At 72.4% G+C, this 57,671-nt stretch carries 41 protein-coding genes and 2 pseudogenes (2 of these 43 running past the window's edge); 18 read left to right on the top strand and 25 right to left on the bottom strand.

The window, feature by feature from the left end; genetic code table 11:
* Nucleotides 1–1,173: the final stretch of a preprotein translocase subunit SecA gene (gene secA / locus M6G08_RS06070; protein ID WP_272586163.1), read on the top strand. Its footprint begins 1,674 nt before the window's first position; only the last 1,173 of its 2,847 coding nucleotides appear in the window; the start codon falls outside the window, past its left edge; its stop codon occupies nt 1,171–1,173.
* Nucleotides 1,174–1,275: 102 nt separating this feature from the next.
* Here the strand turns inward: secA and M6G08_RS06065 are convergent, their stop codons facing one another.
* A complete protein-coding gene (locus M6G08_RS06065; protein ID WP_272586162.1) occupies nt 1,276–2,007 on the bottom strand; it encodes an Rv3235 family protein in 732 nt (243 codons plus the stop codon).
* 315 nt (nt 2,008–2,322) lie between these two features.
* On the opposite strand from M6G08_RS06065, the gene M6G08_RS06060 reads away from it, so the two are divergent.
* The 4 genes from M6G08_RS06060 to M6G08_RS06045 all read left to right on the top strand — a co-directional run bounded on the left by M6G08_RS06060 (nt 2,323) and on the right by M6G08_RS06045 (nt 10,777).
* Complete coding sequence (locus M6G08_RS06060) at nt 2,323–2,841, top strand: DUF6912 family protein (RefSeq protein WP_272586161.1); 519 nt, start codon at nt 2,323–2,325, stop codon at nt 2,839–2,841.
* A 51-nt stretch (nt 2,842–2,892) separates the two neighbouring features.
* The gene (locus M6G08_RS06055) at nt 2,893–3,567 is read left to right on the top strand and encodes an HAD family hydrolase (RefSeq protein ID WP_272586160.1); all 675 of its coding nucleotides are present in this window, start codon (nt 2,893–2,895) and stop codon (nt 3,565–3,567) included.
* Between the two features lie 716 nt (nt 3,568–4,283).
* Nucleotides 4,284–9,224 carry an NAD-glutamate dehydrogenase gene (locus M6G08_RS06050; protein ID WP_272586159.1) on the top strand — a complete coding sequence of 1,647 codons (4,941 nt, stop codon included), beginning with the start codon at nt 4,284–4,286 and terminating at the stop codon, nt 9,222–9,224.
* Nucleotides 9,225–9,328: 104 nt separating this feature from the next.
* The gene (locus tag M6G08_RS06045) at nt 9,329–10,777 is read left to right on the top strand and encodes a putative glycosyltransferase family protein (RefSeq protein WP_272586158.1); all 1,449 of its coding nucleotides are present in this window, start codon (nt 9,329–9,331) and stop codon (nt 10,775–10,777) included.
* Nucleotides 10,778–10,999: 222 nt separating this feature from the next.
* On the opposite strand, the gene M6G08_RS06040 is transcribed toward M6G08_RS06045, so the two are convergent.
* From M6G08_RS06040 to M6G08_RS06025, 4 genes are all read right to left on the bottom strand, one after another.
* A complete protein-coding gene (locus M6G08_RS06040; protein WP_272586157.1) occupies nt 11,000–12,688 on the bottom strand; it encodes a glycosyltransferase family 2 protein in 1,689 nt (562 codons plus the stop codon).
* Complete coding sequence (locus M6G08_RS06035) at nt 12,685–14,919, bottom strand: CDP-glycerol glycerophosphotransferase family protein (RefSeq protein WP_272586156.1); 2,235 nt, start codon at nt 14,917–14,919, stop codon at nt 12,685–12,687. The genes M6G08_RS06040 and M6G08_RS06035 overlap by 4 nt, the downstream gene beginning before the upstream one ends.
* Before the next feature lie 144 nt (nt 14,920–15,063).
* Nucleotides 15,064–15,894 carry an ABC transporter ATP-binding protein gene (locus M6G08_RS06030; RefSeq protein WP_272586155.1) on the bottom strand — a complete coding sequence of 277 codons (831 nt, stop codon included), beginning with the start codon at nt 15,892–15,894 and terminating at the stop codon, nt 15,064–15,066.
* Entirely contained in the window at nt 15,887–16,810 is a 924-nt protein-coding gene (locus M6G08_RS06025) for an ABC transporter permease (protein WP_272586154.1), read from the bottom strand. The genes M6G08_RS06030 and M6G08_RS06025 overlap by 8 nt, the downstream gene beginning before the upstream one ends.
* A gap of 164 nt (nt 16,811–16,974) precedes the next feature.
* On the opposite strand from M6G08_RS06025, the gene M6G08_RS06020 reads away from it, so the two are divergent.
* Entirely contained in the window at nt 16,975–17,607 is a 633-nt protein-coding gene (locus M6G08_RS06020; protein WP_272586153.1) for a TetR/AcrR family transcriptional regulator, read from the top strand.
* A 152-nt stretch (nt 17,608–17,759) separates the two neighbouring features.
* Here the strand turns inward: M6G08_RS06020 and M6G08_RS06015 are convergent, their stop codons facing one another.
* The gene (locus M6G08_RS06015; protein WP_272586152.1) at nt 17,760–18,296 is read right to left on the bottom strand and encodes a CGNR zinc finger domain-containing protein; all 537 of its coding nucleotides are present in this window, start codon (nt 18,294–18,296) and stop codon (nt 17,760–17,762) included.
* Nucleotides 18,297–18,460: 164 nt separating this feature from the next.
* Here M6G08_RS06015 and M6G08_RS06010 point away from each other — a divergent pair, with 164 nt between their 5' ends.
* The 5 genes and pseudogenes from M6G08_RS06010 to M6G08_RS05995 all read left to right on the top strand — a co-directional run bounded on the left by M6G08_RS06010 (nt 18,461) and on the right by M6G08_RS05995 (nt 23,045).
* Nucleotides 18,461–19,390, top strand: coding sequence for a DMT family transporter (locus M6G08_RS06010; RefSeq protein ID WP_336298982.1), 930 nt, complete (start codon nt 18,461–18,463; stop codon nt 19,388–19,390).
* A gap of 89 nt (nt 19,391–19,479) precedes the next feature.
* The gene (gene gap, locus M6G08_RS06005; RefSeq protein ID WP_272586150.1) at nt 19,480–20,490 is read left to right on the top strand and encodes a type I glyceraldehyde-3-phosphate dehydrogenase; all 1,011 of its coding nucleotides are present in this window, start codon (nt 19,480–19,482) and stop codon (nt 20,488–20,490) included.
* Nucleotides 20,491–20,632: 142 nt separating this feature from the next.
* Nucleotides 20,633–21,724 carry a pyruvate dehydrogenase (acetyl-transferring) E1 component subunit alpha gene (pdhA, locus tag M6G08_RS06000; protein WP_272586149.1) on the top strand — a complete coding sequence of 364 codons (1,092 nt, stop codon included), beginning with the start codon at nt 20,633–20,635 and terminating at the stop codon, nt 21,722–21,724.
* A gap of 433 nt (nt 21,725–22,157) precedes the next feature.
* Nucleotides 22,158–22,334 (top strand): annotated as a pseudogene (locus M6G08_RS35965) (LysR family transcriptional regulator); the annotation flags it as partial.
* A gap of 36 nt (nt 22,335–22,370) precedes the next feature.
* Complete coding sequence (locus tag M6G08_RS05995; RefSeq protein ID WP_272586148.1) at nt 22,371–23,045, top strand: LysR family transcriptional regulator substrate-binding protein; 675 nt, start codon at nt 22,371–22,373, stop codon at nt 23,043–23,045.
* Nucleotides 23,046–23,110: 65 nt separating this feature from the next.
* Here the strand turns inward: M6G08_RS05995 and leuD are convergent, their stop codons facing one another.
* Genes leuD through M6G08_RS05980 form a run of 3 tightly spaced genes read right to left on the bottom strand, consistent with a single transcriptional unit; the run spans nt 23,111 to nt 27,071 of the window.
* On the bottom strand, nt 23,111–23,734 hold the full coding sequence (gene leuD / locus M6G08_RS05990; RefSeq protein WP_272586147.1) for a 3-isopropylmalate dehydratase small subunit: 624 nt from the start codon (nt 23,732–23,734) through the stop codon (nt 23,111–23,113).
* Nucleotides 23,735–23,744: 10 nt separating this feature from the next.
* Nucleotides 23,745–25,145, bottom strand: a complete 1,401-nt coding sequence (leuC, locus tag M6G08_RS05985) for a 3-isopropylmalate dehydratase large subunit (protein WP_272586146.1) — start codon at nt 25,143–25,145, stop codon at nt 23,745–23,747.
* A 27-nt stretch (nt 25,146–25,172) separates the two neighbouring features.
* Complete coding sequence (locus tag M6G08_RS05980; RefSeq protein WP_272586145.1) at nt 25,173–27,071, bottom strand: FAD/NAD(P)-binding protein; 1,899 nt, start codon at nt 27,069–27,071, stop codon at nt 25,173–25,175.
* A gap of 237 nt (nt 27,072–27,308) precedes the next feature.
* Between M6G08_RS05980 and M6G08_RS05975 the strand changes: the two genes are divergently transcribed.
* Genes M6G08_RS05975 through M6G08_RS05955 form a run of 5 tightly spaced genes read left to right on the top strand, consistent with a single transcriptional unit; the run spans nt 27,309 to nt 31,785 of the window.
* A complete protein-coding gene (locus M6G08_RS05975) occupies nt 27,309–27,881 on the top strand; it encodes a cysteine hydrolase family protein (RefSeq protein WP_272586144.1) in 573 nt (190 codons plus the stop codon).
* Nucleotides 27,878–29,134, top strand: a complete 1,257-nt coding sequence (locus tag M6G08_RS05970) for a pyridoxal phosphate-dependent aminotransferase (protein ID WP_272586143.1) — start codon at nt 27,878–27,880, stop codon at nt 29,132–29,134. Before M6G08_RS05975 ends, M6G08_RS05970 begins: the two co-directional genes overlap by 4 nt.
* 1 nt (nt 29,135) lies before the next feature.
* On the top strand, nt 29,136–30,293 hold the full coding sequence (locus M6G08_RS05965) for a LeuA family protein (RefSeq protein WP_272586142.1): 1,158 nt from the start codon (nt 29,136–29,138) through the stop codon (nt 30,291–30,293).
* 31 nt (nt 30,294–30,324) lie between these two features.
* Complete coding sequence (locus M6G08_RS05960; protein ID WP_272586141.1) at nt 30,325–31,341, top strand: Fe(II)-2OG oxygenase family protein; 1,017 nt, start codon at nt 30,325–30,327, stop codon at nt 31,339–31,341.
* A 60-nt stretch (nt 31,342–31,401) separates the two neighbouring features.
* Nucleotides 31,402–31,785: a cupin domain-containing protein gene (locus M6G08_RS05955; RefSeq protein WP_272586140.1), complete on the top strand. Its 384-nt coding sequence runs from the start codon at nt 31,402–31,404 to the stop codon at nt 31,783–31,785.
* 146 nt (nt 31,786–31,931) lie between these two features.
* Here the strand turns inward: M6G08_RS05955 and galE are convergent, their stop codons facing one another.
* On the bottom strand, nt 31,932–32,912 hold the full coding sequence (gene galE, locus M6G08_RS05950; RefSeq protein ID WP_272586139.1) for a UDP-glucose 4-epimerase GalE: 981 nt from the start codon (nt 32,910–32,912) through the stop codon (nt 31,932–31,934).
* 75 nt (nt 32,913–32,987) lie between these two features.
* Nucleotides 32,988–33,458, bottom strand: a complete 471-nt coding sequence (locus M6G08_RS05945) for a MarR family winged helix-turn-helix transcriptional regulator (RefSeq protein WP_272586138.1) — start codon at nt 33,456–33,458, stop codon at nt 32,988–32,990.
* 140 nt (nt 33,459–33,598) lie between these two features.
* Between M6G08_RS05945 and M6G08_RS05940 the strand changes: the two genes are divergently transcribed.
* On the top strand, nt 33,599–34,012 hold the full coding sequence (locus M6G08_RS05940; protein ID WP_272586137.1) for an organic hydroperoxide resistance protein: 414 nt from the start codon (nt 33,599–33,601) through the stop codon (nt 34,010–34,012).
* Between the two features lie 24 nt (nt 34,013–34,036).
* Here M6G08_RS05940 and M6G08_RS05935 read toward each other — a convergent pair whose 3' ends face one another.
* The 14 genes and pseudogenes from M6G08_RS05935 to M6G08_RS35960 all read right to left on the bottom strand — a co-directional run.
* Nucleotides 34,037–35,599: a hypothetical protein gene (locus M6G08_RS05935; protein ID WP_272586136.1), complete on the bottom strand. Its 1,563-nt coding sequence runs from the start codon at nt 35,597–35,599 to the stop codon at nt 34,037–34,039.
* Nucleotides 35,600–35,701: 102 nt separating this feature from the next.
* Nucleotides 35,702–36,982 carry a hypothetical protein gene (locus tag M6G08_RS05930; RefSeq protein ID WP_272586135.1) on the bottom strand — a complete coding sequence of 427 codons (1,281 nt, stop codon included), beginning with the start codon at nt 36,980–36,982 and terminating at the stop codon, nt 35,702–35,704.
* A complete protein-coding gene (locus M6G08_RS05925) occupies nt 36,979–39,201 on the bottom strand; it encodes a bifunctional glycosyltransferase/CDP-glycerol:glycerophosphate glycerophosphotransferase (RefSeq protein WP_272586134.1) in 2,223 nt (740 codons plus the stop codon). Before M6G08_RS05925 ends, M6G08_RS05930 begins: the two co-directional genes overlap by 4 nt.
* Nucleotides 39,202–39,208: 7 nt before the next feature.
* Complete coding sequence (locus M6G08_RS05920) at nt 39,209–41,419, bottom strand: bifunctional glycosyltransferase/CDP-glycerol:glycerophosphate glycerophosphotransferase (RefSeq protein ID WP_272586133.1); 2,211 nt, start codon at nt 41,417–41,419, stop codon at nt 39,209–39,211.
* Between the two features lie 154 nt (nt 41,420–41,573).
* Nucleotides 41,574–43,838, bottom strand: a complete 2,265-nt coding sequence (locus tag M6G08_RS05915; protein WP_272586132.1) for a bifunctional glycosyltransferase/CDP-glycerol:glycerophosphate glycerophosphotransferase — start codon at nt 43,836–43,838, stop codon at nt 41,574–41,576.
* A 162-nt stretch (nt 43,839–44,000) separates the two neighbouring features.
* Nucleotides 44,001–44,921 (bottom strand): carbohydrate ABC transporter permease, encoded by a 921-nt coding sequence (locus M6G08_RS05910; protein ID WP_272586131.1) that lies wholly within the window; start codon nt 44,919–44,921, stop codon nt 44,001–44,003.
* Nucleotides 44,918–46,282 (bottom strand): carbohydrate ABC transporter permease, encoded by a 1,365-nt coding sequence (locus M6G08_RS05905; RefSeq protein WP_272586130.1) that lies wholly within the window; start codon nt 46,280–46,282, stop codon nt 44,918–44,920. Before M6G08_RS05905 ends, M6G08_RS05910 begins: the two co-directional genes overlap by 4 nt.
* A 4-nt stretch (nt 46,283–46,286) precedes the next feature.
* Nucleotides 46,287–47,711, bottom strand: a complete 1,425-nt coding sequence (locus tag M6G08_RS05900; protein ID WP_272586129.1) for an ABC transporter substrate-binding protein — start codon at nt 47,709–47,711, stop codon at nt 46,287–46,289.
* A 151-nt stretch (nt 47,712–47,862) separates the two neighbouring features.
* A complete protein-coding gene (locus M6G08_RS05895) occupies nt 47,863–48,231 on the bottom strand; it encodes a hypothetical protein (protein WP_272586128.1) in 369 nt (122 codons plus the stop codon).
* 81 nt (nt 48,232–48,312) lie between these two features.
* The gene (locus M6G08_RS05890) at nt 48,313–48,693 is read right to left on the bottom strand and encodes a hypothetical protein (protein ID WP_272586127.1); all 381 of its coding nucleotides are present in this window, start codon (nt 48,691–48,693) and stop codon (nt 48,313–48,315) included.
* 9 nt (nt 48,694–48,702) lie between these two features.
* Nucleotides 48,703–51,153, bottom strand: coding sequence for a polymorphic toxin-type HINT domain-containing protein (locus tag M6G08_RS05885; RefSeq protein ID WP_272586126.1), 2,451 nt, complete (start codon nt 51,151–51,153; stop codon nt 48,703–48,705).
* A 337-nt stretch (nt 51,154–51,490) separates the two neighbouring features.
* On the bottom strand, nt 51,491–52,747 hold the full coding sequence (locus M6G08_RS05880) for an ALF repeat-containing protein (protein WP_272586125.1): 1,257 nt from the start codon (nt 52,745–52,747) through the stop codon (nt 51,491–51,493).
* A gap of 184 nt (nt 52,748–52,931) precedes the next feature.
* Nucleotides 52,932–55,364 (bottom strand): FtsK/SpoIIIE domain-containing protein, encoded by a 2,433-nt coding sequence (locus M6G08_RS05875; protein ID WP_443048743.1) that lies wholly within the window; start codon nt 55,362–55,364, stop codon nt 52,932–52,934.
* 749 nt (nt 55,365–56,113) lie between these two features.
* A pseudogene (locus M6G08_RS35960) lies at nt 56,114–56,653 on the bottom strand (FHA domain-containing protein); the annotation flags it as partial.
* 441 nt (nt 56,654–57,094) lie between these two features.
* Here M6G08_RS35960 and M6G08_RS05870 point away from each other — a divergent pair.
* Nucleotides 57,095–57,671 carry the start of a serine/threonine-protein kinase gene (locus M6G08_RS05870; protein WP_272586124.1) on the top strand. It continues 1,157 nt past the right edge of the window, so only the first 577 of its 1,734 coding nucleotides appear in the window; it begins with the start codon at nt 57,095–57,097; the stop codon falls past the right edge of the window.

Raw genomic sequence — 57,671 nt, 5'->3', positions numbered from 1 at the left:
AAGTCGGAGTTCGAGGAGGTCAAGGACCTCGGCGGCCTCTACGTGCTCGGCACCGAGCGGCACGAGTCGCGCCGTATCGACAACCAGCTGCGCGGCCGCTCCGGCCGTCAGGGCGACCCCGGCGAGTCCCGTTTCTACCTCTCCCTGGGCGACGACCTGATGCGCCTGTTCAAAGCTCAGATGGTCGAGCGCGTGATGTCGATGGCGAACGTCCCGGACGACGTGCCGATCGAGAACAAGATGGTCACCCGCGCGATCGCGTCCGCCCAGTCCCAGGTCGAGACCCAGAACTTCGAGACCCGCAAGAACGTCCTGAAGTACGACGAGGTCCTCAACCGGCAGCGCGAGGTCATCTACGGCGAGCGGCGCCGCGTCCTGGAAGGCGAGGACCTGCAGGAGCAGATCCAGCACTTCATGAACGACACGATCGAGGCGTACGTACGCGCGGAGACCGCCGAGGGCTTCCCGGAGGACTGGGACCTCGACCGGCTGTGGGGCGCCTTCAAGCAGCTCTACCCGGTGAAGATCACCGTCGAGGAGCTGGAGGAGGCGGCCGGCGACCGGGCCGGACTGACCGCCGACTACATCGAGGAGTCCATCAAGGACGACATCCTCGAGCAGTACGAGGCACGCGAGAAGCAGCTCGGCTCCGAGATCATGCGTGAGCTGGAGCGCCGGGTCGTGCTCTCGGTCCTGGACCGCAAGTGGCGCGAGCACCTCTACGAGATGGACTACCTCCAGGAGGGCATCGGCCTGCGTGCGATGGCGCAGAAGGACCCGCTGGTCGAGTACCAGCGTGAGGGCTTCGACATGTTCCAGGCCATGATGGACGGCATCAAGGAGGAGTCCGTCGGCTACCTGTTCAACCTGGAGGTCCAGGTCGAGCAGCAGGTCGAGGAGGTCCCGGTAGAGGACGCGGCGCCGTCGCTGGAGAAGGGCGCGCAGGACGCCGTCCCGGCCCAGGCGGGCGCCCGCCCGGAGATCCGCGCCAAGGGCCTCGACGCCCCGCAGCGCCGGAACATGCACTTCTCCGCGCCGACCGTGGACGGCGAGGGCGGTGTCGTCGAGGGTGACTTCACCACCGACGAGGAGCCCGCGCGCTCCTCGTCCGACGGCCTCACCCGCGCGGAGCGCCGCAAGCAGGCCAAGGGCGGACGCCGCCGCAAGAAGTGACCGTGCGGTGCCCGCGGGCACCGCGGCCGCCGAAGGGCCGGACGCCTCCCTGCGTCCGGCCCTTCGGCCGTTCCCGGGGCGGGCTCAGCCGTCGGCCAGGGATCAGTCGTCGATCGCGCGCGGCCTGCGGGGGCCGCCCAGTTCCACCGCCGTGCAGCGCCAGCGCAGGTCCCGGCCCTGCTCCAGCCGGAAGGCCATCGCGCGCAGCTGGTCGCCCGCGCCGATGCGGGCGAAGACCTCCAGGGCGCCCGGCCGGGGCTCGAAGTAGCCGATGTCACGGACGACGGGGAGGGCGCCGCGTGTGCGCAGGGGGCCGCGTTCGGCGAGGTGGGCCAGTTCGTCGTAGGCCCGTCCGGCGGTGTGGCGGAGCATCGAGTGGACGGGGCGCCGGCCGCTGAGCACGTTGAGCAGCAGCTCGGCGAAGCGATCGGTCGGGCGGAGCTGGGGTACGGGACGGCGAGGGGTCTGGGCGGGTACGACGGGCCCCGCCGCGGGCGGAGCCTCCCGGCGTACGGCCGGGGCGGCGGAGCCCGGCACAGCGGCGCCGGCAGCCGTGCGCGCACCCGTCCTGACGGCGCGGCCCGGCCCTGTCGCGGACGGGCGGGTGTCCGCCGGCCGTGTACGGGCCCGCGGGGACCGGCCCGGGGAGCCCGGCGGGCGGCCACCGGGTGCCGTGGACCGTACGGCGCCGCCGCCGGGCCTGCGGGGCGGCGCGGCGCCGGGGACGCGCGAGGCGGAGTCCGTGGGGACGAGTGCCGTGGCGGCCGGCGCGACGGCCGCGGCCGGTGCGAGGCGGAGCGGGCGGGACTGCGTCCTGGTCATGACCTTGCGCATGGGGGCTCCCGGTTCGACGGCCCGGCTGGTACCGAGCAGTAACTTGCGGTCGGGGATCTTGTACGCGGCGGCGGAACGGTGCGGCAAGGAGGAGCGCGACGCGGTCGAGGGCCCGGCGAATACACCTATCCGGGTGATCGGGACGTCGGAAGGCCCGGCGTGGTGCGGGGGCGCCGGGTGAGTTCCGGGACGGAGGTGGACGCGTCGGGCGTCACGGGTGGGGACTCGAAAGGGGACACCCGCACGTATCCTGAAGGCCTTCCCGGCCCTTCCCGGGCACCCGGCGGAGCCCCCGACCACGAAAGCGGCAGCCCCATGCGCGTCTACGTTCCCCTGACCCTCTCCGGTCTCGCCGAGGCGCACAGGACGGGACAGCTGGGAACCGGGCCGCTCGTCGCCCTCGCCGTCACACCGGCGCTGCGCGAGTGGTACCGCTCGGACGACACCGAGGAGCTGGAGTACGCCGCGCTCAACCGGGCCGCGCTGGCCTCGCTGCGGCTGCTGGCGGCCGACGCCGGGGCGCCGCGGCGCCGGGTCGTGGTCGCCGCCGACGTGCCCGACGGGGCGGCCACCGCCGACCCGGACCGCGGGTCCGGTCCCGCCGCGCTGGGCGAGGTGCGGGTGGCCGGGCCCCTGCCGCTGGCCAAGGCGGCTTCGGTGCACGTCGACTCCGCCGACGCCGAGGCGGACGTGACCGCGGCGGCCGGGGCCCTCGAGGCGGCGGACGGCGGGGACGACGACGCGCAGTTCGTGGTGGACGGGGCGGAGGACCACGAGCTGCTCTGGTACGCGACGCAGGAGATCGCGGGCCTGGTCGAGGCCGCCGGCGACTGACGCCGAGGCGGCCCGCCTTGATTGTCAGTGGCGGCGGGTACGTTTTCTGGCATGGGGATGCAGACAGGGGCGCACATCGTCTGGGACTGGAACGGGACGCTGTTCCACGACAACGACGCGATCATCGGTGCGACGAACGCGGCCTTCGCCGAGCTGGGGCTGTCGCCGATCACGCTGGAGCAGTACCGGGCGCTGTACTGCGTGCCGGTGCCGAAGTTCTACGAGCGGCTGATGGGGCGGCTGCCCACCGACGCCGAGTGGCAGCTCATGGACTCGACCTTCCAGCGCCACTACACCGAGCACAGGGTGCGGTGCGGGCTCGCGGAGGGCGCGGCGCAGCTGCTCGCGGACTGGGGCTCGGCGGGGCGCAGCCAGTCGATCCTCAGCATGTACGGGCACGACGAGCTGGTGCCGCTGGTCAAGGGCTTCGGGATCGAGTCGCACTTCATACGCGTCGACGGGCGGACCGGGCCGTCCGGGGGCAGCAAGGCGGAGCACATGGTGCGGCACATCGCCGCGCTGGCCGGTTCGGCGGGGGTCGATCCCGCGCGCACGGTGGTGATCGGGGATGCCTCGGACGACGCGGTGGCCGCGGGGCGGGTGGGGGCGCGGGCCGTGCTCTACACCGGGGGGTCGCACAGCCGGGCGAGTCTCGAGGGGGCCGGGGTGCCGGTCGTGGACACGTTGGCGGAGGCGGTCGTGGAGGCGGCGCGGTTGGCGGCGTGAGGCTGCCGACGGGGTGCGGGACCGAGGAGACGGCGGTTGTGTGCTGACCCGGGGCGGTGCGGCCGTCGGGGATGGGTCGCGCGGCCGGCGCTGCGGCCCTGGCTGCGCCCACCCCCCCACTCTCGGCTTCTCCCCCACGCTCGGCTTCGCTCCCGCGGGAGGGGCCCATGAGCGGGGAGACCCCCGTCGCCCTGGGGGTACCTCCCAGGCCGTTCCGGAATGGGGGAGGCACGACTGCCCGCAGCCAGAGGGGCGCGGCCGCTGTCCGCGGTTACGCCGGGGCGGTGTCTCTGTGCAGAACGTCAAAGTTCGGGTCCTGGTTTTGTACACATACGGGTCGTGACGCGGTCCCGGCGGGGAGCGATAGCCTTGTGGCGTGATCAGCGCGATAGCTCGCGGGGGCACCGTTGCCCCCGCCCTGCGCCCGGTGAGCACGGACGACATCCGTGTCCGGGCGGCGGTCGCTGGTCTTCGCGGGCGGGACGGGGCATCGCAGGCCCCCGGTACGACGCCGCGCACTCCCCGGACGGTGACGACGAGAGCGACGTCACACCTGGTGAACGTGGTGACATTGGCTGATATGCCCCCGCTCCTCTCACCTTGCGGCATAGCGTCTGAACGGACCGGACACCCCGTGTCCCGAGGACGTGCCGGAAGGCAGGAGACCGTACTTCCTTCAACGTCACGCAACGGCGCGCGACAGGAGCCAGAGGACAATGCAGACCAAGCTGGACGAAGCCAAGGCCGAGCTGCTCGACAGGGCTGCGCGGGTAGCTGAGAACAGCCCGGTCGGGGGGCACCTACCGACTGGGACGACGGACGAGGGCACGCCGGGCACCCCGGACCAGGCATCCGTGTTCGCGTTCCTGAGGCGCTACTACCGGCACACCGCCCCGGAGGACCTGACCGACCGCGACCCGGTCGACGTCTTCGGAGCCGCCGTCTCGCACTACCGGCTGGCCGAGAACCGCCCGCAGGGCACGGCGAACGTGCGGGTGCACACCCCGACCGTCGAGGAGAACGGCTGGACGTGCAGCCACTCCGTCGTCGAGGTGGTCACCGACGACATGCCCTTCCTCGTCGACTCCGTGACCAACGAGCTGACCCGGCAGGGCCGCGGCATCCACGTCGTGGTCCACCCGCAGATCGTGGTACGGCGCGACCTCACCGGCAAGCTCGTCGAGGTGCTCACCGGCGGCCCCTCCGCCGACCTGCCGCACGACGCCCACGTCGAGTCCTGGATCCACGTCGAGATCGACCGCGAGACCGACCGCGGCGACCTGAAGCAGATCACCGCCGACCTGCTGCGCGTCCTCAACGACGTCCGCGAGACCGTCGAGGACTGGGGCAAGATGCGCGACGCCGCCGTCCGCATCGCCGAGGGACTGCCCGACGAGCCGACCCCCGGCGACCTGCCGCCGCGGGAGCTGGAGGAGGCCCGCGAGCTGCTGCGCTGGCTGGCCGACGACCACTTCACCTTCCTCGGCTACCGCGAGTACGAGCTGCGCGGCGACGACTCCCTGGCCGCCGTCCCCGGCACCGGCCTCGGCATCCTGCGCTCCGACCCGCACCACGCGACTGACGAGAGCCACCCCGTTAGCCCCTCCTTCGAGCGGCTCCCGGCCGACGCCCGGGCCAAGGCCCGCGAGCACCGGCTGCTGGTGCTGACCAAGGCCAACAGCCGGGCGACCGTGCACCGGCCGTCGTACCTGGACTACATCGGTGTCAAGAAGTTCGACGAGAACGGCAACGTCGTCGGCGAGCGCCGCTTCCTCGGGCTCTTCTCCTCGGCCGCCTACACCGAGTCCGTCCGCCGGGTGCCGGTGATCCGGCGCAAGGTGGAGGAGGTGCTGGAGCGGGCCGGGTTCTCGCCCAACAGCCACGACGGCCGGGACCTGCTCCAGATCCTGGAGACCTACCCGCGCGACGAGCTGTTCCAGACGCCGCCCGACGAGCTCCAGTCCATCGTCACCTCCGTCCTCTACCTCCAGGAGCGCCGCCGGCTGCGGCTCTACCTGCGCCAGGACGAGTACGGGCGCTACTACTCGGCCCTCGTCTACCTCCCCCGCGACCGCTACACCACCGGCGTCCGGCTGCGGATCATCGACATCCTCAAGGAGGAGCTCGGCGGCACCAGCGTCGACTTCACGGCCTGGAACACCGAGTCCATCCTGTCCCGGCTGCACTTCGTGGTCCGCGTCCCGCAGGGCACCGAGCTGCCGCACCTGTCCGACGCCGACAAGGAGCGCGTCGAGGCCCGTCTCGTCGAGGCCGCCCGCTCCTGGGCCGACGGGTTCGCCGAGGCGCTGACCGCCGAGTTCGGCGAGGAGCACGCGGCGGAGCTGCTGCGCCGCTACGGCAGCGCCTTCCCGGAGGGCTACAAGGCCGACCACGGCCCGCGCTCCGCCGTCGCCGACCTCGGTCACCTGGAGCGGCTCGACGAGGAGAAGACCTTCGCGCTGAGCCTGTACGAGCCGGTCGGCGCCGCGCCCGAGGAGCGCCGGTTCAAGATCTACCAGAAGGGCGGCACGGTCTCCCTGTCCGCGGTGCTGCCGGTGCTCAGCCGGCTCGGCGTCGAGGTCACCGACGAGCGGCCCTACGAGCTGCGCTGCGCGGACCGCAGCACGGCCTGGATCTACGACTTCGGCCTGCGCATGCCGAAGTCGGTGGCCGGCGGCGCCGAGTACCTGGGCGACGACGCCCGCGAGCGCTTCCAGGAGGCCTTCGCCGCGACCTGGAACGGGCAGGCGGAGAACGACGGCTTCAACTCCCTGGTGCTCAGCGCCGGCCTGACCTGGCGCCAGGCCATGGTGCTGCGCGCGTACGCCAAGTACCTGCGGCAGGCCGGGTCGACGTTCAGCCAGGACTACATGGAGGACACCCTCCGCAACAACGTCCACACCACGCGCCTGCTGGTCTCCCTCTTCGAGGCGCGGATGGCCCCGGAGCGCCAGCGCGCCGGGCGGGAGATCGTCGACGCCCTGCTCGAAGAGGTCGACGCCGCCCTCGACCAGGTCGCCAGCCTCGACGAGGACCGCATCCTGCGCTCCTTCCTCACCGTGATCAAGGCGACGCTGCGGACGAACTTCTTCCAGAAGACGAGCGACGGCAGGCCGCACGACTACGTCTCCATGAAGTTCGATCCGCAGGCCATCCCCGACCTGCCCGCGCCGCGTCCGGCGTTCGAGATCTGGGTGTACTCGCCGCGTGTCGAGGGCGTGCACCTGCGCTTCGGCAAGGTCGCGCGCGGCGGTCTGCGCTGGTCGGACCGCCGGGAGGACTTCCGTACCGAGATCCTCGGCCTGGTCAAGGCGCAGATGGTGAAGAACACCGTCATCGTGCCGGTCGGCGCCAAGGGCGGCTTCGTCGCCAAGCAGCTCCCGGACCCGGGCGTCGACCGCGACGCCTGGATGGCCGAGGGCATCGCCAGCTACAAGACCTTCATCTCGGCGCTGCTCGACATCACCGACAACATGGTGGCCGGCGAGGTCGTACACCCGGCGGACGTCGTCCGGCACGACGAGGACGACACGTACCTCGTCGTCGCCGCCGACAAGGGCACGGCGAAGTTCTCGGACATCGCCAACGAGGTCGCCGAGTCCTACAACTTCTGGCTCGGCGACGCCTTCGCCTCCGGCGGCAGCGCGGGCTACGACCACAAGGGCATGGGCATCACCGCCCGCGGCGCCTGGGAGTCCGTCAAGCGGCACTTCCGGGAGCTGGGCGTGGACACCCAGACCCAGGACTTCACCGTCGTCGGCATCGGCGACATGTCCGGCGACGTGTTCGGCAACGGCATGCTGCTGTCCGAGCACATCCGCCTGGTCGCCGCCTTCGACCACCGGCACATCTTCGTCGACCCGAACCCGGACTCGGCCACTTCGTACGCCGAGCGGCGCCGTCTGTTCGAGCTGCCGCGCTCCTCCTGGGAGGACTACGACACCGCGCTGATCTCGGCGGGCGGCGGCGTCTTCCCGCGCTCGGCCAAGTCGATCCCGGTCAACGCCCACATGCGCGAGGCCCTCGGGATCGAGGCCGGCGTCACCAAGATGACTCCGGCCGAGCTGATGAAGGCGATCCTCAGCTCCCCGGTGGACCTGCTGTGGAACGGCGGTATCGGCACCTACGTCAAGGCGTCCACCGAGTCCAACGGCGACGTCGGCGACAAGGGCAACGACGCCATCCGCGTCGACGGCAAGGACCTGCGCGTCCAGGTCGTGGGCGAGGGCGGCAACCTGGGCCTGACCCAGCTGGGCCGGATCGAGTTCGCCCGCACCGGCGGCAAGATCAACACGGACGCCATCGACAACAGCGCGGGCGTGGACACCTCCGACCACGAGGTGAACATCAAGATCCTGCTCAACGGTCTGGTCAAGGACGGCGACATGACCGTCAAGCAGCGCAACAAGCTGCTGGCCCAGATGACCGACGAGGTCGGCGCGCTGGTCCTGCGCAACAACTACGCGCAGAACACGGCGATCGCCAACGCCCTGGCCCAGTCCAACGACATGCTCCACGCCCAGCAGCGCTTCATGCGCCACCTAGTGCGCGAGGGCAGCCTCGACCGGGCCCTGGAGTTCCTGCCCACCGACCGCCAGATCCGGGAACGCCTCGGCGCCGGACAGGGCCTGACCGGCCCGGAGACGGCCGTACTGCTGGCGTACACGAAGATCACGGTCGCCGAGGAGCTGCTGCACACCTCGCTGCCCGACGACCCGTACCTCAAGGGCCTGCTGCACGCCTACTTCCCGACGGCGCTGCGCGAACAGTTCCTGGACCAGATCGACGGCCACCCGCTGCGCCGCGAGATCACCACGACCGTCCTGGTCAACGACACGGTCAACACGGGCGGTACGACGTACCTGCACCGGATGCGCGAGGAAACCGGCGCGTCGCTGGAGGAGATCGTGCGGGCCCAGACCGCGGCCCGGGCGATCTTCCGCTCCTCCCCGGTGTGGGACGCGGTGGAGGCCCTGGACACCAAGGTCGAGGCCGCCGTCCAGACCCGCATCCGGCTGCACTCGCGGCGCCTGGTCGAGCGCGGCACGCGGTGGTTGCTCAACAACCGGCCGCAGCCGCTGGAGCTCGCCGAGACGGTGGACTTCTTCGCCGAGCGCGTCGAGCAGGTCTGGTCGCAGCTGCCGAAGCTGCTGCGCGGCGCGGACGCGGAGTGGTACCAGCACATCTACGACGAGCTGACCGCCGCCGGGGTGCCGGACGAGCCGGCCACCCGGGTGGCCGGTTTCTCCTCGGCCTTCCCGACCCTGGACATCGTGTCGGTGGCCGACCGCATGGGCAAGGAGCCGCTGGACGTCGCCGAGGTGTACTACGACCTCGCCGACCGGCTGAGTGTCACCCAGCTGATGGACCGGATCAGCGATCTGCCCCGCAACGACCGCTGGCAGTCCATGGCCCGCGCGGCGATCCGCGAGGACCTGTACGCGGCGCACGCGGCGCTCACCGCCGATGTGCTGGCGGCCGGCAACGGCACGTCCACGCCGGAGCAGCGGTTCAAGGCGTGGGAGCAGAAGAACGCGGCGATCCTCGGCCGTGCCCGCACCACGCTGGAGGAGATCCACAACTCGGAGACGTTCGACCTCTCCAACCTGTCCGTGGCCATGCGGACGATGCGGACGCTGCTGCGCACGCACTCGTGACGGCGTGACGCCGTAGTCGCACAGCCGAGTGAGGCGCCCCGGGTCCTGCGGCCCGGGGCGCCTCATGTCCGATGTGGGTGTAATGCCCCGTATAGGGTGACCGTGTGACTGGGCGTCTCTGGACGACACGCGTCGCCGCGCTCGTCCTCCTGCTGCTCCTGCTCCTGGCCGTCGTCCGACTGCCGTGGGCCGGTGACCTCGGTATCCACGCGGCCACCGTCGAACGACTGCGGCACAGCCTCACCGACCCCGGCAACCCCCTGGTCGACGCGGACACGCCGAGCCCCTACTACTCGCCGTGGACGGTGCTGCTCGGTGCGCTGGCCGAGCTGACCGGCTTCTCGGTCTTCGTCGTGCTGCGGATCGGTGCGCTGATGGCGCTCGGGGTGCTGACGACGGGGGTGTGGCGGTACGTCCGCACGCTGAGCGGGCACCCGGCGGCGCCGCCGCTCGCGTTGCTGTGCCTGGTGCTGCTGTGGGGCACGGAGGAGTTCAGCTGGAGCGGCTTCCTCGGCTTCCACTCCCTCGCGCTGACCGTGGCCTACCCGAGCGTGCTCGCGCTCGGTCTCGCGTTCCACCTGTGGGCGTGGCCGGCGCGGCGGCCGGCCGGTCGGTGGGTCTGGGCCGGGTGCGGGGTGCTGTGGGCGGTGATCCTGCTCGTCCATCAGTTCTCCGGAGTCGTCGCCTCGTTGGGCGTGCTCGCCGTCGTGCTCGGCTCCCGGGCGGGGTGGCGGGTATGGGGGCGGCTGGGCGCGGGTCTGGTGCTGGGGTTGGTGGTGCTGTGGGCCTGGCCGTACTACGACTTCTTCGCCCTGCTCGGTGCGGGGGACGGGATGGACGCGGTACACCGGTCGCTGTACCGGGAGCTGCCCGGGCGGTACTGGCTGGTGCTGGTGGGAGTGGCGGCGCTGGGGGTGCGGTGGTGGCGTAACCGGCGCGACGTCCTGGTGCTGTTCTTCGCGTTGGGTGCGGTGGTCTTCGTGGCGGGCGGGGTGACCGGGCACTGGTCCTGGGGGAGGGCGCTGCCCGCCGCGCTGATCCCGGCGCAGCTCGCGGCGGCGCTGGAGGTGGTCGGGCCGGGCCGGCGGGCGGCGCGGACGGTGTGGGCGTGCGTGCTGGGCGCGGCGCTGGCGGCGGGGGCGTGGGCGCAGGCGGGGACGCTGGGGTACGTGGTGGACCGGGGGCTGCTGCCGGGGGTGGTCGAGGCGAAGTACCGGGAGCCCTGGGCGGGGTACCGCTGGATCACGCCGTGGGTGGGGTACGGGGACGTGGTCATGGCGCGGAAGTTTCCCTCGCGGCAGATTCCGGCGTACGGGGCGTACACCGTGGCTCCCGGGTATCCCGACTTCTTCCTGCGGGACGAGGGGGAGCGGGCGGGGGCGGTGCGGGCGTACTTCTCGGAGGGGGCGGAGGGGAGTGTGCGGCGGGGGATCTTGCGGGAGTACGGGGTGCGGTGGGTGGTGGATCGGGGGGATGGGCTGCGGGGGGTTGAGGGGTTGCGGGTGGTGGCGCGGGGGCCGGGTGGGGAGGTGCTGTACGCGGTGGTCGGGTGAGCGGGGTGGCCGACGGCGTGGCGGTGAGGTGAACGGGGCTGGTGCGGGCGTCGGGGGTGGGTGTCGCGGCCCGGCGCTGCGGGGTGCCTCCCCCACTCTCGGCTTCGCTCGCGCGGGAGGGGCTCCATGAGCGGGAGGTGCCCCCACCGCCCTCCCCGTGCCGCCCTGGGGGTACCTCCCAGGCCGTCAAGGCACTGGGGGCACGACTGCCCGCAGCGGCGGTCAGTGCAGGATGCCCGACGCCAGGCGCGCCGCGCGCCGCACGCGGGGGGTGGCCAGGCGGTGCAGGGCCGGGCGGATGACCGTCGCCGTGGCGCCGACCGGCTGCCAGCGGAGCTGGAGCCGCCCCGGGTTGTGGCCCTCCGGTTCCACCGTGACCCGGTGCGGCAGGGTGCCCGAGCGGTAGGGGACCCGGGCGGTGAGAGGCGGGAAGGCGAGGGGGCCCAGGAGGAGCCCCGTGTGGGTGCGGCCCTGGTGGTGGAGCCGGAGTACGGGATGGCGGACGCCCTCGAAGCCCTGGAGGGGGAGGCGGGCCGCCGCCAGGTCCAGGCGCACGCTGCCCTCGAAGACGCCGGGGCGGACGGGCGAGAGGCGGAAGGGGACCGTGAGGCGACGGCGGCCGGGGGCGAGGTGGAGTACGGCGCGCTGGGGGCCGACGGGGAGGCGGAGGGCGGGGTCGTAGGTGCGGACGGTCAGGTCGACCGAGGCGCCGGGGCCGCGCGAGACGTCCGTGATCTCGTGACGCAGCCGGGCGCCGAAGAACGGGCGGGTGTCCAGCTCCAGCTCCGTCAGGTCCAGCTCGCGCCGGGCCGGCTCCGAGCGCGGGACCTGCTCGCCCCAGTAGGTGCGCCCGTCCGCCGCGTCCGGCGTGATGTGGCGCGGGGCCACACCGTGGCCGAGCCCCCGGGCCGCGATCCCCACGTCGGACAGGCGGCGCTCGCGGACCAGCTGGAGCACCACCCGTTCGTCGCGGGGCAGGCGCGCGTAGGCGCCCGGGGCGAGCGTGTCGAGGTACGGGACCACGATGTCCGCGAAGGACGCGAGCCAGGCGTCGTCCCGGTACGGCAGGTCACCGGCGTACATCCGGAAGTCGTGCTTGAGGAACTTGAAGTCCTTGTCCTCCCGCAGCGACTCGTGCCCGCTCTCGGCCAGGAACCCGTCGATGAGGCGCTGCACGTGGACGCGGTCGCGGACGTTGGTCAGCTTGTGCCGCTGGTTGGAGATGGAGGCCGTCTCGGAGACCGCGTACGGCGCGACGTACCAGCGGTAGACCGGCTCGGGGACGACGGTGAACGTCTTGGCCAGGCAGTACGCCTGCGCCGAGAAGAGCTGGTCCTCGTAGTGGATGCCCTCGGGGAAGCGCAGCTCGTGGCGGTCGAGGAAGGCGCGGGCGTACATCTTGCTGGTCGACAGGTGCTCGAAGAGCAGGCGCGGGTCGGCCTCGATGCCGTCGAGTGTGCGGCGCTCGGCGACCAGGTGCGGCATCCACGTCGTACGGCGTCCGCCGTCCACGCGTATGCGGTGCACCGCGCCCATCGCGAAGTCCAGGTCGCGCTCGCGGTGGGCGGCGAGCAGTACCTCGACGGCGCGCTCGGGCAGTTCGTCGTCGCTGTCCAGGAACATCAGGTACGGCGCGCGGGCGATGTCCAGGGCCCGGTTGCGCGGGGCGCTGCACCCGCCGCTGTTCTCCGGCAGCCGCAGGTACACGACGCGGGGGTCGCGGGCCGCCAGCTCGCGGGCCACCTCCTCGGTCGCGTCCGTCGAGTGGTCGTCGCTGATGACGACCTCGATGTCGGCGTGGGTCTGGCGCAGCACGGACGCCACCGCGCGGGGGAGGCGTTCGGCGTCGTTGTAGACGATGACCGTGACGGTCACGTCGGGGGTCGTGTTCGTCGCCCGGTCGGTGCTCATGACGTGGTCGCCTCCTCGGGGGTCGGGGCCGGGGTGCGTTCCTCGATCGGCAGGACGGGAGGCAGCGTCCGTTCGTCCTCGCCGAGGAAGACCCGGCGGACGACGCGTTCGGCGGCGCGGCCGTCGTCGTACTCGCAGAACCGGCGGCGGAAGGCGGCCCGCGCCTTCGCCGCGCGGGCGTCGCGCCAGGCGTCGGTGGTGAGGATCTCGGTCAGTTCGGCCTGGTCGCGGGCGACCGGGCCCGGGGCATCGGCCGTCAGGTCGAAGTAGACGCCGCGGGTGGTGCGGTACGTCTCCCAGTCGTCGGCGTGGATGACGATCGGGCGGTCCAGGTTGGCGTAGTCAAACATGATCGACGAGTAGTCGGTGACCAGCGCGTCGGCGGCCAGGCACAGTTCCTCGACCGGGTCGTAGGAGGAGACGTCGATGATCCGGCCGGTGCGGCGCAGACCCGTCAGGGGCGAGGCGGCGGTTTCGTAGAAGTAGTGGGCGCGCACCAGCAGGACCGTGTCCTCGCCGAGCCGGTCGGCGAGCGCGGCCAGGTCCAGCCGGGGTGTCCAGCCGGCCTCGTAGTCGCGGTGGGTGGGCGCGTACAGGATCGCCCGGCGGCCGGGCGCGATGCCGAGGCGTTCGCGGACCGCGCGGACGTCGGCGGCGCCGGCCGTGTAGAAGACGTCGTTGCGCGGATAGCCGTGGTCGAGGGAGACGTGGCGGGACGGGTACGCCCGCTGCCACATGCGCGTGGAGTGGCTGTTGGCGCTGACACTGAAGTCCCACCGGTCCACCCGCTCCAGCAGCGCCTGGAAGTCGAGGCCGCGGGCTGCGGCGGGGTACGGCATCTGGTCCAGGCCCATGCGCTTGAGCGGGGTGCCGTGGTGGGTCTGGAGGTGGACGGTGCCGGGGCGTTTGACCACCGCGTCCGGGAAGTTGACGTTGTTGACGAGGTACTTGGCGCGGGCCAGCACCTCCCAGTAGCGGCGGGTGCCGGGGACGACGTGGTCGGTGCCGGGCGGCAACAGGGCCGCGCCCGCCGCGGTGACCACCCACACCGGACGCACGCTCGGGGCGAGCTCGGCGAGCTTGGCGGCTATGGCGGCCGGGTTGCAGGCGACGCCGCGCGCCCAGTACGCCGAGAAGACGGCGAGGTGCTGGTCGACCGGCTCGGCGAGAGCCCGGCGGTACTGGAGGGCGCGCAACCCCGTCCCGGCGCGGTGCCTGGCGGTGCGGGCCGCCGACCGCACCCGGCGGCGCGTGCGGTTGGCGGCCTGGAGCGCGCGGTACTCGGCGTGCGCGTCCCGCTCCAGCAGCGACCGGCGTACGCCTTCGAGGCCCGTGCGGCGCCGGTGGCCCTCGGGGAGGTGGTGCCGGGCGGCCAGGGACGCGCGGTGGAAGAACTCCCGCGCGACGTCGTCCGGCATCCCGGCGCGGGCGTGCGCGCGCAGGCAGTCGCGGACCATCAGGTCGTAGAGGGCGGCGTGGACGGCCGGGCGGGCGGCGGACAGGTCGAGGAGCCGCTCGTAGCGCTCGACCAGGGCGTAGTGCGCCTCGGGCGGGACCGGCGGCAGACTCTCGGGGCGCAGCCGCCGGTCCTCGTACGCCGGGTGGGGGAGGCAGGCGACGCGGTCGGCGAGCAGCAGGGCGGTGTACGCGGCGAACGGCTCGTCGTCGGTGGTGAGGAGCCGTTCGTGGGCCCGCCAGAAGGCAGCGCGCACGGCGCGGTTGCCGAGCAGCGGGGTCGTGGCGAGCAGTGGCGCGTGGTCGTCGAGGGCGAGTGCGGAGCCGGCCGCGCGGGCGAGGCGGGGGCCGTCGGGGGAGGGCAGGCCGGAGGTCCGCCAGGTGCCGCGGACGTGGTCGAGGAGCAGGACGTCCACCGTGCCGGGGAGATCCGCGGTGTGCTCGGCGACCGTGCGCGGGGCGCCGGCGGGTACGCCGTCCTTGGCGTGGACGAAGTGCAGCCATCGGCCCGAGGCGCGCGCCGCCCCCGCGGCGCGGGCCGCGGCGTCGCCCGCCCCGTCCGGCAGCGGCAGGACGGTGAACGCCGGGGTGTGCCGCTCGGCCACCTCCCGCGCCCAGTCCCCGACGGCGGCGACGATCACCTCGACGCCGGTGAGGGGGTGGGCGTCGAGGGTGTCGAGGAGGGCGGGCAGGTGGTCCTGGACGTTGCGGCCGTGGACGATGACGCTGAGGTCGGGGGTCTCGGACATCTCCGGTGTCTTCGGTGTCTCGGACATCGCGGGGACTCCTTCACCGTCGTCGCTTCGCCGTCGTGGCTCCCGGCACACTCCTGTTCGTTCGTCCGGCCATAGTGGCATTAATCGGTCAAAAGGGTTAACCGTGCGTACGCCTCCCGGGGGAGGGGCGTGCTCCGGAAGAGGTCAGACGGCCGTCTTCGCCTTCGGCGCGGGCTTGGCCGCCCGGTCCGGGCCGCCGGTGAACTTCTCGTACTCCCGCAGGACCTCCTCCGTCGGCCCGTCCATGCGCAGCTCGCCCCGTTCCAGCCACAGCACCCGGTCACAGGTGTCGCGGATGGACTTGTTGCTGTGACTGACCAGGAAGACCGTGCCGGCGTGCTTGCGCAGCTCGCGGATGCGCTCCTCGGAGCGCTTCTGGAAGGAACGGTCGCCGGTGGCCAGTGCCTCGTCGACGAGGAGGACGTCGTGGTCCTTGGCGGCCGCGATGGAGAAGCGCAGCCGGGCCGCCATGCCGGAGGAGTACGTGCGCATGGGCAGGGTGATGAAGTCGCCCTTGTCGTTGATCCCGGAGAAGTCGACGATCTCCTGGTACCGCGCCTTGATCTGCGCGCGGGACATGCCCATCGCCAGGCCGCCGAGGTGCACGTTGCGCTCGCCGGTGAGGTCGTTCATCAGGGCCGCGTTGACGCCGAGGAGGGAGGGCTGGCCGTCGGTGTATATGCGGCCGTTCTCGACGGGGAGCAGGCCGGCGACCGCTTTCAGCAGCGTCGACTTGCCGGAGCCGTTGGTGCCGATCAGGCCGATGGCCTCGCCCCGGTACGCCACGAAGGACACGTTCTTGACGGCGTGCACCCGGCGTACGCCCGCCGCCTTCTCGGCCTTCCTCCGGCGCACGATGCGGTTGAGGGCGGCGGTCGCGGAGCCCCGGCCGGCGCCGGTGCCGTTGACCCGGTAGACGATGTCGACGCCGTCGGCGACGACGGTGGGGACGCGCTCGGCGGGGGTGTCAGCCACGACCGTATGTCTCCTCGGCCTTCCAGAAGTAGATGAAACCGCCGATGCCGGCGACCAGCGCCCAGCCCAGGGCGAGCGCCCACGCGTGGGGCGGCAGGTGCCCCGCGTGGAAGGTGTCGATCAGGGCGAAGCGCATCAGGTCGATGTAGACCACGGCGGGGTTGAGCTGGAGCACGGTGCCGACCCAGGACGGCAGGCCGCTGTCCGGGCCGGTCATGTGGTCGATGCTGAACATGACCCCGGAGGCGTACATCCAGGTGCGCAGCACGAACGGCATCAGCTGGGCCGCGTCGGGGATCTTGGACCCCACCCGGGCCATGAACAGCGACACGCCGGCGTTGAAGAGGAACTGCAGCACCAGCGCCGGCACCGCCAGCACCCAGGACGGGGCGGGCGGCACGCCGAAGGCGAGCAGGATGACGACGAGGGCGGCCATCGAGAACAGCAGCTGTTGGAGCTGCTGGAGGCAGAACGAGACCGGCAGCGCGGCCCGCGGGAAGTGCAGGGCGCGCACCAGGCCGAGGTTGCCGGAGACCGCCCGGGTGCCCGCCATGATCGAGCTCTGCGTGAACGTCCACACGAAAACCCCGGTGACCAGGAACGGGACGAAGTCCTCCACGCCGCGGCTGGTGTTCATCAGCACGCCGAAGATGAAGTAGTACACCGCCGCGTTGAGCAGGGGCGTCATCACCTGCCAGACCTGGCCCAGCTTCGCCTGGCTGTACTGGGCGGTGAGCTTGGCGGTGGAGAAGGCGCCGATGAAGTGCCGGCGCGCCCACAGCCGGCGGACGTACTCGGGAAGGGAGGGGCGGGCACCGCTGACCGTCAGACCGTGGCGGGCGGCGAGGGCCGCGAGGTCGTGCTCGTCGGCGGCCGGGGCCGGTGTCGGAGGCGGTGTGTGGAGGACCTGGCTCACATCCGCTGCTTTCGCTCGGGGGAGGGGGTGGCGCCCGGCGTTCACCTGCGTGTCGGAGCGGGTTCATTTACGTCGGGACGGGACCGTATCGTCGTGACGCGAGCGTAGGGCGTGCCGACGTCGGAACGCAACCGTTTCGTCGTGACGCCCTATGCTTGGCCCGCATGACGACCAACGCCGACGAGCCGCAGCCGCAGCCGCGACCGCGCCGCAGGGCACCCGCCGGGGCGGCGGTGCTCCGCGAGGACGTGACGGAGGCCATCCGGGCGGCGGTCTTCGAGGAACTGGCGGCGGTCGGCTACGCGCGGATGTCCATCGAGGGCATCGCGCGCCGGGCGGGCGTCGGCAAGACGGCCGTCTACCGGCGCTGGCGCTCCAAGCTGCACCTGGTCCTCGACATCGTCTCCGCGCTCGCCGTGCAGGGCCTGCCCGCGCCCGACACCGGGTCCCTGGAGGGGGACCTTCGGCTGCTGTACGAGGTGACGTCCCGGGCCCTGCGCCACCCGGTGGCCTCGCAGGTCATCCCCGACCTCCAGGCGGAGGCGGCCCGCAATCCCGACATCGCGGAAGCCATGCGGAAGGCCCTGCGGGAAGGTCAGGACGGCGTCGCCAGCAAGATCCTCGAGGCGGCGACGGAGCGCGGCGAACTGAGCCCGGCCGTCGACCCCGACCTCGCCCTCGACCTGATCTCGGGCCCGCTGTACTGGCGCTCGGTGGTCATCCGCAGTCCGAAGCTGCCGAAGGGTTACCTGGGGGCGCTGGCACGGGCGACGGCGGAGGGGCTCAGGGCGCTCTGAGGCGGCCGGGACGGCCGGGACGGCCGACGGCGCGTGCCCGGCCGTAATCTCGGTGCACACCGACCACACCGCACCCTGCCGCACCACGCCGCACCGCGCCACTACGCACCTGACGCCGTGGTCGCCTGGGCCTGGCCGGGGCCGGTCGTGTGTCAGACGTGGTGGCGGGAGCGGTGAGCTGCGGCTTTGGCCCGGTTGCCACAGCGCATCATGTCGCACCAACGGCGCGAGGAACGGCGGGAGTGGTCCACGTACAGCCGGGTGCAGCTGGGTGCCGCGCACTCCTTGACCTGGGTCGGCCGTTGGACGAGGAGGTCCACGGCATCGTGGGAGAGCGTGGCCAGGACGGCCCTGACCGAGCCGCTCCGCAGGGCCGTGCCGTCGGGCCGCAGCTCCTGGCGCACGGGGACGCGGGCCGTGGCGCGGTTGAGGACGGCGCAGTCCTGTGCCGGGAGGGGAGAACCGCTGATCGAGGCGAGCATCACGCGGTAGATCGCCTCACGCAGGCGCACCGCTGAAACCAGGTCCGCCTCGGTCACCGGAGGCGGACCGTCCAGCATTCCCGAGGCGACGGTCCACTCGGCCAAGTCGCCCGGTGTGACGAGCGAGTCCAGCGGGGCGTCGCGCCGGCTCCTGACCGTGCCGACGAAGTCAAGGGCCGCGCTGCCGCTGACGAATACGAACTCCATCTCGTCATGGTACCCGTGCGGACGGCTTCGCGAGGCCAAGTAGTAACCGGTCGAGGTGGTTACTTATCTGCGCGAACTAACCGCATTGACTAGTTGTTCGCGCCGTCGATACAGTGCCATAACTAACCCCTGTAGCTGGTTATTTGAAGCGAGAGGCCACTGCTGTGCCGGAACGTGACGACCTTGCAACCGACACCGTGAAGGGCGAGGCACCCGCATCGTCGCCACCGGAAACGGCCGCGGCACCTCCCAGAGGCTCCGCCGCCGTCCCCGCTGTCTTCGTCGTCCTGTGGAGCAGTGCCTTCATCGCGGCAGTGATCGGTACCGACGCCGCTCCGCCGCTGCTGCTGACGTTCTCCCGCTTCGCGCTCGCCGGTGTCCTCCTCATGGCAGTGGCCCTGGTGTCCAAGTCGCCGTGGCCGAAGGGCCGGTTGCTGCTGCACGTCGTCGTCACCGGACTGCTCATGCAGGCCGTGCAGTTCGGTGCCTTCTACACGGCCATCAGTGAAGGGCTGCCGGGCGGCCTGGTCGCGCTGATCCAGGGCTTCAACCCCGTGCTGATCGCACTGATGGCCGGCTTCTTCGTGGGCGAGCAGATCACCAGGCGGCAGTGGTTCGGCTTCGCCGTCGGCGGAGCCGGTGTCGCGCTCGCCGTCGCCGGAGCGCTGGACTTCTCCGTCACCGCCATCGTGCTGTCCTTCGTCGGTCTGCTCGGTCTCAGCGCCGGCACCGTCTACCAAAAGCGCTTCGCCCAGGGCGCGGACGTCCGCAGCAGCACCGCCGTGCACTTCCTCGCCAGCGCCCCGGTGATGCTGGTGATGACGCTGGCTCTGGAGGATCCGGAGGTCACCGACTGGGGGGCGTTCGGCGGGGCGCTGGCCTGGATCGTGCTGATCAACTCCGTGGGCACGTTCCTGCTGCTCAACTTCATGCTCAAGAAGCAGGACGCGAGCCGGGTCGGCACGCTGTTCTTCCTCACACCGGCCGTAACCGCCCTGCTGTCCTGGCTGATCATCGACGAGACGCTGAGTACGTCGGCGATCGCGGGACTCGTCCTGGGTGGCGTCGGTGTCCTGCTCGCGTCCCGCAAATAGACCCACCTTCACTGCGTGTACGTGTACGTGTACGGCGTTCCGGTGTGGAACATCCATGACAACCGAGTGCAAGAGAAGGAAGTAGCGGAGTGACCATCAAAGTCGCCATCAACGGGTTCGGTCGCATCGGGCGCGGCTTCCTGCGCGCCGCTCTCGCCCAAAGGGCCGATCTGGAGGTCGTGGCCGTGAACGACCTCACCGACGCAGCGACACTCGCCCACCTGCTCGCCTACGACAGCACCATGGGCAAGCTGGGGACGGAGGTCACGGCCGAGGGCGACGCACTCGTGGTCGACGGCCGCCGGATCGCCGTCCACGCGGAGCGTGAGCCGGGCAAGCTCCCCTGGGGCGAGCTGGACGTCGACGTGGTCGTGGAGTCCACCGGCAGGTTCACCGACGCGAGGAAGGCCGCCGCGCACCTCGACGCGGGCGCGCGCAAAGTGCTCATCTCGGCCCCGGCCACGAACGAGGACATCACCCTCGCGTACGGCATCAATCACACGAGCTACGATCCCGCCGTCCACCACGTGGTCTCCAACGCCTCCTGCACGACGAACTGCCTGGCCCCCATGGCCAAGGTGCTGCACGAGCGGTTCGGTGTCGAGCACGGCCTGATGACCACGGTGCACGCCTACACCCAGGACCAGAACCTCCAGGACGGCCCGCACAAGGATCTCCGCCGCGCCCGTTCCGCCGCGGTCAACATCGTGCCGACGTCCACCGGCGCCGCCAAGGCCATCGCCCTCGTCCTGCCCGAACTCGAGGGCAGGCTGGCGGGTCTGTCGCTGCGGGTGCCGGTCCCGGTCGGTTCGCTGACCGACCTTTCGGCGTACGTGTCGCGGCCGACCACCGTGGAGGAGGTCAACGAGGCCTTCGCGGCGGCGGCGGCCGGACCGCTGGCCGGGGTCCTGCGCCACAGCGACGCTCCGCTCGTCTCCTCCGACATCGTCGGCGAAGCGGCGTCCTGCGTCATCGACTCCGAGCTGACCACCGTCACGGGCGGCGGCCGCCACGTGAAGGTGTTCGGCTGGTACGACAACGAGTCGGGCTTCTCGCACCGGGTCGTCGACGTCGCCCGCCTCCTGGGCACCAGGAGCTGACCACTTCGCGCAGCCGGAGCCCTGCGACGAGCGCGTGGCAGCGGTGGACTCCGTTGCCACGGAGCCGGCACGGCCCTCGCGCCTACGCTGTCGATCTTCAGTCGTCCTCAGCAGCCCAGACGTCAGTTGTGGAGATGAACACATGGGAACGAATCCCGCCCAGGCGGAAATGATCCAGTTGCTTACTCCGGAGGGGAAGCGGGTCGAGCACCCGGATTACGCCGTGGACCTCACCTCCGGCGAACTGCGGGGCCTGTACCGTGACATGGCGCTGACCCGGCGCTTCGACGCCGAGGCCACGTCGCTGCAGCGCCAGGGCGAACTCGGTCTGTGGGCCTCGCTGCTGGGGCAGGAGGCCGCTCAGATCGGCTCCGGACGGGCTACCCGGCCCGAGGACTACGTGTTCCCCTGCTACCGGGAGCACGGTGTCGCCTGGACGCGCGGGATCGATCCCCTTCAGCTCCTCGGGCTGTACCGCGGAGTGAGCAATGGGGGCTGGGACCCGCAGGAGCACAACTTCCACCTGTACACCCTGGTGATCGGTCCGCCGCTGCTGCATGCCACCGGCTACGCGATGGGTGTGACGCGGGACGGCGCGGACATGGCGGTCCTCTCCTACTTCGGAGACGGCGCCTCCAGCCAGGGCGACGTGGCGGAGGCCTTCACCTTCGCCACCGTCAACAACGCGCCGGTGGTGTTCTTCTGCCAGAACAACCAGTACGCGATCTCCACACCCGCGGCCCGGCAGACCCGCTGGCCGATCAGCCGGCGCTCGGACGGCTGGGGCTTTCCCGGGGTCCGGGTGGACGGCAACGACGTGCTGGCCTGCCTCGCCGTGACCCGGTACGCGCTCGACCGGGCGCGGCGGGGCGAGGGCCCCATGCTGATCGAGGCCTTCACCTATCGCATGGCACCGCACGCGACCTCCGACGACCCGACGCGATACCGGGACGAGGCCGAGCGTGTCGAGTGGCAGGGCAAGGACCCCGTCGACCGTCTGCTCCGGTATCTGACCGAATCCGGCCAGGCCGACGAGGCCTTTTTCGCCGAAGTGGCGGAGGAGGGCGAGAAGCTGGCCCAGCACGTCCGCGAGGGAGTCCGTGCCATGCCGGATCCCGCGCCCACCGATCTCTTCGACCACGTGTACGCGGAGCACCACGCGGTGGTGGCGGAGGAGAGGGCCGGCTTCCTCGCCCTGCGGGACTCGCTGGAGGCCGGGCAGGCGGGGCAGTAGTGCCCTGAGTCCTGAACGTCCGTACAGGTGGGCCATGACGGACCCGGGCTTCGTCGAGAAGGTCCATGACGTGGAGGAGTTCAGGAAGTTCCTGAATAAACTCGGGGGTGGTCGCGGGTGAAAAATTGCCATAACTTGAATAAGTGTTTACTCGCGGTCAATCCTACTCCCAAGCGGCAGTCAGGGGGAATTGCATAACGGGCCACTCTCCAGTCTTGACGTCCCTCGCGAAGTCGCTGATCATTGGATGGTTACGACGGGGGAGCGGAGTTAATCGTGCTTATCGCGGGGGACAGGGTCGTCCTTTTGTACTTCGGCGCAGCTCAGTGCTTTCCCGGTCGTGCAGCGTATGTGCCACGCAACCAGGGGTCCGTCAGCGTCGAGGGGCGAGGAGATCTAGGCGTACCGTCGCGTGCGCCGGACTGGGGTCAGCATGATGAAACTGTCCCAATGCAAGGCCTTCGTGGCCGTGGTCGATACCGGCTCATTCACTGCCGCAGCACAATTGATAGGCGTCAGCCAGTCGGCTGTCAGCCACGCCGTCGCATCACTCGAAAAGGGGCTCGGAATCGAGCTCCTCAAGCGTGAGCACGGCAGCATCTCACTCACCGCGGCAGGACGCCGCGTTCTGCACAGCGCGCGGATCATGCTCAAGCATGCCCAGGAGATCACCACGGTCGGCTCCCTCACGCGCAGTGCCTCGAGAACGGTGCTGCGCATCGGCGTGAGCCGCAGTTTCGGCAAGCGTGAACTGGCCCGCCTGCTCGGTGAGTTCCACGCCCGGCACGCGGACGTGGCGCTCGACGTCCGGGTGGGGAAGTGCACCCAGGTCGAGGAGTGGCTGCGGAGCGGCTTCGTGGAACTCGGGATCGGCGGTCTGGCCGACAGGGGATTCACCGTCTTGCCGCTGCTGAGCGACCGGATGCACGTCGTGCTGCCCGTCGGCCACCCGCTGGGCACGGCCTCGACCGTGCACGTGCGGCAACTCGCCGGTGAACGCCTGCTGATGGCGGGCGGGGATCTGGAGGCGAGGCTGGAGTCCTTCTTCCAGGAGCACGGCGTCGATCCCATGGTGTCCCTCCGGGTCGACGATCCGGTGACCTTGATGACCATGACCGCGAACGGCTACGGCGTGTCCCTGCTGCCCGGGGTCGCTCTCCCGTCGAAGGCCCCCCGGCTGCGCGTGCTGCCGCTGGTCCCCACACTGCCCTGCGACCAGGTCCTCGCGATGGGCCGGCGGGCCACCGCCAACGCCTTCACGGACGAGTTCGTCGCCCTCGTCAAGGGTTCGCTCGACCGCAAGGAGCTGGTGATGGGGTGAGCAGGCCGCCCCTGACCGCCGTACGGCGCGGACGTGGCCACCCGCCTGCGGACGGGGGCGGGCCGTCACGGGCGGGGCCGGGTGCGCGGCAGCCGGGACCGCCGTCCCGTTTCGTACGCGGCGATGTCCTCCTCGTACCGCAGGGTGGAGGCGATCGGATCCAGGCCGAGCAGCAGCCTGCTGCGAATGTCCTCCTCCAGGTCGAAGTGCGCCAGCACGCCCCGGCAACGGACCTGCCTGCGCTCTAGGTCGACCACGACGGGGACGGCGGCGTCGGCTTCGGTCTCCTCCCACAGCGCGACGACGACGTCGGCGGGCACGGCGACGGTGAGCAAGCCGTTCATCAGCGAGTTGCCACGGAAGATGTCCCCGAACCGCGGGGCGATCACCACCCTGAATCCGTAGTCCTGCAGCGCCCAGACCGCGTACTCCCGCGACGAGCCGGTGCCGAAGTCGTGTCCGGCGACCAGCACCGTGGCACCGGCCCGCTCGGGACGGTTCAGCACGAACCCGGGGTCGTCGCGCCAGTCGGCGAACAGGGCGTCGGCGTGCCCGTCCCGGGTCGTGCTGGCGCAGAAGCGCACCGGGATGATCTGGTCGGTGTCGACGTCGGTACGGCGCAGCGGAACGGCGGTGCCCGTGTGGACGGTGAACTGCCTGTGGACGGTGGACTTCGTGGTGTCGGTCACGTCAGGTACCTCACAGATCGGCGGGGCCGGCCAGGCGGCCGGTCACGGCGGTCGCCGCGGCGACGGACGGGGAGACGATGTGGGTCCGGGAACCCTTGCCCTGCCGTCCCTCGTAATTGCGGTTGTTGGTCGAGGCGGCGCGCTGCCCCGGTCGCAACCGGTCCTCGTTGAGGGCGGCGCACATCGAACACCCCGCCCCGGCCCGGAAGTCGGCGCCGGCCTCGGCGAAGACGGCGTCGAGCCCCTCCTCGACGGCCTGTCGTCGGACGGCGGCCGACCCGGGCACGATGATCATGTGAACGCCGTCCCTGACGCGCCTGCCCTTGAGGACGTCGGCAGCCGCCCGCAGGTCCTCGATACGGCCGTTGGTGCAGGACCCCAGGAACACCATGTCGACGCCGATGTCACGCATCGGCACACCCGGCGCGAGGCCCATGTACTCGAGCGCCCGCTCGGCCGCCGCCCGCTCCTCGGCCGTCCCGAAGTCGTCGGGGGACGGCGTCCGCGAGTCCAGCGGCGCGCTCTGCGCCGGGTTCGTCCCCCAGGAGACGTACGGGCTGAGCATGCCGCCGTCGAGGCTCACCTGCTTGTCGAACACCGCGCCGTCGTCCGTGCGCAGCGACATCCAGTGGGCGACCTCCTGGTCCCAGTCGGACCCCGTCGGCACTCCCGGACGGTCCCGCAGGTAGCGGAACGTCGTGGCGTCCGGCGCGACGAGTCCGGCGCGTGACCCGGCCTCCACCGACATGTTGCACAGCGTCATCCGGGCTTCCATGGACAGCGCCTCGACCGCAGGCCCCCGGTACTCGATGGCGTGGCCCTGGCCGCCGGACGTTCCGATCCGGGAGATGAGCGCCAGTACCAGGTCCTTGGCGGTCACGCCCGGGGGCAGCGTGCCCCCGACCGTGACGGACAGGTCCTTCAGCGGGCGCATGGGCAGTGTCTGGGTGGCCAGGACGTGCTCGACCTGACTGGCTCCGATCCCGAAGGCCAGGGCGCCGAAGGCGCCCAGAGTCGTGGTGTGGGAGTCGCAGCACACGACGGTCATGCCGGGCCGGATCAGGCCCTGCTCCGGTGCGATCACGTGGACGATGCCCTGTCCGGGGTCCCCCAGCCGGTGCAGCGGGATGCCGAACTCGGCGCAGTTGGCGCGCATCAGCTCCGACTGCCTGCGGCCGGCCGGGTCCGCGATCCGCCGTCGGATGTCGACGGTAGGGGTGTTGTGGTCCTCGGTGCCCACCGTCAGGTCGGGTCGGCGCACCGTGCGGCCCGCCGCCCGCAGCCGGTCGAAGGCCTGCGGGGTGTTGACCTCGTGCAGCAGCTGCAGATCGACGTAGAGAAGGTCTTCGCCCGAATCGCTGGTGCGCACGGTGTGCTCGCGCCAGATCTTGCGGGCCAGGGTGGATGGCATGAGGTGAGGTCTCCGCGGTGAGGATGGTCAGGCCAGGACGGCGGTCGGCTGCCGACGGGCTGCGTCGGCCGTGGCCACGGGGGCGAGGGCGTCGGCCGCGATGGCGTCCGCGTCCCAGATGAAGTCGGTCCAGAAGCCGGGACGGCTGCTGCCCCCCTGCATGAACCAGCGAGTGTGCTCGGTCGGGATGCCGAGGACGTACAGTCCGCGGTCGGGGACCCCGCCGCTGCCGACGGGGTGGTAAGGGCTCTTCGTCACGGCGACGCCGCCGGTGTCGAAGGCTTCCGCGCCGTCCGTGTTGACGTAGCTGGTCAGCAGTGAGCGGGAGACGAGGGCCCGGGTCAGCGGGGCGGGGTCGCGCAGCAGCGAGGGGGTCGGGATGCGGGCGTCGACGACGGTGGTGGCGGGAGTGTGCGACCCCCGCACCCGGGGCGAGGACACCACGAAGGTGCCCTGTTCCGGCGCGGTCTCGAAACGCGTCTGCGGGCCGGCCAGGCGCAGCACGCCGGCCCGGACCAGAGCGATCACCTGGCGCAGCCTTGCCCGCGGCGGCCCCGCGGCCAGGAACGACGTGCGCGGCACGAACCAGGCCAGGAACTCGTCCCGGTGGGAGTCCGGGGTCAGCCCGCCGAAGTCGACGAGTTCCCGGAGCACTGCGCGGGTGTCGCGCAGCACGTCCAGAGCGGCCTTGAGGGGCGAATCGACGTTGCCCTCCTCCGCGTGCTCCAGGTCCCGGGTGACGGCGGCGACGAGATCGGCGGTGAAGGCCTGCGGGCTCGGGTACTCGCGGCCCTCGAACGGCCGGGCGAGGGCGTCGATGTCCAGCGGGGGCAGCGTGTCCGCCCCGTGGCGGGCGGCCAGCGCGCGGACGTCGGGCACCCCGGTGCGCGCGGCGGCGACCACGTCCGAGACGAACGCCTCGGCCGGGCCGTCGCCCGCCGCCCGGCGCAGGCCGGTCGCGTAGTAGACCAGGTCCATCTCCGCCCGCAGCCAGGGCCACGCCTCGGTCCGGAACCGGACCGAGGCGCCCCTGGTACGGCGTATTCGGTCGGCGGTGAACAGCCGCGCCGAGTAGCGGTGGTCGAAGTCCTTCTGGTGACGACCGCGGCCGGGTACCGGCATGGAGCTGCGCGACCCGGCCACCAGGAGGGGCTCCCGTCCGCTGGGCAGGTACCGCAGGGTGCCGTCCGGCTCGGTCGCGTAGCGTCCGCCGCGGCCCTCGGTGAGCGCCGCCATGACGTCGTAGAACGAAAGACCGAGACCCAGGATCCCCACCGTCGAGCCGGCCGGGATGTCGTCGAGGGGCATGTCGGCGGCGGAGTCCCCGCGGAAGTACCGCAGGCCCGGGACGGCCGCGGCGAAGTCGGCGAGCCGCTGCTGGTCCGCGGAGAGTTCGGGCCGAGTGTGCCCGGTGGTGACGACCACGCGGTCGGCGGTCAGGGCGCCGCCGCCGGCGAAGACGAGCCGGTAGCCGTCGGGACCGGGCTCCAGGTCCGTGACCTCACCCGAAGTGCGGTGCAGGTGTACGCCCTCGGGCAGGTTCTCCTCCACCGTGTTCAGGACGTACTGCATGTAATGGCCGTACACGGCCCGGGGCGCGTACCCGAGCGGATCGGCTCCGTCCGGATCGACGGTCCGCCACCACTCGGCGAGGGACGGCCCGGCACCCGGCCGGACCGGTCCGTCGTCCGGTCGCCCGGAGAAGGCGGACACCTCGCCGGCGACGGTGTTCATGAGGAACCACAGCGGCTGGTCGGTGCGCCACACCCGGCCGGAGCCCACCTGCACGGAGTCGATGAGGTGGATGTGGACAGGCACGAGAGGCGGGGCGTCCAGCAGCCGCGCGGCGAGCCGCTCGACCACGCTCAGCCCGCGGGGCCCGCTGCCGATCACGGCGATGTGGTGGGAGAGCCCTCCGGAAGGCATGCGGTGGTGCACCTGTGTCAGTCCTTTCGAAAGACGCCGGGAGACCAGTTCAAAACGCGTTCAACGTAGGCGCGGTGAGCCGAAAAAGCAGGAGTCATCCAATGCACTCATGGACGGATGAGCGCCTCTCATCCCGGTTGACCGGCCGTTTGGCGTCATGGTCGATTTGCAGCGCGACCGGCGCGGCACAGGAAGCTGAGGAGCTGAAGAGCTGTGGCGAGAAAACCAGCGCTACTCATGCTGGACCTCATTAACGACATCGTTCACCCCGAGGGCAAATACGGCCGTGACGGATACGCCCGTCACCTTGCCCGGCGCGGAGTCCTGGAAAATGCGGCCCTCGCGCTGGAGACGGCCCGGAACCGAGGAATTCCGGTAATTCACGTCGTCGTGGGCTTTACCGCGGGTTATCCGGAATGGCCGGCGGGTTCGCCGGTTTTCCACAGCGCGAAGGACGACGGCCGGATTCTGCTCGGCACGTGGGCCACCCAGCCGCACGACGCCGTGAAGCCGGCCGACGGCGAACCGGTGATCGCCAAGCACCGCATCAGCCCCTTCTACGGCACCGGCCTCGACCTGACCCTGCGGGCGCTCGGAGTCGACACCCTGCTGCTCACCGGCGTCTCCACCGACATGGTGATCCTCGCGACCGCGCGGGACGGTCACGACCGGGACTACGCGGTCGAGGTGCTGGAGGACGCCACCGGGGCCGACGGCGACGAGATGCACACCGCCGCGCTGTCGGTCATCGGCCGGACGGCGCGGATCACGACGGTCGGCGAGGCGCTGGCTCCGGGGAGCGTCCGGTGAACCCACGCACGGCCACCCGTTTCTCCGGCATCGAGCGTTCGGCCACCTTCGCCGTTCTGGAACGCGTGCACGCCCTGCGGGCCGAGGGGGTCGACGTCCTCGACCTCGGCGGTGGGGAACCGGACTTCGACTCCCCCGGCCACGTGGTCGAAGCGGCCACCCGCGCGCTGGACGAGGGACACACGCACTACGCCCCCAGCCGAGGCCTGCCTGAACTTCTCGCCGCCGTCGCGCAGAAGCTGGAACGGGACAACGGGATCGTGGCTCGCAAGGACCGGGACATCGTCGTCACGCCCTCCGCGAAGCACGCGCTGTTCATCTCGCTGCTGGCCCTGCTCGACCCGGGCGACGAGGTGCTCGTGCCCACACCGAGCTGGGTCAGCTACGCCTCCATGGCCCGCCTGGTCGGCGCCGTGCCCGTCTCGGTGCCGCTCGACGCGGCAGACGGGTTCCGTCTCACCCGTGACGTGCTCGAACAGTACGTCACGCCGCGCACGAAGGTGCTGCTGCTCAACACGCCCAACAACCCCACCGGGCGGGTGCTGAGCGCGGACGAGGCCCGGACCGTCTCCGAGTTCGTCCGGGACCACGATCTGCTGGTCGTGTCCGACGAGATCTACGAGAAGATCGTCTACGGCGGCGCGCGCCACCTCAGCCTGGCATCCCTGCCGGGCTGCGCCGACCGGACCTTGACGGTCAACGGGTTCTCCAAGGCGTACGCGATGACGGGCTGGCGGCTGGGCTACGTCTGCGGCCCGACGGATGTCGTCGGCGAGATCCTGAAGGCCCAGCAGCACTCCGTCGGCTGCGCGGGCACGTTCGTCCAGTACGGCGGCCTGGCGGCGCTCACCGGGCCGCAGGACGACGTGGCGGCGATGACCCACGAGTACGCCGCTCGCCGTGAACTCGTCGTCTCGGGGCTCAACCGGCTCCCCGGCGTGCGGTGCGCGCTGCCGGAAGGCAGCTTCTACGTTTTCCCCGACATCCGCGGCACCGGCTTCGCCACCTCGGCGGAGTTCGCCGCATGGCTGCTCGACGAGGCCCGCGTCGCGGTGACCCCGGGCAGCGCGTTCGGACCCGGGGGCGAAGGGCACGTGCGGCTCTCCTTCGCCACGTCCCGGGCAGTCATCGACGAGGCGGTCCACAGGATGGGCGAAGCGCTGGCCCGCCGTTCCCCCGTGCTCGCCGGCGCGGAGCCGAGCCCTCCCGAACCGGTCGCCCGTCTCACCCCCCAGTGCCTCGGAGAGATCTGACATGCGTCGTGTTTCCTTCTTCGACACCACACTCCGCGACGGAGAACAGGCCCCGGCCAACGCCCTCGGCCCCGACGAGAAACTCGAACTGGCCCTGGGGATCGAGTCCCTCGGCGTGGACCGTATCGAGACCGGGTTCCCGGCCTCCTCGCCCAGCGACTTCGAGGCGACCCGGCTGATCTCGCAGCACCTGACGAAGGCGAGGTTCACCACGTTCTGCAGGGCGGTCGCGACGGACATCGAAACGGCGGTGAAGGCCGGCGGCACGGCCCGCCACCAGGTGCAGATCGCCTCGACCGGCAGCGACATCCACCTCCGGCACAAGCGCCGCATCACGCGCGCCCAGGCGGTCGCCGAGGTCGTCGATTCCGTCGCCGTGGCCAGGGAACTCGGTGTCGAGGACGTGTCCGTCGGCATCGAGGACGCCAGCCGCGGCGAGGACGACCTGCTGCGCGAGCTGGCCGAACGGTCCGTCGAGGCGGGCGCCACCTGCCTGGTGGTGGCCGACACCTCGGGGGCGCTGACTCCCGAGGAGTACGCCGGACTCATCGCCCGCTTCCGCTCCTGGGCGCCGGCCCCGGTGCGCATCGCGACGCACTGCCACGAGGACTTCGGCCTGTCCACCGCGAACGCGCTGGCCGGACTCGTCGCCGGCGCGGACGAGGTGCAGGCGACGCTCGGCGGGATCGGTGAACGCGCCGGCAACACCGCGCTGGAGGAGATCGCCGCGCTGCTGGCCTACAAGCAGGACGTCACCGGCCTGTACAGCGAGATCCGGCTCGACGCCATGTACGGGGTGTACACCGCCCTGAGGAGGCACATCCGCCTCGAGGAACCCCGCAACAAGGCGATATTCGGCACGTACGCCTTCGGTACCGCTGCCGGCCTCCACCAGCAGGGCATCCTGCGCAACCCGGCCACGTACGAGTACGTCGAGCCCGCCCGTTTCGGCCGGGAGCGCAGCGTGCTCGTGGGCCGTCACTCCGGCCGCAGCGTCCTGCGTCACCTGATCGGTGAACTGGGCGTCACCGTGTCCGAGGGCGAGCTGGACAAGCTGTACCGCATCCACATCGAGGAACGAACCGGCGGTGACTGCGAGGACCTCGGCGTCGTCAAGGCCCGGCTCGCCGCCGAACTCACCCCTGTCGCCGCAGGCTGACCGACCGCCCCATCGAGACCAGGAGCCGAAAGTGGAGCCCTTTTACACCTTTTCCGACACCGACCGGGACTCGCTGAGGGAACTGCTCAAGGAACTGCCCAAGAACCCGTACGACGACATCGTCGCGTTCGACGCCGCGACAGCGGACCTCGTCGACAGCGGTGAGGTGCCCGCCTACCTGGTCGAGGTGTGCGACCGCATCCGCGAGGAACGTGCCGCCGGCGGCTCACAGGCGCACGTCCTGCGCAACTGCCCCCTCGACGAGAACATCCCGCTGCTCGACCTGGACGACCCGATCACGGACAAGCACGCCAAGAAGCGCACGTTCGTGGGTGAGGCCTTCCTGGCCCTGTTCGGGAAGCTCGTCGCCACCCCGCTGCTGTCGTACGGGACCCGGTTCAACGGGGCGTTCTTCGTCGACGTCATCGCGATCAACAAGTACAGCGGGCTGCAGACCGGGTTCAGCGACAGCGAGCTCGTCTACCACAACGAACGTACGGCACACCCGGTGCGGGCCGACTTCATCTCCCTGCTCGGCATGCGCTGCCCCGACGGAGCCGACTACATCTACACCGGGTTCGTGGACGGCAGGGACCTGCTGACCCACCTCACCGAGGAACAGCAGAGGGTGCTGCGCCAGCCCTTCTTCATCACGCCCTACGACGTGTTCTCCCGGGACAACAACGGCGCGCTCAGCGTCTCGGAGGACCACGCGATCCTCGAGAACGACCACAGCTTCCGCTACCTGGACACCACCACCACGGTGACCGAGACCAGCCCGCCGGAGGCCAAGGACGCGTTGCTCGCCCTGAAGAACGCGCTGGTACGGGCCGACAAGACCCGGCACCGGATCCAGACCGGCGACCTCTTCACCTTCGCGAACCAGGACGGCCTGCACTGCCGGGACAAGATGGAGATCAACGACCCCGAGCGGGCCCGGCAGCGCTGGCTGCTGAAGACGTACGCCTTCCGTGACCAGGCGGCGGCCGACCGTTACGCGGACCGGTGGATCGACGGTGTGCCGGGCCGCGTCGGTGACGGCACGTGACACCCGCCCGTCCCCACATCACTCAGCCGCGCGACGCCGACAGATCCTGGAGAGGCCGACATGACCGTTCAGTCCGAGAACCTTCCCCTGCTCTTCTCCGTCCTGGCCTCCGGTGACCTCGGAGAGGCGGACCTCGACTTCCGGCCGCTGACCGCGGACGGGCGCACGAACGCCGAGATCCACCGGCTCTACGGGCCCGAGCAGACGGGCGAGGGCGGACCGGCCGCAGCCGTGGTCCGGTACCTGCCGGGGGCGAAGGCACAGACACACCGTCACCCGGGCTGCGAGCTGATCTACGTGCTCAGCGGTGAACTGGAGACGGAGGCCGGGATCCACCCGGCCGGCAGCCTGCTGAACATGCCGCCGGGCAGCGTGCACACCCCGCGCAGCCCCAAGGGCTGCCTGGCGCTGGTCGTCTGGGAACAGCCGGTCCAGCCGCTCTGACCAGGCACCGAGGGAACGCGCCGGCCGGCCCCTGACACGGGGCCGGCCGCGCGCCGCACCCGGCCCATGGGCACGAGACGTGGGGGCCCGCGCGGTACCGCCGGTTCACGCGACGGCGAACGGCTTCTCCCGCTGATTCGGCGGTCTCAGTCCCGCGCCGCCCCCGGATGCAGCCGCACCCAGCCCGCCCACGCCGACGTGATCATGTCCTCGACGTCGTACTTGGCCTTCCAGCCCAGTTCGGCGGCGGCGCGGTCGGCCGAGGCGACCACCCGGGCCGGGTCGCCGGGGCGGCGGGGGGTGACCGTCGGCGGGTGGTCGTGGCCGGTGAGGGCGTTGATGCGGTCGATCATCTCGCGGACGGAGACGCCCTCGCCCCGGCCGATGTTGAGGGTGAGGGAGCGGCCCGGGGCGGACCGCAGGGCGCGGGCGGCGGCGACGTGGGCCTCGGCCAGGTCGATCACGTGGATGTAGTCGCGGACGCAGGTGCCGTCCGGCGTCGCGTAGTCGTCGCCGAAGATGCGGGGGGCCGCGGACTCGGTCAGCTTCTCGAAGACCATCGGGACGAGGTTGTGGACGCCCGTGTCGGCGAGTTCCGGGCTCGCGGCGCCCGCCACGTTGAAGTAGCGCAGGGAGGCCGTGGACAGGCCCGTCGCCCGGCCGGTCGCGCGCACCATCCATTCGCCGGCCAGCTTGGTCTCGCCGTACGGCGACATGGGCAGGCACGGCGTCTCCTCCGTCACCAGGTCCACGTCGGGCATGCCGTACACCGCAGCCGAGGAGGAGAAGACGAAGGACGGGACGCCGGCCGCGGTGACCGCGTCCAGCAGGACGCGCAGGCCCTCGACGTTCTCCCGGTAGTACCGCAGCGGCAGCTCCACCGACTCGCCGACCTGTTTCTTCGCGGCCAGATGCACCACACCGGTGACGGAGTGGTCGGTGAGGGCGCGGGCGACCCGTTCGCCGTCCAGGACCGAGCCCACCACCACGGGGACGCCGTCCGGCACCCGCTCGGCGATGCCGGAGGTCAGGTCGTCGTACACGACCGCCTTCTCGCCCGCCTCGGACATCGCCCGTACGACGTGCGCTCCGATGTATCCGGCGCCGCCGGTGATCAGCCAGGTCATGTGCGGCCGTCCCCTCGTCAGTGGTCCTTGGTGGTCATGATCCGTCATCCCGGTGCCCGACGGGCCCCGCACACGTCAGGACGCGGTGGGGGCCGCTTCGGTGCCGTACGTGTCCAGGGCCGCCGTGAGCCGGTCGAGGCGGGCGCGCAGGTCCTGGACCTCCGCGAGGTCCAGCCCGGTCGCCGTCGCGATCCGGCGCGGTACCTCGGTAGCCCGCTCGCGCAGCGCCGCGCCCTCACCGGTGAGCCGGACCTCCACGGACCGCTCGTCGCGCGCGCTGCGCTCCCGGCGGACCAGGCCGGCCGCTTCCAGTCGCTTGAGCAGCGGCGACAGCGTGCCGGAGTCGAGGCGCAGGTGCTCGCCGAGCTTCTTCACCGGCAGCTCCCCGTGCTCCCACAGCACCAGCATCACCAGGTACTGCGGGTAGGTGAGGCCGAGGTCCTTGAGGACCACGCGGTAGACGCCGTTGAAGGCGCGCGATGCCGCGTTCAGGGAGAAGCAGATCTGCTGGTCCAGGCGGAGCCAGTCCGTTGCGGGCGGGGTCATGTCCTCCAGGGTAGCCGACGGGTTTTGCGCGCCATTGAGTTGTGCGCAATGTAGTTGTGCTCGATTGAATTGCGTGCTCTACTTGTCCTCGTCAGGCGTCGCCACGACGCTTCCCCCGCACCGAGAGGGACGGTTCTCCCATGGACGCCATCTACACCGCCGCCGCCACCGCCACCCACGGCCGCGACGGCCGCGCCGTCAGCTCCGACGGCACCCTCGACCTCGCACTCGGCGTCCCCGTCGAGATGGGCGGCAACGGGCAGGGCACCAATCCCGAGCAGCTGTTCGCCGCCGGGTACGCCGCCTGCTTCGGCAGCGCCCTCGGCCTGGTCGGCCGGCAGGCCAAGGCCGACGTCGGCGACGCCGCGGTGACCGCCGAGGTCGGCATCGGCAAGCAGGGCGAGGGTTTCGCGCTCGCCGTCACGCTGCGGGTCGAGCTGCCCGAGGGCCTGGACGAGGAGACCGGCCGCAAGCTGGTCGAGCAGGCCCACCAGGTCTGCCCCTACTCCAACGCCACCCGGGGGAACATCCCGGTCGAGCTGGTCATCGAGTAGCCGGCCCCCGGCGGGCTCCGCCGGTCAGCCCCCGGCCCCCACCCGCGCCAGCACCTCGCCCGTCCGCTCGCTCCACGCCACCACCACCGCCTCCGCGGGCACCGGCTGCCAGCGGGTGAGCAGCAGCCAGCGGACGTCGTACCGGCGGACGATCGCGGTGCGCTCGGCGCGGGTCGAGCCGGGGTCGAGGTAGGCCTCCACGTCGGCCACCCGCCGACCGCGCTCCCGCTCGTCCAGCGACGGGTCCGGCCAGGCGGGCGCCGCGAGGTTCGGCCCGTACCCGGCGATGGCGTGCCCCGCGTAGTAGCCGTCGGTGATCACGACCTCGCCGGGGCCGATGTGCCGCGCCGCCCACTCGTACGTCGGCCAGTTCGGCGGCTGCTCGAAACCGACCGGGTCCAGCGCCCGCGGCACCACCGCCCCCGCCTGCACCGTGAGGAAGCCCAGCAGTGCCCCCGCGGCCGCCGCCGAGCCCAGCGCCCTGCGCCACCACCCCCACGGCCGGGGCGCCGCCAGCTCCACCGCCAGCGCGAACTGCAACGGCACCAGCGTCAGCCCGAGGATGCGGCCGTAGGTGTAGTGGCCGCCGAACCAGCCGTACGCCACCACCGCGCAGTCCAGCACGAAGAGCAGCACCAGCGGATCACGCACCGACGCCCGGCCTCGCCGCCACAGCGCCGGCAGCCCGAGCAGCGCCAGCCAGAACTCCCCGGGAAGTTCCAGGTAGAGCACGCGGTGCATGGCGTCCACACTGTCGTCCCCGGCCAGCGCGAACACGTCGAAGTACGGCCACAGCGCCGCCGACGCCGCCGCCACCGCGCCCGTCAGCGCCCACCGCCCGACGACCGGCCCCCGCCACCGGCGCTGCCACCCGGTCACCAGCGCCACCGCGCCCAGCGCCGCCGCCACCGCCGTGATCGGGTGGACGAGGAGGACCAGGCCGTAGAGGAGGCCGAGGCCCGCGTAACCGGGCAGCCCGCGCAGGCCGCTCGGGCCCACGTACCGCACCCGGCGCTCGTCCCGGGCCCGTGCGCCCGTCAGCGCCCAGGCCCAGAAGGTGAGCCCGATCGCGAACGCCGACGGGTAGCCGAGGTTGCCCGTCATCGACATCAGCCCGAGGTAGCCGCTCCACCAGGCCCGCTCGGTGCCCCACAGCAGCGTCATCGCGCCCAGCGCCAGCACCGGCGCCCACGGCCGCGGGCTCAGCACCCGCACGAAGCGGCCGAGGCCGGTCAGCAGGACCAGCAGGTTCAGCGGCCCGGCGAGCCGCACCACCTCCCAGCCGCCCAGCCCGGTCAGCCGGGCGAACAGGCCCTGCGCCACCGCGTACGGCGAGTAGTACGCGCTGCCCGCGCCCGGCAGGTCGGCCATCGGGTGGCGGGGACTCAGGGGGTTCGCCTTCAGGCGCTCGACGACGGCCGCGTGCTGGCCGGCGTCGCAGCACAGCGGCACCGCCCAGTACGCCAGCGTCATCACCAGGAAAAACAGGAAACCGACGGCCTGGTACGGGGTGGGGCGCCAGGACCGGCCGCCGCGCAGCGCCGTGGCACCGCGCACGGGCCGCCGGACGAGGACACCGGCGCTCACGGGACGTGCGAAGGGTGGGACATTCGGGGCATTTGCCGTATGTTCCCGGTGGCTCCGTCGAGGTCAACGACACGACCTCACGTCACCGCATCGAGTGACCGTTCAGTCGGCCACGCGCGCCCGTTCGGCCTGCCCCTGCGCCGGCAGCGCCACCCGGCCGGCCCGCACCACCGGCTCCAGCAGCAGTGGGACGCCCACCACCGGCAGCAGCCAGGCCAGCACGATCAGCCGCTCGCCCCAGATGTTGATGTCCGGGTGCCCCGCCTGCGTCAGGATGCCGGTGAACGCCGCCGCGACCAGGAAGACCCCGACCGCCCCGCCGCGCCGCAGCGCACCCCACGCCCCGGCGCCCAGCGCCGCCGCGAACAGCGGCTCCCACGCCTGCCGCCGCAGCCACTCCACCCAGAAGTTGCCCTGCAACTGCCAGAACTCCGGCCACGGGTCCGCTCGGTCCGGCCGGGCGAAGTGCCCGGTCAGCAGGTCCTGGAGGCTGTCGGAGACCGACGGGTAGTGCAGCAGCCGCGACAGCGCCATGGTGCCGACGGCGCCCGCCAGGCCGACCGCCGCGAGCACGAGCACCTCCCGGCCCGCCGGCCGCCCCCGCCGGCGTCGCCGCAGCGCGAGCAGCGCGCCCGCCGCCGCCAGGCACACCCCGAGGAACAGCGCCTGCGAGTGCTTCACGGTGAACAGCGCGAGCAGCGAACCGCCGACCAGCGCGTAACCGGCCCGCGCCCGCCCGGCCCGCAGCACCAGCGCGCACCCCCACACCGCCGCCAGCGTCAGCGCCATCAGCAGGCCCTCGGTCATCGGCCGCATGGCCGTCGTCCCGCACGGCAGCACGTAGTACAGCGCCTGCCCGGTCAGCGCGAGCGGCACCGGCACGGACAGGGTGCGCAGGATCAGGAAGACCAGGACACCACCCGCGCAGGCGATGACCACACCCGCCGCCCACAGCCCCCACGTCGCCCCGAGGAGCACGACGAAGGGCACCAGGAACAGCGGGTAGCCGGGCCGCGCCTCGAAGATCCGCATGAAGCGTTCCGTCATGTAGGGCACGGTGTGCCCGCCGGTCTGCCCGGCCGCGAGCCTCGGCTCCACCTGCCGCCACTCCCGCTCCCGGCAGTCGGCCGTCACCCGGTCGGTGGGGTCGGGGCGGTGGAAGCGGACCACGTGCACGCTCTGGTCGCGGCGGGCCGTCGACGCCTTGCTCGCGCACACGTAGTCGATGGTGTCCGCGGCCACCCCGCGCTTGCCGCCACCGGCCAGACTCAGGGCGTACGACAGGTAGTTCTTGGTGTCGGGGGTGTCCCGGCCGGTGACGTTCGCCAGCTGGAGCAGGGCGAAGACCGCGGCCAGGACCAGCACCCAGGTGCGCGGCCTCATGACGAGGCCAGCAGATCGCGGCCGGGGACGGCCGGGACGGACCGGGCTCCGGGCACCCCGGCGGGCTCCGGCATCGGCTCGCCCAGCAGCAGCGTCCGCACCACCCGCTCGGCGGCCCGGCCGTCCTCGTACTCGCAGAACCGGGCCCGGAACGCCGCCCTGAGCCGCGCCGCCTCCTCGTCCCGCCAGGCGCCGGAGGTCAGCAGCCACGCCAGCTCCCGGTAGGAGCGGGAGACATGGCCGGGTGCCTCGGCGGTGACGTCGAAGTAGGCGCCGCGGCTCGCCGTGTAGGCGGCCCAGTCGTCCGCGTGGATCAGCACGGGCCGGTCCAGGAGGACGTAGTCGAACATCAGGGCCGAGTAGTCGGTGATCAGCAGGTCGGAGGCGAGCATCAGGTCCTCGACGTGCGGCTCGTCGGTCGCGTCGATCAGCACGCCCCGCCGGTGCAGCTCCGCCAGGCCCATGCCGCGCGCCGGGCCGCCGGCCAGCGACGGGTGCAGCCGCACCACCAGGGTGTGGCCCTCACCGAGGTCGGCGGCCAGCCGGGCCGGGTCGAACCGCTCCACGTACCCGCCCCGCCGGTACTCGCGGCGGGTCGGCGCGTACAGCACCACGGTGTGCCCCTCGGGGACGCCGAGCCGCTCGCGCGTCCGGCGGCCCGCCTCCGGACCGGCGTTCACCAGCACGTCGTTGCGCGGGCTGCCGGTGCGCGCGGACGCGAAGTGGCAGGGGTACGCCCGCTCCCACATCCGTTCCGCGTAGCGGCTCGCGACCAGGCTGTGGTCCCAGCGGTCGGCCCGCCGCAGCATCTGCGGCACGTCCATGCCGTGCCGGGCGCCGGGCCGGCCCAGCAGGTCGGCGCCCATGTACTTGAGCGGGGTGCCCTGGTGGGTGTGGATGTGGACGCTGTCCGGCCGCTTGGGCACGGCCCAGGGCCAGTTGACGTTGTTGACGAGGAACCCGGCCCGCGCGACCGCCCGGTGGTAGTCCGCGCTGCCGAGGAGCACGTGCTCGGTGTCCGGCGGCAGCGCCGCCGCCTCCTCCTCGCCGCCCACCACCCACACCCCGCGCAGGTGGGGGGCGATCTCGCGGGCCTTGCGGTGGATCGCCGCCGGGTCGCCCAGTACGCCCCGGTGGGAGAAGGCCGAGTACACGACGAGTTCCGCGTCGAGCGGGCGGCGCGTGTTCACTGCCGTCCGCACCCGCGCCAGGCGCCCGGCGGCCGCCCCGCGCGCCTGCCGCGCCCGGCGCCCCAGCTCCCGGCCCGCCCGGCCGGACTCGCGCCGCAGCCGGTAGGCGGCGTACCCGTGCTCCAGCACGCGCAGTTCGGCCGGGATCTCGGCGCCCTCGGGCCGGTACTCCCGGAACATCTCGGCGGTGCGGCGGAAGAACTCCGCCTTGTCCGCCGGCGGCAGCCGGTCCGGCTTGGACAGGACGTCCAGGCAGTGCTCGCCCATCTTGGCGTGCAGGAACGGCCGCCAGCGGGCCAGCTCCGGGCGGTCGTCGAGGAACGCGAAGACCCGCTCGTACTGCGCGTGCACGTCGAAGTGCTTGCGGCTGGTGGTGGACAGGATGTTGCCCTGGCGGCGCTGCCGGTAGTTCAGGCAGACGCGGTCCAGGGTGGCGATCCGCCCGGCCGCGAACATGACCGGGAAGGTCCAGGGCGTGTCCTCGTAGTAGCCCGGCGGGAAGGTGAAGCCCTCCCGCTCGACGAAGTCACGCCGGTAGACCTTGTTCCACACCACCATCAGCAGGTCGAGGATCTCGGGGCGCTCGGCGGCGGTGAAGGTCTCGTCGGTGGCGGCGAGCACGTGGGCGAGGACGTTGCGCCGGGTGCCGCCCCACCAGTAGGTGCGGGCGTAGTCGAAGACCAGGACGTCCGGGTCGTCCGCCTCCGCCAGCCGGTCGGCCATCGCGCGCAGGGCGCCCGGGGTGAGGGTGTCGTCGCTGTCGAGGAAGAAGAGGTAGTCGCCGGTGGCGTGCGGCAGAGCGGCGTTGCGGGCCCGGCCGAGTCCGGCGTTCTCCTCCAGGTGCAGCACGCGCACCCGCTCGTCCGCGGCGGCGTACTCGTCGAGGATGGTGCCGCAGTCGTCCGGGGAGCAGTCGTCCACGGCGACGACCTCGATGTCCCGGTACGACTGGTCCAGCACGGAGTCCAGGCACTCGCGCAGGAAGCCCTGCACCTTGAAGCAGGGGACGATGACGCTGAAGCGGGGCATGGCGGGATCAGCTCCTCACGAGGGTGGCGGCGGCGGGGGCCGGGACGCGCTCGGCGAGCGGGACCACCGGCGGCAGCGACTCGGGCGGCTCGCCCAGCAGCACCCGGCGTACGACGCGCTCGGCGGCCCGGCCGTCGTCGAACTCGCAGAACCGCTCCCGGAAGGCGGCCCGCAGCGCCGCCGACCCGCGGTCCGCGTACGAACCGTCGCGGAAGACGCGGGCCAGCTCCTCCGGCGTGCGCGCCACCGGTCCGGGCGGGGCGGCCATCAGGTCGAAGTAGACGCCGCGGGTCTCCCGGTAGACCTCCCAGTCGTCGGCGTACACGACGATCGGCCGGTCCAGGTTGGCGTAGTCGAACATGATCGACGAGTAGTCGGTGATCAGCGCGTCGGCGGCCAGGCACACGTCCTCGGCCGAGCGGTGCGCGGTCACGTCGATGACCCGGCCGGTGCGGGCGCGCCTGTCGCCCCGGTCGTAGAAGTAGTGGGCGCGCAGCAGTACGACCACGTCCTCGCCCGCCGCCTCGCAGAAGGCCTCCAGGTCCAGGGCGCCCGTTTCGAACCCCGCCGCCCAGTCGCGGTGCGTGGGCGCGTAGAGGACGGCCGTCCTGCCCTCCGGGACGCCGAGTTCGCGCCGGACGCGGGCGACGTCCTCGGCGGTCGCCGTGCAGTAGACGTCGTTGCGCGGGTAGCCGTACTCCAGCTGCTCGTAGGAGCCCGGGTAGGCGCGCTCCCACATCCGGGTGGAGTGGCGGTTGGCGGAGAGGTTGTAGTCCCAGCGGTCCACGCGGCCCAGCAGCTTGGTGAAGCTGCCGCTCGCGGCCGCCACCACCGGGTACGTGGACTGGTCGACGCCCATGGTCTTCAGCGGGGTGCCGTGCTGGGTCTGCACGTGCACGCTGCCGGGGCGCTTGACGACGCCCTCGGCGAAGTTGGCGTTGTTGACCAGGTACTTGGCGCGGGCCAGCACCTCCCAGTAGCGGTGGCTGCCGATGACGGCGTGGTCGACGTCCTCGGGCAGGGTGTGCGCCTGGTCCGGCTCGACCAGGAACACCGAGCGCAGGTGCGGGGCGAGTTCGCGGGCCTTGGCGTGGATCGCGGCCGGGTTGCAGGCGTAGCCGCGGCCCCAGTACGCGCAGTACACGACGAGGTCCGGGTCCAGCGGGCGGCGCAGGTGGCGGCGGTAGCTCAGGCGGGTGCGCAGGCCGTGCGGGCGCGGCAGGCGTCCGAGGACACCGCCGGCCGCCCGGTTGGCGGCGCGCAGGGCGCGGAAGGCGCCGTAGGACCCGGACGACAGCAGCCGGTGCTGTACGCCGAGCCGGCCGCCCGGTGCCCGGAAACCGGCGGGGCGGTGGCGGCAGTAGAGGCGGCTCGCCCGGCGGAAGAAGGCGCGGCGCTGCCGTCGGGTCAGGCGCCGCGGGTGGGTGGCGGTCTTCAGGATCGCGGCGAAGAGCTGCTCGAACAGCGGTCCGCGCCGCGCGTCCGGCAGCCCCCGTTCGGCGGCGTGCGCGAGCACCAGCTCAGCCTGGTCCAGGAGCTGTGCGTGGTGCTCGCCGGGCAGGTTCAGCCGGTTGCCCTGCCGCCGGATCCGGTGGCGTACGACGACGGAGCGCAGCACCGTCACGCGCTCGGCGCGCGCCGCGACCAGGGGGCCGAAGCCGACGTCGGTGAAGTGGCCGTCGGGGAAGGCCAGCCGCCGTTCGGCCAGGAAGGTGCGGCGGTAGGCCGCGCTCCACGCGGGCAGGAGCACGCCGGTCAGGTGCGGGGCGTCCGCCGGGGCGAAGGCGCCCTCGGGGGCCTTGGCCAGCAGCGGGGCCGCCGGGTTGGCCGGCTCGCCCTCCCACCAGGGCATCCGCTCGTGCTCGAAGTACAGGACGTCCACGCCGTCGGTGTCCGCCAGCCGCCCGTCCAGCGCCGCCAGCGCGCCCGGGACGAGGATGTCGTCGCCGTCGAGGAACAGCAGGTACGCGCCGGTCGCCGCCCGCATCCCCGCGTTGCGTGCCCCGGCCAGGCCGGCCGACGGCGGCGAGTGCACCGGCGCCACCCGGGAGTCCCGCTCGGCGCGCTCCCCGACGACGTCCGCCGCGGCCCGGTCCGCGGTGTCGGCCACCGGGATCAGCTCGAAGTCGCCGAAGGCCTGGGCGAGTACCGAATCCAGCGCCTGGGAGAGCCGCCCCGCGACCCCATGGGACGGGACGATGATGCTGAAGCGGGGCATGCTGCTCTTTCTCTCGTTGTCCTGGTCCGTCGGGAGCCGCCGTCCCGCAGATCCAGCCGGCCCGGCCGTCCCGTGGGCCGCCGGACGGGCGGCCGGGACGGAGCGGGCCGCGACGAGCCGCGGGGCATGTGGACTCCCAGTGGACAAACGGCGGTCAGAGGCCGTCGGTGACGGTGCGGGGCCCCGCCGGTTGCGGCACGGTCGCCAGCGGGGCGCGCGCGAGGCCCGCCGCGGCGGAGGGCACGGGCCGGCGTTCGGCGGGCGGCACGACCGGCGGGAGGTCCGGGCCCGTCTGGCCGAGCACCGCACGGCGTACGACGCGTTCAGCGGCGCGGCCGTCGTCGTGCGGGCAGAACCGCTCCCGGAAAGCGGCCCTGAGCTGCGTGGACCGGGCGCCGCGCCAGTGCCCGCCGGCGAAGACACCGATCAGTTCGTCCTCGTCCCGGACGATCGCGCCCGGGGGGAAGTCGCGCAGGTCGAAGTAGGTGCCGCGGGCCGCCTCGTACGCCTCCGGCTCGTCGGCGTGGATCACGATCGGCCGGTCCAGGCCCGCGTAGTCGAACATCAGTGCCGAGTAGTCGGTGACGAGGGTGTCCGAGGCCAGGCACAGGGACTCCACGCTCGGGTGGCCGCTGACGTCGAGGACCCGGCCGGCGGACTCGGCGAGCGGGCCGCCGGCAAGGGGGTGGGCGCGGGCCAGCACCATGAAGCGCGGGCCGAGGCGGGTGACGACGCGCTCCAGGTCCAGGGCGGCGCGCTGGGTGCGCCGGTAGTCGCGGTGGGTGGGCGCGTACAGGATCGCGACCGTGTCCGCGGGAATGCCGAGGGTCTCGCGCAGCCGGGCCACGTCCGCGGGCGTCGCCCGCTGGAACACGTCGGTGCGGGGCTGGCCGTACTCCAGCGTGGTGTAGCGGCCGGGGTGGACGCGTTCCCAGGTGAGGGTGGAGTGGCGGTTGGCGGAGACGACGTAGTCCCAGGCGCCGGAGTCGCGCAGCAGCCGCGCGAAGTCGGCGCGGCCCGCGGCGGCCGGGCGTTCCCGCAGGTCCAGGCCCATGTGCTTCAAGGGCGTCCCGCCCCGCGTCTGGATCAGGACCTGGCCCTTGCGCCGGACCAGGCCGGCGTCGAAGGCGGCGTCGTGCACCAGGTAGCGGGAGCGGGCCAGCGCCGTCCAGTGGGCGGCCGTGCCGGGGGTCAGACGGCGGGTGCCGGTCGGGATGGTGTGGTGGTGCGCGGGGGCGGCGGACCACGCCGTGCGGATGTGCGGCGCCAGGTCGCGGAAGGCCTCCTCCAGCGCGCCCGGGTTGCCCCCGTGGCCCCGCTCGCCGTCGGCGGCGAAGACGGCACGGTCGCTCAGGGGCAGGCAGCGCTGGACGCGGTAGTGGGCGCGCAGGGCGACCGCTCGTACGGCGCGCAGCAGCCGGGCGGTGGCCTTCACCGTCCGGCGGCGCAGGGCGGAGGCCAGCCGCAGGGTCCGCCAGGTGCGGCCCAGGCCCAGCCGGAGCAGGGCGTGGCGCAGCCGCACGGGCCGCGGGGCGGAGGCGCCGGGGACCCGGTAGCGGCGGCAGTGGACGCGGGCCCGGCGCAGGAACTCGGCGCGCAGCCGGCGCGGGACGCGGTCGGGGCGGGTGAAGACCGTCGTCAGGTGGTCGGCCATGCGGCGGTAGAGCACCGGCCGCCAGCGGTCCAGCTCCGGGTTCGACTCCAGGAACGCGAAGACCCGGTCGTACTGGGCGAAGACGTCCAGGTGGCGCTCGCTCGGCGTGCCCAGGATGCTGCCGTGGCCGCGCTGCCGGTAGTGGACGCAGACCCGGTCCAGGGTGGCGACGGACTCCGCAGTCATCAGGACCGGGTAGGTCCACGGGGTGTCCTCGTAGTAGCCCGGCGGGAAGGCGAAGCCCTCGCGCTCGGCGAACTCGCGCCGCACCGTCTTGTTCCAGGCCACCATGAGCAGCTTCAGCAGCTCCGGCCGGTCGGTGAGCCGGAACGGCGCCGGGCCCCGCTCGGTGAGGTGGGCGGCGGCCTGGTTGCGGACCGCCTCGCCCGTCCAGTACGTGCGCGCGTAGTCGTAGACCAGGACGTCCGGCTCCCCGGTCTCCTTGATCCGGTCGGCGATCGCCCGCAGCGCGTGCGGGGTGAGCGTGTCGTCGCCGTCGAGGAAGACCAGGTAGTCGCCGCCGGCCCGCTCCATGCCCGCGTTGCGGGCCGGGCCGAGCCCGCCGTTGCGCGGCAGGTGCAGGGCGCGCACCCGGGCGTCGCGGGTCGCGAACTCGTCGGCGATCTCGCCGCAGGCGTCCGGCGAGCAGTCGTCGACCACGATCAGCTCGAAGTCCGGGTACGACTGGGACAGCACCGATTCCAGGCAGGCGGGCAGATACGCCTGCACCTGGTGCGCGGGGACGATGACACTGAACCTGGGCACGGGACATCCATGGGTCGGCGGGATCGGCGCGGGCGTTCGGCCCGGGAACGGCCAGTGGAGTGACTTGGTTACGGCCCCTGCGGCATTCGGGGGACGACGCGCAAGCCGGAGAGGGGGCGGGCCGGTGACCGGCCCGCCCCCTCAAGGGTGTCTTTCCGTCGCTTACTTGACCGCGCCCGCCATCACGCCGGAGACGAACTGCCGCTGGAACGCGAAGAACACGGCCAGCGGGATCACCATGGAGATGAAGGCACCCGGCGCCAGGATGTCGATGTTGTTGCCGAACTGCCGTACCTGCGTCTGCAGGGCGACCGTGATCGGCTGGCTCCCGGCGTCCGAGAAGATCAGCGCGACCAGCATGTCGTTCCACACCCACAGGAACTGGAAGATGCCCAGGCTCGCGATCGCGGGCCCGCCCAGCGGCATCACGACCCGCACGAACAGCCGCAGTTCACCCGCGCCGTCCAGCCGGGCCGCCTCCAGCAGCTCCCTGGGGATCTCCGCGAAGAAGTTCCGCAGCAGGAAGATCGCGAACGGCAGGCCGAAGCCGACGTGGAAGAGGACCACACCGACGACCGAGCCGAACAGCCCGACCTTGCCGAAGAGTTCCGCGATCGGGATCAGCGCCACCTGGACGGGGACGACGAGCAGCCCGACCACGGCCAGGAACCACCAGTCGCGGCCCGGGAAGTCCATCCACGCGAAGGCGTACCCCGCGAGCGAGCCGATGACCACGACCAGGACCGTCGCCGGGACCGTGATCAGCGCGGTGTTGAGGAGGGAGGAGGTGATGTCGCCGTTCTTGAGCAGCTCCTCGTAGCTCTGGAAGGTGAGCTGCGACGGCTTGGTGAGGACCTCCCACCAGCCGCTGGCCGCCATGTCCCGGGGTGTGCGCAGCGAGGACAGCAGCAGACCGATCGTCGGGACCAGCCAGAACAGGCCGACGACGATCAGGAACACCTGGACCAGCCCGCCGCTGACGCGCTCGGCGAGCCGGGCACCCAGTGACCGCCTCGCCCTGACGGCGGTGCCGCCGCCGGGCCCCGGTGCCGCCTCGGTGAGGGAACCCGCCTGAGCGGTCATCGCCGCACCTCCCGCCGCAGCCGCCGTACGTTGAACCACATGACCGGGATGACCAGGAGCAGCAGGAACACCGCGATGGCGCTGGCGACGCCCGGCTGGTCCGAGGCGAAGCCCTTGCGGTACAGCTCCAGGGCGAGGACGTTCGCGTCGTCCTGGGAGGAGCCCGGGGCGATGATGAAGACCAGGTCGAAGACCTTCAGCACGTTGATCATCAGGGTGACGACGACGACCGCGAGGACCGGCGCCAGCAGCGGCACCGTGACCCGTCTGAAGACCTGCCACTCGTTGGCACCGTCGACCCGTGCCGCCTCCAGGAGCTCGCGGGGCACGCCGGCCAGCCCCGCCGCGATCAGCACCATCGCGAAGCCCGCCCACATCCATACGTACGACCCGATGATGGCCGGGGTGACGAGGGAGGGGCCGAGCCAGCTCAGGCCGTTGTAGGGCTCCTTGAAGTTGTCGGCGGGGAGCCTCAGCCGCGCCCCGTCGGCCGCCGCGGGGAGGCTGAAGGTGCCGTCGCCGGCCGCCGTGGTGGACGCGACGACCTCGCCGTCCTTCACCGCCTCGATCTTCATCCCGGCGTAGCCCAGTTCGGCGGCGTCGACGCCGTTGAGCTGCCCGACGCCCTTGCCGCGGGTGAAGTCCTGCCAGGTGGTGCCGGTGATCTTCCCGTCCTCGGGCTGGGCGGGCACTGCCTTCTCGGCGCCGTCCGGCATCACGTCGGGGGCGACGCCGACGAGGGGCAGGACGACGGTCTGACCCGCACTGACCGGTTCCTTGGTGATGAACGCGCCGCCGCCGGCCGGTTCCAGCGGCGACTCGCGGCCCGGGTGGGCCTTCGGGAACGCGGACGACTCGGCGAACGTGTCGTGCACCCCGACCCAGACCGCGTTCGCGACGCCCTTGTCCGGGTCCTGGTCGTAGACGAGCCGGAAGATGATCCCGGCCGCCAGCATCGAGATCGCCATCGGCATGAAGACGACCAGCTTGAACGCCGTGCCCCAGCGCACCCGTTCGGTCAGCACCGCGAAGATCAGGCCGAGGGCGGTGGCGACCGTCGGCGCGAACACCACCCAGATGACGTTGTTCTTCAGCGCGGTGCGGATGCCGTCGTCGGTGAAGAGCGCCTGGTAGTTGTCGAGCCCGGCGAAGGAGTCGCCGGACTGGTCGTAGAAGCTGCGGATCAGCGAGTACCCGATCGGGTAGACCACGAGCGCGCCGAGCAGCACCAGGGCGGGGAGCAGGAACAGCACCGCCACGGTCCTGCGGGTGCCGGTCACGCTCCTGCGCGACTTGGGTGACCCGGGACTCTGGGGGGCGGCAGGGCCCCGGGAAGCCCCTGCCGCCGTGGCCGGCGCCATCGCGTCAGCCTCCGTAGGCGGCGGCCGCGTCCGCCTCCAGCCGGCGCTGCGCGCCCTCGACGTCGGACGGGTTCTTCAGGAAGTCCTGGAGCGCCTTCCACTCGCCCTTGCCGGGCGTGCCGCCGAAGGCCTGCGGGGCCTGGTCCGACATGTCGAAGCGGAAGTCGTCACCGGCCGAGACCAGCGCCTCGGCGATCTTCCGCTGCACGTCGTTCGGGTACGCCGACGTGTCCAGGTTCTTGTTCGGCGAGAGGTAGCCGCCGAGCCCCGCGTGGATCGCCGCCGCGTCCGGGGAGGCCAGCCAGGTGGCCAGCGCCTGCGCCGCCTTCGAGTCCTCCAGGATCACCGCCGCGTCACCTCCGGAGACCACCGGCGCGCTGTCGCCGACCGCCGGGAACGGGAAGACCTTCGCGCCGTCGCCGACCGCCGCGTCCGTCTCCGCGATGTTGACCTGCACGAAGTCGCCCTCGTAGACCATGGCGGCCTTGGGCTGGGCGCCGCCGGTGAAGGTCTGCGTCACCGAGGCCGGGAAGTCGGTCTGCAGCGCGCCGGCCGCGCCGCCCGCCACGTAGTCCTTCTTGCCCCAGACCTCGGCGAGAGTGGTCAGGGCCTCCTTCACGGACGGGTCCGTCCACTTGATCTCGTGCCTGGCCAACTGGTCGTACTTCTCCGGGCCGGCCTGGGAGAGGTAGATGTTCTCGAACCAGTCGGTGAGGGTCCAGCCGTCCGCGCCGCCGACGGAGAACGGCGTGACGCCCGAGTCGTAGATCATCTGGGCGGTGGTGAGCAACTCGTCCCAGGTCTTGGGCTCGGCCGCGCCCGCGTTCTCGAAGACCTGCGCGTTGTACCAGATCAGGGACTTGTTGGCGGCCTTGTAGTAGACCCCGTACTGCTTGCCGTCGACCTTTCCGATGTCCTGCCAGCCCTGGGAGTAGTTCTCCGTCAGCTCCTTGGTGGCCTCGGCGCCCAGCGGCTTGGCCCAGCCCTTGTCGACGGCCTGCTTGACGGCACCGGGCTGGGGGAGCATCGCCACGTCCGGCGGGGCCCCGCCGGCCACCTTCGAACCGAGGAAGTTGATGATCGGGTCCTGGGCCGGCACGAAGGTGACCTCCGCGCCGGTGCGCTTCTCGAACTCCTCGAGGACCTTCGTGAAGTTCTCCTGCTCGGCGCCGGTCCAGACGGCGGCGACCTCCAGGCTCTCGCCGTCCAGCTTGGGAAGGGTGACGGTGGCGGCCGTTTCCTTGCCGCCGTCTCCCTGCCCCTTCTTGTCGCCGCCGCCGCCGCTGTCGTCGTCTCCGCCGCACGCGGTGAGCGAGAGGGCGAGGGCTCCGGCGGCGAGGAACGCGGCGGCCCTGGTGGACCTCTTCGCGGCGCTGTTCCCGGCCCTCTCGACGGTCCTGCGTGTCCGGATGGTGCTGCTCGTGCGCATCACTGCCCCGTTCTTCGTTCCTCGTCGAACGTTCGGCGCTGTCCCGTGGGCTCTGGTGTACGCCAGGGGGGTGAGGGCGGCAAGAGCGCCTCCGCTGTCGGGCGGGGATTCGTGACCGCGTCGTGACCGAGGCGTCAACGCCCCGGCTGCGTCACGGTGTTCCGGGGATCGGGCCGAAGGGCGAGGGGTCCCTGGTGCCGCCCCGGTCCTCCTGCCACCGCAGCGGGCCGCCCACGACGAAGCCCCGCATGCGGTCTTCGCCGATCACGTGCAGACGGACCGGCCCATCGAGGGGGACGCCGTACTCGGTCCGCACGCGCTGGACCTCCGCGGGGGTGCCGTCCCGGATGACCAGCCCGCGGTACACCGGTTCGAGCAGCAGCCCCACGACGCCGTCGACGTGCAGGTCGATGCGCGGCCTGGTCGCGTCGGCCTTGGCTCGCAGGAGCAGACGGTCGCCGTGCGCCGCTGTGTAGTGCCACAGCGTGAAGATCCGGTCGGAGCGGAAGGTCTCTGCCATGTCTCTCCAGGTCGTGGTGAGGGTGCTCAAGCCGCGGCCCGGGCCGGCGGTGTGCCAGCCCGGGCCGCTTGGTCGACGCCGCTATTCCGTCGGGGGCATGCGAAGGAACCCGGAAGGCTCCTCATCCGACGCGTGGGACTCGTGGTACTGCAGCGGGCCGCCCACGATGAATCCGGACGTGCGATCCCCTTCGATCATGTGAAGGACCTCGCCACGCTCGAACGGCTCCGGCCCCACCACCGAGATGACGCCGTCCCTCTCGTCGTCCGTACCCACCCGGACCGAGATCCGTGCGTAGGAGGGACGTAGGAACATGGCCGTGACTCCGCCGACGTGAACGTCGATCCGGGTGTCGTCCTCCGTGCGACGAGAACTGCGCAGCAGGACCCGGCAGTGGTGGGCGATCGTGTACTGCCACACCCGGAACGTGCGGTCGGAGGAGAAGACATCAGTGGTGATCATCTTCGAGCCTTATTCGGGCGGGTCGATTTTGATACTGAGGCCGTTGTCATCGTAGAAGGTGATGTTGTCCCAATCGAGATTCTCCAGTCGGTGGTGGTGGACGAGTCGGCTCATCTCCCACTCGGTGGAGCGCCAGTTTCCTTCCTTCACGTGTTGCAGGGCAAGGTCGAACTTCTCCTGGTACGAAGCACCTGGGGGATCGAATCCCTTGAGGCTCACGGCGATTTTTCCGTTGTTCCGCATCACGTTCTCGACCTCGGCCATCCACATGGCGTACGGCGTCCCGTCAGGGAGGTTGCCCACCGTTTCCTGCAGTTTGGGGTCCATGAAGTTGTAGCCGTTCAGCCGGGTGGTCTCATCCTGCACGTGCTCGTTGACCCCGAGCACCAGTACCTTGCACTCCGAGTTGTGCACCAGGACCGGGGTGCCGCCGGCCAGTACGTGGAAGGAGTGGAGGCCCTCGACGGTGAGACTGTAGGTGTTCGTCCGCTGATCGAGGGAGCGGGTGGCGACGACCGTGGCCTCGGTGCCGTCCGCGGTGCGCAGTGTGTCACCGGGGCGCAGCTGGCCGGCCACCGCCCAGGAGCGCAGGCTCGGGCTCCAGAACGGATGGTCGTCTGTGGCCGTGACCCTCCCGACATCTCCGGTGGGTCCTCGGATACTGATCGCCGAGAGGTGTTTGTCGCCCTCCGGAGTGACGATCTGCTGCGCGACCCGGCGGGCACCGGTCTCGCCGGTGACGGGGTCGGTGGCCCGGACCATGTCCCCCGCGTGGACCTTCTCGATCGGTGCGCTGGTCCCGTCAGCCATCAGGACCCGGGTGCCGGGCAGGAAGCACTGGGTGCAGCCGCGTGTCAAGTCACGCAGGGCCCGGCCCGCTGCGGCCAGCATCCGGAACTTCGAACCGATCAGCACGTCCTGGTGGAGCTGCACGCAGGACATGAAGTCGCCCTTGCCCATGCAGTTCTCCAGTTCGCTGAGGCCCAGGACGGCCTTCTCGAACTCCCAGAGCCTCTTGGCGGCTGCCTCGGCCGCCGGACCCATCGACGCGAGGTCGCAGAGCACCCAGTTGTGCTGGCAGTAGCGTGCCGGACGCTCCTTCGCCTCGCAGCCGAGGAAGTTGCAGCGGTAGAGCTCCGCGTGCGTCATGCCCCCGGCTTCCGCGGCCTCCTTCTCGGCCACGGCCTCGCGGCGCCGCTGCTCCGCCTCTTCCCGGTACTTCTTGACGGCGGCCGCATAGGCTCCGAACGAGGCGGCCTTCGCCTCCGCCGCGCTCTTGCCGGCGCGTTCCGCGGAGACACGGGCCTGCGTGGCCGACGCCCACGCCTCGCCGGCGGAGGCGTGCGCCAGATTGGCGGACAGTGTGGCGTCGGCGGCCGAGACCGCGGCCTGGTGAGCCGACTTGTCGGCCCGCTGCGCCGCTGCGCGTGCCGTCCGAGCCGATTCCGCCGCCTGCTGAGCGGACGCCGCCGCGTCCTTCGCGTGCTGGTCCGCCTCCGTGGCGTAGGTCGCCGCCAGGTCGGCCGAGGCCTTGGCCTTGTCCGCCCAATCCTGCGCCTCGTTGGCCGCGTCGCGTGCCCTGGCCGCGGTGGCGTTCGCGTGCGCCGCGTCCCGCTGTGCCTGCGCCGCGACCGTGGCCGCTTCGGCGACGAGCTGCTGGACCTGCTGATCGTGCGTGAGAGCCAGCAGATCCTTGCGCTGGGCGGTGTACTGACCGGACTCGATGAACCTGCGCAGGAGGTAAGCCGGGCCTTCCAGAGCGATACGCGCGGCGGCCCGTACCTCCGGTGTGCCGCTGTCGATCAGTTGCGCGGCCCGCACCCGGTCGTCCTGTTCCTGTGCCTCCTCCAGTCCTCCGGTGAGGAACGCCCGGTACGCCTCCGAGGTGCCGGTGCTCAACACCTGGCGAGCGCGCTCCTCGACGACGGGCCCACCGGCATCCGCGGCTTGGGCCACCGCGACACGGAACGCCTCGTTGCCCGCCGCGTACTGCCCTTCGTGCAGGAAGGCGCTCACCGTGGCGGCATCGCCGTCCAAGGCGGCCTCGGCGGCGTCCCGTACCTCCTTGACGGCACTCTCCCCCGCCAGCCGCTCGACGTCTGTGCGGTCGTCCTGCGCCTGGGCATCGGCGCGGCCCGTGCGCACGTACTCCACGACGCCCGCTGCGTCCGCGCCCAACGCCGTCTGCGCGGCGGCCCGCAGCCACGGCCCGCCGCTCTTGAGGTCGAGCAGGGCGACCTGCCGACCCAGACCGGCCATTTCCTCGTCGTCGGCGCCTGCTTGTGCTTGGCGTACAAGCTCCGCCGCCTTGTCGCGGGACTCCTCGACCGCGGCGGTCTGCTCCGTGTCCCGCTTCCTGGCGGCTTCTTCCTCGGCCTTCAGGTCACGGGCCTTGGCGATGCCGGCGTTGGTGCGGAGGAGAAGCTCCTCCGCCTCGATCTCGCGGGCCAGCGTGTACACCGTCTTCGCCTTGGCAGCGGCGGCGGAGGCACTGTCGGCGGCTGCCGTGGCCGCCTCGGCGTGTGCGGTCGATCGCTCGGCCGCCTCATTTGCCTCACCCGCGTGTGCCGCTGCTTCGTCCGCGGCGTCAGCCGCCTTGCGCGCATGGCCGGCGGCGGAACGGGCGGCGTCGCGCGCTTCCGTGGCCGCGACGGCGGCCTGTCCGGCCAGCGACTTGGCGGCCCCGGCAGCACGATTGGCCTCGGCAGCCTGACGGTTGGCTGACGCCGCGGCGCTCCGGGCTTGCTGTGCCGCGGCGCTGCTCTGGCCGGCGTACTGTCCCGCCAGAACCGCCGCATCAGCCGCCGCAGCGGCGTTGGCGCCGGCGCCGGCGGCCGAGGACGCTGCCTGGACGGCGGCCCCAGCGGCCTTTACGGCCTGGTCCGCGGCATCGGCCGCCCTGGTCGCTCCCTCGGCCGCGGCGCGCGCCTTGACCGCGGCGTTTTTCGCCGCGTCCGCCTTCGTGGCGTCGGTCGCCGCGGCTGCCGCGGCGCTCCGTGCGTTGGAGGCGGCGTTGGGCCCCGACCGCTGCCGCGGCGGCCTGCGCCGCGGCCGTCGCCGCCACGCGCGCGGACTTGCTCGCGGCGTTCGCGGCCGAGATGGCCCGTTGTGCCGCCGCGGCGGCCGACGTGGCTGCCTTCGCGGCTCGGCTCGCGGCGCGTGCGGCGTCCGCTGAGTCCTGCTGTGTTGCCGCTGCCTCCTTCGCGGCCCTCTCTGCCGCTTCCTTGGCCAGCTGGGCGGCCTTGACCGCCTCGTCGGAGGCGTCCTCGGCAGCCTTCGTCTCCTTGGCGGCCAGCTTGCCTGCGCGCTCGGCCTGGTCGGCCAGGTCCGCGACAGTGGCGTGTTCCTGATCGCGACTGCGCGCGATGAACTGCCCGACCTCGATGAACTCGCGGATGTCGTCGGCGGTGCCCGCCAGTGCGAGGCGCCCGGCAGCTTGCACCTGAGGGCCGCCCGCGGCGATGAGCTGGGCCACGAGGACGCGTTCGTCCTGCTGCTGAGCCTCAGTCAGTCCCGCGTCGAGGAAGGCTTGTATGTCCTCGGCCGTGCCCGCGAGCGCTGCGCGGCCGCGCGCCTGAACCTCCGGGCCACCGGCGTCGATGGCACGGGCTACGAGAATGCGCTGGTCCTGCTCGAAGGGTTGCAGCCAGCCGCCCTTGATCAGACGAGCCAGGTCCCCGTCGGAGCTGGCCAGCGCCTGACGCACGGCGGCGAGCGTGTTCTCCCCGCCCATGTCCGCCAGTTGTGCCGCCTCGACCCTGCGGTCCTGGGTCCTGAGGTCCTCGTACGTGGCGAGGAAGGTGGCGATGTCGTCCCCGTCGCCGAGGAGGGCGGCTTCCGCCGCGGCTCTGACCTCGTCGCCGCCGGTCGCCCAGAGATCCGCCACTTGCTGGCGGGCCGTGCGGTGGATCGGCTCCACCGGCCCTTCGGCGGCGCTGTCGGCAGCGGCGACCGGTACCGCCAGCGTGCTGAGCAGTACCACCGAGGCCGTCATCAACGAGGCGCGTCTGGCACGTCTGCGTTTTCCGAGGAACCAGCGTCGTTTCCGGCTCATGCGACTCCTTGGCTGTCAGGAGGGCACCTGGCGCGGATACTTGGCCCCCGATTCAGCGCGCAGGCGTCACCTCCGTGATGTGGAGGCATGAATGTAACAAACGTTTGTTCTATTTATTACGCTTGTTTCAGGCCTCCCTCACATCACGCGAACGCCCGTGGGCGCCAGTACGCAAAGACGCCGACTACAACAGTGAGGGCACCTCAGCCGCCGATACCTCGCGCGCCGCCCGCTCCAACGCGCTGGCCAGCAGCGCCAGGTCCGTCGGCCCGTTGCCCAGCTCGCGTACCGGCCGACGGGTGGGCGGGTCGCCCATGCGGTGCCACTCCAGCGGGACCACCGTCGGGCGCAGGGTCGCCGTCCGCGGGATGCGGCCCGTGACCCGGCCGCCCTGGAACGCCGTGGCCTGTCCGTCGGGGCGGGCCAGCCGGCCGCGGCCCGGCGCCGGTTCGTCAGGGCCCGGCACCGGCGCGTCGAGGGTGACCCGCAGGGCGGCGCGCAGGGAAGGCTCCGTCTGGGCCGTGCGCCCCCCGGGGGCGGTGGCGGCCACCAAGTGCACGCCGAGGCGCTCGCCTTCCCGCGCGACGGCCTCCAGGGCCCGCATCACCGACCCGGCGGCGGGCCGCCCGGGGGAGCCGAGCGGGGGAGTGACCAGTGCGTCCAGGTCGTCCACAACCACGACGAGGCGGGGGAGCGGCGGCACGGCGGCGGTGCGGCGCCGGGCGGCGCCCGGCCGCAGGCGAAGGGTGGAGCTGGGCGGGGAGTCGACGTCCCCGGTCTCCGCCGTCGCGTCGGCCGCGGTGCCGCCCGGGGTGCCGCCCGCGTGGGCGCGCTGGGCGACCAGCCGGCCCGACACCTCGCGTCCGGTGTGCCACTCGGCGAAGTGCGAACGGCCCAGCAGCTCGGCCCGCCGCTTCAGCTCCGCGCTCAGGGACTGTGCGAACTCCCGCATGCGGACCGGGTCGTTGGCGGTGAGGTGCGTGGTGACGTGCGGTACGTCCGTGCAGACGCGCAGGCCCTCGCCGTGCCCGCCGCCCGCGCTCACGCTGTCCCGGCCGTCCATCAGGACGATCCCGAGCCGGTCGGGGCGTTCGGCGGAGGCGAGGGAGGCGACGAGCGCCCGCAGCAGCTCGGTGCGGCCGCTGCCGGGCGGCCCCTCGACCAGCAGATGCGGTCCCTCGGCGGCGAGGTCGACGGCGACCGGGCCACGCGGCCCGGCGCCCAGGACGGCGTGCGCGCGTCCGCCCAGGGCCTGGGTGTCGTCGGCCGCGTCCGCCCACCGTGCCATCAGGGATGCCGGGGTGGCCCGGGCGAGGCCCAGTTCGTCGAGCAGGCGGGCGGCCTGGGGCAGCGGCGCGGACACACGCGCGTGCCGCTCGCCGCCGGGCTGGTCGGTGCGCAGCGGCGCCAGGGCCCGCGCGAACCGCTCGGCCCAGGCGAGGGAGACGGCGTCCACCGTGCCGAGGGTGCCGTGGCCGACCGGGCCGCCCCGGCCGTTCGCGGACGCCTCGGTGCGGGCCACGCGCAGCAGCCGCAGGGCTGTCGCCACGTCGCCGCTGAGCAGTGCCACGGCGCCGCACTCGCGGAACACGGGGGACACCGCGCAGGCCGCCTCGTACGTCTCCGCCACCGGGGACGTCGGGGAGGCGGCGGCCGTCTCGGCGAGGCACACGACGTGGACGCCGGCCCGGGGTCCCTCCACGGCCAGCCTCGCCACCGCCTCCCGCACGTCGGCACCGCCGGGGTCGCCGTCCACGACGACCACCGTGTACGGGCCCGCGAAGCGCCCGTCCGCCGGGTCGGAGCCGTCGTCCGGCCGCGCCCAGGAGGGCCGTCGGGCGGTGTCGGTGTCGGTGTGCGCGTCGGTGTGCGCGTCCGTGTGCGGCGGGCCGGGGTGCCGCGCGTCGTGCTCGGGAGCCGTGGGCTGGGCGGGGATCACGGTCGCGGGGGGCGCCGGGGCGGGTGGGCGGGTGCCGCCGTTCAGGGCGTCCGCCAGCTGGTCCTCCAGGCGGCGCAGCAGCTCGTGGGAGCGGGCCATGGCCTGCTCCCGGTCGTAGGCGAGCAGCAGGCGGCAGTCCTGGCCGTGTCCCGGGCGCAGCTGCGGCAGCCAGCCCAGCCAAGACCACTCGGCCGACCGCTCCGCGAGCGGACGGGAACGGTCTGCGCTGATCAGAACGATCTCCAGCACGTCGGCGGAGTGCAGCGCGGCGAGCTGGGCCAGCACCGCGCGGGCCAGCCCGGCGAGCCGCCCGCGCGGGCCGGCCAGCCCGAGGGCGCCGACCTCGCGCAGGCCGGCGGTCACCGGCACCGCGGGCAGCGGTGTGTCGCCGCCGGGCGCCACCCGGTCGGCCGTACCCAGCCGCACGGTGAGCGCCTCCGGGTGACCCGGGCCGCGCTCCCACAGCCGGGGGCCCGGCCCGAGCGCCGTCAGCAGGAGGGAGGCGGGGTCCGGCCAGGTCTCCGGTGCGCTCGAGGTTCCGGGCGCCGGGGCCGTCGGTGCGGCGGTGGCCGCCTCGGCGCCGGGGGGGTGCGGGCCGGGCCCGCCGGCGCCCTGGGCCCCGCCGCGTCCCCCGGCCAGCCGCCGCGCCCACGCCCCGAGCCCGCCACGCCTGCGCACGCCCTGGGGGACCTCCGTGCCGCGCAGGGGCGTGCCCTTGCGCCGCGCGGCGGCGGACCCGTCCGTTCCGCGCAACTCCGTGCCCTGCGTGCCGGGCGGCTCCGCACGGTACGTGCCCGTGCCGTACGTGCCCGTGCCGTGCGTGCCCGTGCCGTACGTCGGGGTCCCGGACGTGCCCGCGCCCGGGCCGAACCCGCCCCCGTGTGTCTCACCCGCCGGCGGGGCCGGGCGCGGTCCGCCCGCCACCGGGCCGGTGCCGTGGCTCTCGATGGGCGGCGCGCCGCCCTGGCCGGGCACCTGGGCGCGTCGGGGGCGGAACCGGGCCCTTGCCCCGCCGTGCCGTGGGCGTGGTGGGTCGGTGCGGCGGGACGCGACCGGTGCGCGGGGCCGGACGTGCGTCCGGTGCCGCTCGCACCGGGAAGGACGGGTGGTTCGGCGGGTGCGGCGCCGTCGTGGCCGGTCGCGCAGTCCCCCGTGCCCCTAAGGACGCTGCCCTCAGGGGCGTCATCAGGCACTGGCCCGGCCCCGCACGCGGACCCGTCCGCCCCGGCGTGGCCCTCCGCCCCGTCCGCCACCCGCGCGTGAGCCACCCGGTCCCCGGCGTCGTACGAGGACGCGGGCGCACCCGGCAGCCGTACGTGCCCCTCGCCGTCCGCCGCGGTGGTCAGCCGCACCTCCGCCGCGGGGCGGGCCGGCACCAGGCGCAGCGCCGACTCGCCGATCCGCAGCAGCGCCCCCGGCGTGAGGCGGACCGGGCGGTCACCCACGGGGGCGCCGTCCAGGGTGGTGCCGTTGGTCGAGCCGAGGTCGGCGACCGAGACGCGGCCGTCGGCGGCGACGGTCACGGCGCAGTGCATCCGGGAGACGTCCGGGTCGTCGAGCGCCACGTCGGCGTCGGCGGAGCGGCCGAGCCGGATCTGCCCGCCGTGCAGCAGGTGGACGCCGCCCGCGTCGGGACCGGCGACCACGTGGAGCTGGGCCGGGGCACCGGCCGGGTCGGTGTGCGGGTCGGGCTCGCCGGGGGCGCCCAGACAGAGCACGGCACCGTCGATCAGCGGGGGCTCGCCCAAGGTGCTGCGCTGGGCGTCGAGCCGCTGCGCACCCGCGTAGAGCACCACCTGGCCGGTGCCGGGGCCCTCGCCGCCGGGGAGCGCCGCGGCCAGCGCGGAGGCGACCGCGGCCAGGGCGGTGCCGGCCGGCGCGGTGACCAGCACGTCGCAGCTCGCGGCGCGGTCCCCCTCCGGAGCAGGCGGGCCCAGCGGGTCTACGACGGTCAGCCGGATCTGCATCGCCGTCAGCGGTCCCTTCGCGCGGGCGCCCGCGCGCCGGGGACAGAAGCCGTTCACCACGGTCCCCCACCGCGGACTTCCCCCACCGCCACGCGAACACGTCGGCCAGTACTGCACGCATCCTCGCACCTGCCACCGACAACGCGCCCGCCGCCCGCCGTCAAATGATCTTGATTGGTCGGCTCTGCCCGCAAAAGTGCCTGACAGGTGCCGTCCCGCTGATCGAACGGCGTCCGCTTGAGATCGGTCACGTCCGGGCTCGGCAACCATGGGACCGGGTCGCGCGTCTTTCCTGCGAACAACCGCCTGGACGGGGCCGGAAGGGGAACGTACGGCGTACCTGCGGACCAATGGGAACCCACGGAACGACGACAGCCCGGCGCCGGGACCACGGCATTACAGTGGGTCGGAACAGCCAGCAAGCAACAGGGAGCGCATGACGTGCGGCCGGTAGGCAGCAAGTACCTCCTCGAGGAGCCCCTCGGCCGCGGTGCCACGGGCACCGTCTGGCGTGCCCGCCAGCGCGAGACCGCGGGCGCCGAGGCCGCCGTGGCCGGACAGCCCGGCGAGACCGTCGCGATCAAGGTCCTCAAGGAGGAGCTCGCGAGCGACCCCGACATCGTGATGCGCTTCCTGCGGGAGCGCTCCGTCCTGCTGCGGCTGACCCACCCCAACATCGTCCGGGTCCGCGACCTGGTCGTCGAGGGGGAGCTGCTGGCGCTCGTCATGGACCTCGTCGAGGGCCCCGACCTGCACCGCTACCTGCGCGAGAACGGGCCCTTCACCCCGGTCGCCGCCGCCCTGCTCACTGCCCAGATCGCCGACGCCCTCGCCGCCAGCCACGCCGACGGCGTCGTGCACCGCGACCTGAAACCGGCCAACGTGCTGCTCAAGCAGGACGGCGGCGAGATGCACCCGATGCTCACCGACTTCGGCATCGCGCGGCTGGCCGACTCACCCGGCCTCACCCGCACCCACGAGTTCGTCGGCACCCCCGCCTACGTCGCGCCGGAGTCCG

The sequence above is a fragment of the Streptomyces sp. M92 genome (assembly GCF_028473745.1).
Classification (GTDB): Bacteria; Actinomycetota; Actinomycetes; order Streptomycetales; family Streptomycetaceae; genus Streptomyces.
The sequence above is the reverse complement of the archived record's forward strand: the minus strand, read 5'-3'. Positions and strand labels throughout refer to the sequence as shown.

What these genes read in the sequence shown, in the direction of transcription:
- M6G08_RS06065 (WP_272586162.1), bottom strand. Translation starts at nt 2,007, where the DNA reads ATGCGCAAGGTCATGACCAGGACGCAGTCCCGCCCGCTCCGCCTCGCA.
- M6G08_RS06060 (WP_272586161.1), top strand. Translation starts at nt 2,323, where the DNA reads ATGCGCGTCTACGTTCCCCTGACCCTCTCCGGTCTCGCCGAGGCGCAC.
- M6G08_RS06055 (WP_272586160.1), top strand. Translation starts at nt 2,893, where the DNA reads ATGGGGATGCAGACAGGGGCGCACATCGTCTGGGACTGGAACGGGACG.
- M6G08_RS06050 (WP_272586159.1), top strand. Translation starts at nt 4,284, where the DNA reads ATGCAGACCAAGCTGGACGAAGCCAAGGCCGAGCTGCTCGACAGGGCT.
- M6G08_RS06040 (WP_272586157.1), bottom strand. Translation starts at nt 12,688, where the DNA reads ATGAGCACCGACCGGGCGACGAACACGACCCCCGACGTGACCGTCACG.
- M6G08_RS06035 (WP_272586156.1), bottom strand. Translation starts at nt 14,919, where the DNA reads ATGTCCGAGACACCGAAGACACCGGAGATGTCCGAGACCCCCGACCTC.
- M6G08_RS06020 (WP_272586153.1), top strand. Translation starts at nt 16,975, where the DNA reads ATGACGACCAACGCCGACGAGCCGCAGCCGCAGCCGCGACCGCGCCGC.
- M6G08_RS06015 (WP_272586152.1), bottom strand. Translation starts at nt 18,296, where the DNA reads ATGGAGTTCGTATTCGTCAGCGGCAGCGCGGCCCTTGACTTCGTCGGC.
- pdhA (WP_272586149.1), top strand. Translation starts at nt 20,633, where the DNA reads ATGGGAACGAATCCCGCCCAGGCGGAAATGATCCAGTTGCTTACTCCG.
- M6G08_RS05995 (WP_272586148.1), top strand. Translation starts at nt 22,371, where the DNA reads ATGCTCAAGCATGCCCAGGAGATCACCACGGTCGGCTCCCTCACGCGC.
- leuC (WP_272586146.1), bottom strand. Translation starts at nt 25,145, where the DNA reads ATGCCATCCACCCTGGCCCGCAAGATCTGGCGCGAGCACACCGTGCGC.
- M6G08_RS05980 (WP_272586145.1), bottom strand. Translation starts at nt 27,071, where the DNA reads ATGCCTTCCGGAGGGCTCTCCCACCACATCGCCGTGATCGGCAGCGGG.
- M6G08_RS05975 (WP_272586144.1), top strand. Translation starts at nt 27,309, where the DNA reads ATGCTGGACCTCATTAACGACATCGTTCACCCCGAGGGCAAATACGGC.
- M6G08_RS05965 (WP_272586142.1), top strand. Translation starts at nt 29,136, where the DNA reads ATGCGTCGTGTTTCCTTCTTCGACACCACACTCCGCGACGGAGAACAG.
- M6G08_RS05955 (WP_272586140.1), top strand. Translation starts at nt 31,402, where the DNA reads ATGACCGTTCAGTCCGAGAACCTTCCCCTGCTCTTCTCCGTCCTGGCC.
- galE (WP_272586139.1), bottom strand. Translation starts at nt 32,912, where the DNA reads ATGACCTGGCTGATCACCGGCGGCGCCGGATACATCGGAGCGCACGTC.
- M6G08_RS05945 (WP_272586138.1), bottom strand. Translation starts at nt 33,458, where the DNA reads ATGACCCCGCCCGCAACGGACTGGCTCCGCCTGGACCAGCAGATCTGC.
- M6G08_RS05940 (WP_272586137.1), top strand. Translation starts at nt 33,599, where the DNA reads ATGGACGCCATCTACACCGCCGCCGCCACCGCCACCCACGGCCGCGAC.
- M6G08_RS05930 (WP_272586135.1), bottom strand. Translation starts at nt 36,982, where the DNA reads ATGAGGCCGCGCACCTGGGTGCTGGTCCTGGCCGCGGTCTTCGCCCTG.
- M6G08_RS05925 (WP_272586134.1), bottom strand. Translation starts at nt 39,201, where the DNA reads ATGCCCCGCTTCAGCGTCATCGTCCCCTGCTTCAAGGTGCAGGGCTTC.
- M6G08_RS05920 (WP_272586133.1), bottom strand. Translation starts at nt 41,419, where the DNA reads ATGCCCCGCTTCAGCATCATCGTCCCGTCCCATGGGGTCGCGGGGCGG.
- M6G08_RS05910 (WP_272586131.1), bottom strand. Translation starts at nt 44,921, where the DNA reads ATGACCGCTCAGGCGGGTTCCCTCACCGAGGCGGCACCGGGGCCCGGC.
- M6G08_RS05905 (WP_272586130.1), bottom strand. Translation starts at nt 46,282, where the DNA reads ATGGCGCCGGCCACGGCGGCAGGGGCTTCCCGGGGCCCTGCCGCCCCC.
- M6G08_RS05900 (WP_272586129.1), bottom strand. Translation starts at nt 47,711, where the DNA reads ATGCGCACGAGCAGCACCATCCGGACACGCAGGACCGTCGAGAGGGCC.
- M6G08_RS05895 (WP_272586128.1), bottom strand. Translation starts at nt 48,231, where the DNA reads ATGGCAGAGACCTTCCGCTCCGACCGGATCTTCACGCTGTGGCACTAC.
- M6G08_RS05890 (WP_272586127.1), bottom strand. Translation starts at nt 48,693, where the DNA reads ATGATCACCACTGATGTCTTCTCCTCCGACCGCACGTTCCGGGTGTGG.
- M6G08_RS05880 (WP_272586125.1), bottom strand. Translation starts at nt 52,747, where the DNA reads ATGAGCCGGAAACGACGCTGGTTCCTCGGAAAACGCAGACGTGCCAGA.